The organism is Escherichia sp. MOD1-EC6475 (genome assembly GCF_003046645.1).
Taxonomy (GTDB): domain Bacteria; phylum Pseudomonadota; class Gammaproteobacteria; order Enterobacterales; family Enterobacteriaceae; genus Escherichia; species Escherichia ruysiae.
The window spans coordinates 1-57,671 of sequence record NZ_PZKQ01000009.1; the positions used below are offsets into that span (position 1 = coordinate 1).

56 protein-coding genes and 3 pseudogenes (1 of these 59 running past the window's edge) are annotated in these 57,671 nt (G+C 50.3%); 45 read left to right on the forward strand and 14 right to left on the reverse strand.

The features are described from left to right. Positions 1 to 172: 172 nt before the first annotated feature. Positions 173 to 1,348 carry a 3-demethoxyubiquinol 3-hydroxylase gene (ubiF, locus tag A7589_RS01720; protein ID WP_000184609.1) on the reverse strand — a complete coding sequence of 392 codons (1,176 nt, stop codon included), beginning with the start codon at positions 1,346 to 1,348 and terminating at the stop codon, positions 173 to 175. 145 nt (positions 1,349 to 1,493) lie between these two features. Here ubiF and miaB point away from each other — a divergent pair, with 145 nt between their 5' ends. The 11 genes from miaB (at position 1,494) to hscC (ending at position 13,703) form a co-directional block, all read left to right on the forward strand. Continuing rightward, complete coding sequence (gene miaB, locus A7589_RS01725; protein ID WP_000162740.1) at positions 1,494 to 2,918, forward strand: tRNA (N6-isopentenyl adenosine(37)-C2)-methylthiotransferase MiaB; 1,425 nt, start codon at positions 1,494 to 1,496, stop codon at positions 2,916 to 2,918. Between the two features lie 327 nt (positions 2,919 to 3,245). Next, positions 3,246 to 4,286, forward strand: coding sequence for a PhoH family protein (locus tag A7589_RS01730; protein ID WP_001018040.1), 1,041 nt, complete (start codon positions 3,246 to 3,248; stop codon positions 4,284 to 4,286). Beyond that, positions 4,283 to 4,750 (forward strand): rRNA maturation RNase YbeY, encoded by a 468-nt coding sequence (gene ybeY, locus A7589_RS01735; protein WP_000084457.1) that lies wholly within the window; start codon positions 4,283 to 4,285, stop codon positions 4,748 to 4,750. The genes A7589_RS01730 and ybeY overlap by 4 nt, the downstream gene beginning before the upstream one ends. A gap of 89 nt (positions 4,751 to 4,839) precedes the next feature. Continuing rightward, on the forward strand, positions 4,840 to 5,718 hold the full coding sequence (gene corC, locus A7589_RS01740) for a CNNM family magnesium/cobalt transport protein CorC (protein ID WP_001278605.1): 879 nt from the start codon (positions 4,840 to 4,842) through the stop codon (positions 5,716 to 5,718). Positions 5,719 to 5,742: 24 nt separating this feature from the next. Next, complete coding sequence (gene lnt / locus A7589_RS01745; RefSeq protein ID WP_000853078.1) at positions 5,743 to 7,281, forward strand: apolipoprotein N-acyltransferase; 1,539 nt, start codon at positions 5,743 to 5,745, stop codon at positions 7,279 to 7,281. A 396-nt stretch (positions 7,282 to 7,677) separates the two neighbouring features. Next, positions 7,678 to 8,586 carry a glutamate/aspartate ABC transporter substrate-binding protein GltI gene (gltI, locus tag A7589_RS01750; protein ID WP_010357533.1) on the forward strand — a complete coding sequence of 303 codons (909 nt, stop codon included), beginning with the start codon at positions 7,678 to 7,680 and terminating at the stop codon, positions 8,584 to 8,586. A 170-nt stretch (positions 8,587 to 8,756) separates the two neighbouring features. After that, a complete protein-coding gene (gltJ, locus tag A7589_RS01755; RefSeq protein WP_000020950.1) occupies positions 8,757 to 9,497 on the forward strand; it encodes a glutamate/aspartate ABC transporter permease GltJ in 741 nt (246 codons plus the stop codon). Continuing rightward, positions 9,497 to 10,171 carry a glutamate/aspartate ABC transporter permease GltK gene (gene gltK / locus A7589_RS01760; protein ID WP_000272811.1) on the forward strand — a complete coding sequence of 225 codons (675 nt, stop codon included), beginning with the start codon at positions 9,497 to 9,499 and terminating at the stop codon, positions 10,169 to 10,171. Before gltJ ends, gltK begins: the two co-directional genes overlap by 1 nt. Then, complete coding sequence (gene gltL / locus A7589_RS01765; RefSeq protein ID WP_000631384.1) at positions 10,171 to 10,896, forward strand: glutamate/aspartate ABC transporter ATP-binding protein GltL; 726 nt, start codon at positions 10,171 to 10,173, stop codon at positions 10,894 to 10,896. Before gltK ends, gltL begins: the two co-directional genes overlap by 1 nt. Positions 10,897 to 11,013: 117 nt before the next feature. Beyond that, positions 11,014 to 11,949, forward strand: a complete 936-nt coding sequence (rihA, locus tag A7589_RS01770; protein ID WP_001207504.1) for a pyrimidine-specific ribonucleoside hydrolase RihA — start codon at positions 11,014 to 11,016, stop codon at positions 11,947 to 11,949. Positions 11,950 to 12,032: 83 nt separating this feature from the next. Beyond that, positions 12,033 to 13,703 carry a molecular chaperone HscC gene (gene hscC, locus A7589_RS01775; protein ID WP_108188695.1) on the forward strand — a complete coding sequence of 557 codons (1,671 nt, stop codon included), beginning with the start codon at positions 12,033 to 12,035 and terminating at the stop codon, positions 13,701 to 13,703. A gap of 109 nt (positions 13,704 to 13,812) precedes the next feature. Here hscC and djlC read toward each other — a convergent pair whose 3' ends face one another. Continuing rightward, entirely contained in the window at positions 13,813 to 15,264 is a 1,452-nt protein-coding gene (gene djlC, locus A7589_RS01780; RefSeq protein ID WP_105282658.1) for a co-chaperone DjlC, read from the reverse strand. Beyond that, a complete protein-coding gene (locus A7589_RS01785; protein WP_000356617.1) occupies positions 15,261 to 15,968 on the reverse strand; it encodes a DUF1266 domain-containing protein in 708 nt (235 codons plus the stop codon). Before A7589_RS01785 ends, djlC begins: the two co-directional genes overlap by 4 nt. A 101-nt stretch (positions 15,969 to 16,069) precedes the next feature. On the opposite strand from A7589_RS01785, the gene A7589_RS01790 reads away from it, so the two are divergent. Then, a complete protein-coding gene (locus tag A7589_RS01790; RefSeq protein WP_001035172.1) occupies positions 16,070 to 16,624 on the forward strand; it encodes a tetratricopeptide repeat protein in 555 nt (184 codons plus the stop codon). Between the two features lie 9 nt (positions 16,625 to 16,633). Here A7589_RS01790 and A7589_RS01795 read toward each other — a convergent pair. Continuing rightward, a pseudogene (locus tag A7589_RS01795) lies at positions 16,634 to 16,903 on the reverse strand (J domain-containing protein); the annotation flags it as partial. Positions 16,904 to 16,907: 4 nt separating this feature from the next. On the opposite strand from A7589_RS01795, the pseudogene A7589_RS01800 reads away from it, so the two are divergent. Further along, positions 16,908 to 17,153, forward strand: a pseudogene (locus A7589_RS01800) (hypothetical protein); the annotation flags it as partial. 74 nt (positions 17,154 to 17,227) lie between these two features. Here A7589_RS01800 and A7589_RS01805 read toward each other — a convergent pair. Continuing rightward, positions 17,228 to 17,710 carry a zinc ribbon-containing protein gene (locus tag A7589_RS01805; protein ID WP_001044880.1) on the reverse strand — a complete coding sequence of 161 codons (483 nt, stop codon included), beginning with the start codon at positions 17,708 to 17,710 and terminating at the stop codon, positions 17,228 to 17,230. 234 nt (positions 17,711 to 17,944) lie between these two features. Between A7589_RS01805 and leuS the strand changes: the two genes are divergently transcribed. The 14 genes from leuS to lipA all read left to right on the forward strand — a co-directional run bounded on the left by leuS (position 17,945) and on the right by lipA (position 32,466). Further along, positions 17,945 to 20,527: a leucine--tRNA ligase gene (gene leuS, locus A7589_RS01810; RefSeq protein ID WP_010358648.1), complete on the forward strand. Its 2,583-nt coding sequence runs from the start codon at positions 17,945 to 17,947 to the stop codon at positions 20,525 to 20,527. 14 nt (positions 20,528 to 20,541) lie between these two features. Beyond that, positions 20,542 to 21,120, forward strand: a complete 579-nt coding sequence (gene lptE, locus A7589_RS01815; RefSeq protein WP_001269678.1) for an LPS assembly lipoprotein LptE — start codon at positions 20,542 to 20,544, stop codon at positions 21,118 to 21,120. After that, positions 21,120 to 22,151, forward strand: a complete 1,032-nt coding sequence (gene holA / locus A7589_RS01820; RefSeq protein ID WP_000620556.1) for a DNA polymerase III subunit delta — start codon at positions 21,120 to 21,122, stop codon at positions 22,149 to 22,151. The genes lptE and holA overlap by 1 nt, the downstream gene beginning before the upstream one ends. Before the next feature lies 1 nt (position 22,152). Next, the gene (gene nadD / locus A7589_RS01825) at positions 22,153 to 22,794 is read left to right on the forward strand and encodes a nicotinate-nucleotide adenylyltransferase (protein ID WP_024191079.1); all 642 of its coding nucleotides are present in this window, start codon (positions 22,153 to 22,155) and stop codon (positions 22,792 to 22,794) included. Between the two features lie 23 nt (positions 22,795 to 22,817). After that, the gene (locus tag A7589_RS01830) at positions 22,818 to 23,429 is read left to right on the forward strand and encodes an adenosylcobalamin/alpha-ribazole phosphatase (protein ID WP_010358651.1); all 612 of its coding nucleotides are present in this window, start codon (positions 22,818 to 22,820) and stop codon (positions 23,427 to 23,429) included. 259 nt (positions 23,430 to 23,688) lie between these two features. Next, positions 23,689 to 24,006, forward strand: coding sequence for a ribosome silencing factor (gene rsfS, locus A7589_RS01840; protein ID WP_001161665.1), 318 nt, complete (start codon positions 23,689 to 23,691; stop codon positions 24,004 to 24,006). A 3-nt stretch (positions 24,007 to 24,009) separates the two neighbouring features. Beyond that, entirely contained in the window at positions 24,010 to 24,477 is a 468-nt protein-coding gene (gene rlmH, locus A7589_RS01845) for a 23S rRNA (pseudouridine(1915)-N(3))-methyltransferase RlmH (RefSeq protein WP_000776104.1), read from the forward strand. 30 nt (positions 24,478 to 24,507) lie between these two features. Then, positions 24,508 to 26,409 (forward strand): peptidoglycan DD-transpeptidase MrdA, encoded by a 1,902-nt coding sequence (gene mrdA, locus A7589_RS01850; protein ID WP_000776182.1) that lies wholly within the window; start codon positions 24,508 to 24,510, stop codon positions 26,407 to 26,409. Between the two features lie 2 nt (positions 26,410 to 26,411). Then, positions 26,412 to 27,524, forward strand: coding sequence for a peptidoglycan glycosyltransferase MrdB (gene mrdB, locus A7589_RS01855; protein ID WP_000131717.1), 1,113 nt, complete (start codon positions 26,412 to 26,414; stop codon positions 27,522 to 27,524). A gap of 10 nt (positions 27,525 to 27,534) precedes the next feature. Further along, entirely contained in the window at positions 27,535 to 28,623 is a 1,089-nt protein-coding gene (gene rlpA, locus A7589_RS01860) for an endolytic peptidoglycan transglycosylase RlpA (protein WP_001231395.1), read from the forward strand. Positions 28,624 to 28,762: 139 nt separating this feature from the next. Continuing rightward, positions 28,763 to 29,974, forward strand: a complete 1,212-nt coding sequence (dacA, locus tag A7589_RS01865; RefSeq protein ID WP_001092445.1) for a D-alanyl-D-alanine carboxypeptidase DacA — start codon at positions 28,763 to 28,765, stop codon at positions 29,972 to 29,974. 108 nt (positions 29,975 to 30,082) lie between these two features. After that, positions 30,083 to 30,346: a DUF493 family protein YbeD gene (gene ybeD / locus A7589_RS01870; RefSeq protein ID WP_000850550.1), complete on the forward strand. Its 264-nt coding sequence runs from the start codon at positions 30,083 to 30,085 to the stop codon at positions 30,344 to 30,346. 101 nt (positions 30,347 to 30,447) lie between these two features. Then, the gene (lipB, locus tag A7589_RS01875) at positions 30,448 to 31,089 is read left to right on the forward strand and encodes a lipoyl(octanoyl) transferase LipB (protein WP_000284038.1); all 642 of its coding nucleotides are present in this window, start codon (positions 30,448 to 30,450) and stop codon (positions 31,087 to 31,089) included. A gap of 411 nt (positions 31,090 to 31,500) precedes the next feature. After that, positions 31,501 to 32,466 (forward strand): lipoyl synthase, encoded by a 966-nt coding sequence (gene lipA / locus A7589_RS01885; protein WP_000042625.1) that lies wholly within the window; start codon positions 31,501 to 31,503, stop codon positions 32,464 to 32,466. Between the two features lie 97 nt (positions 32,467 to 32,563). Here lipA and tatE read toward each other — a convergent pair whose 3' ends face one another. Continuing rightward, positions 32,564 to 32,767, reverse strand: coding sequence for a twin-arginine translocase subunit TatE (gene tatE, locus A7589_RS01890; protein WP_000503931.1), 204 nt, complete (start codon positions 32,765 to 32,767; stop codon positions 32,564 to 32,566). Positions 32,768 to 32,895: 128 nt separating this feature from the next. After that, on the reverse strand, positions 32,896 to 33,684 hold the full coding sequence (locus A7589_RS01895; RefSeq protein ID WP_010351627.1) for a deaminated glutathione amidase: 789 nt from the start codon (positions 33,682 to 33,684) through the stop codon (positions 32,896 to 32,898). A gap of 92 nt (positions 33,685 to 33,776) precedes the next feature. Here A7589_RS01895 and crcB point away from each other — a divergent pair, with 92 nt between their 5' ends. After that, positions 33,777 to 34,160 (forward strand): fluoride efflux transporter CrcB, encoded by a 384-nt coding sequence (gene crcB, locus A7589_RS01900; protein ID WP_000939738.1) that lies wholly within the window; start codon positions 33,777 to 33,779, stop codon positions 34,158 to 34,160. 53 nt (positions 34,161 to 34,213) lie between these two features. On the opposite strand, the gene cspE is transcribed toward crcB, so the two are convergent. Continuing rightward, positions 34,214 to 34,423, reverse strand: coding sequence for a transcription antiterminator/RNA stability regulator CspE (gene cspE, locus A7589_RS01905; protein ID WP_000034825.1), 210 nt, complete (start codon positions 34,421 to 34,423; stop codon positions 34,214 to 34,216). A 174-nt stretch (positions 34,424 to 34,597) separates the two neighbouring features. Next, positions 34,598 to 34,930 (reverse strand): annotated as a pseudogene (pagP, locus tag A7589_RS01910) (lipid IV(A) palmitoyltransferase PagP); the annotation flags it as partial. A gap of 676 nt (positions 34,931 to 35,606) precedes the next feature. On the opposite strand from pagP, the gene dcuC reads away from it, so the two are divergent. Beyond that, entirely contained in the window at positions 35,607 to 36,992 is a 1,386-nt protein-coding gene (gene dcuC, locus A7589_RS01915) for an anaerobic C4-dicarboxylate transporter DcuC (RefSeq protein ID WP_000955045.1), read from the forward strand. Positions 36,993 to 37,030: 38 nt separating this feature from the next. Here the strand turns inward: dcuC and dpiA are convergent, their stop codons facing one another. Both dpiA and dpiB read right to left on the reverse strand, forming a co-directional pair. Then, on the reverse strand, positions 37,031 to 37,711 hold the full coding sequence (gene dpiA / locus A7589_RS01920; RefSeq protein WP_000126492.1) for a two-component response regulator DpiA: 681 nt from the start codon (positions 37,709 to 37,711) through the stop codon (positions 37,031 to 37,033). Beyond that, positions 37,680 to 39,338, reverse strand: coding sequence for a sensor histidine kinase DpiB (gene dpiB, locus A7589_RS01925; protein WP_000938913.1), 1,659 nt, complete (start codon positions 39,336 to 39,338; stop codon positions 37,680 to 37,682). Before dpiB ends, dpiA begins: the two co-directional genes overlap by 32 nt. Before the next feature lie 378 nt (positions 39,339 to 39,716). On the opposite strand from dpiB, the gene citC reads away from it, so the two are divergent. The 11 genes from citC (at position 39,717) to uspG (ending at position 48,800) form a co-directional block, all read left to right on the forward strand. Further along, positions 39,717 to 40,775 carry a [citrate (pro-3S)-lyase] ligase gene (citC, locus tag A7589_RS01930; protein ID WP_000467678.1) on the forward strand — a complete coding sequence of 353 codons (1,059 nt, stop codon included), beginning with the start codon at positions 39,717 to 39,719 and terminating at the stop codon, positions 40,773 to 40,775. A 14-nt stretch (positions 40,776 to 40,789) separates the two neighbouring features. After that, entirely contained in the window at positions 40,790 to 41,086 is a 297-nt protein-coding gene (citD, locus tag A7589_RS01935) for a citrate lyase acyl carrier protein (RefSeq protein WP_000700703.1), read from the forward strand. Beyond that, on the forward strand, positions 41,083 to 41,991 hold the full coding sequence (citE, locus tag A7589_RS01940) for a citrate (pro-3S)-lyase subunit beta (RefSeq protein ID WP_000622357.1): 909 nt from the start codon (positions 41,083 to 41,085) through the stop codon (positions 41,989 to 41,991). Before citD ends, citE begins: the two co-directional genes overlap by 4 nt. Before the next feature lie 10 nt (positions 41,992 to 42,001). Further along, on the forward strand, positions 42,002 to 43,534 hold the full coding sequence (gene citF, locus A7589_RS01945) for a citrate lyase subunit alpha (protein ID WP_000192252.1): 1,533 nt from the start codon (positions 42,002 to 42,004) through the stop codon (positions 43,532 to 43,534). Between the two features lie 3 nt (positions 43,535 to 43,537). Beyond that, on the forward strand, positions 43,538 to 44,089 hold the full coding sequence (gene citX / locus A7589_RS01950; RefSeq protein WP_000550396.1) for a citrate lyase holo-[acyl-carrier protein] synthase: 552 nt from the start codon (positions 43,538 to 43,540) through the stop codon (positions 44,087 to 44,089). Continuing rightward, entirely contained in the window at positions 44,064 to 44,942 is an 879-nt protein-coding gene (gene citG, locus A7589_RS01955; RefSeq protein WP_000062486.1) for a triphosphoribosyl-dephospho-CoA synthase CitG, read from the forward strand. Before citX ends, citG begins: the two co-directional genes overlap by 26 nt. Positions 44,943 to 44,992: 50 nt before the next feature. After that, positions 44,993 to 46,456, forward strand: coding sequence for a citrate/succinate antiporter CitT (citT, locus tag A7589_RS01960; protein ID WP_000050310.1), 1,464 nt, complete (start codon positions 44,993 to 44,995; stop codon positions 46,454 to 46,456). A gap of 113 nt (positions 46,457 to 46,569) precedes the next feature. Next, a complete protein-coding gene (gene rna, locus A7589_RS01965; RefSeq protein WP_010355769.1) occupies positions 46,570 to 47,376 on the forward strand; it encodes a ribonuclease I in 807 nt (268 codons plus the stop codon). A gap of 229 nt (positions 47,377 to 47,605) precedes the next feature. Next, positions 47,606 to 48,016 carry a nucleoside diphosphate kinase regulator gene (gene rnk, locus A7589_RS01970; protein ID WP_016159108.1) on the forward strand — a complete coding sequence of 137 codons (411 nt, stop codon included), beginning with the start codon at positions 47,606 to 47,608 and terminating at the stop codon, positions 48,014 to 48,016. 142 nt (positions 48,017 to 48,158) lie between these two features. After that, complete coding sequence (gene yldA, locus A7589_RS23555) at positions 48,159 to 48,248, forward strand: small membrane protein YldA (protein ID WP_016159109.1); 90 nt, start codon at positions 48,159 to 48,161, stop codon at positions 48,246 to 48,248. Positions 48,249 to 48,371: 123 nt separating this feature from the next. Beyond that, positions 48,372 to 48,800, forward strand: a complete 429-nt coding sequence (uspG, locus tag A7589_RS01975; RefSeq protein ID WP_010352343.1) for a universal stress protein UspG — start codon at positions 48,372 to 48,374, stop codon at positions 48,798 to 48,800. Between the two features lie 119 nt (positions 48,801 to 48,919). Here uspG and ahpF read toward each other — a convergent pair whose 3' ends face one another. Beyond that, complete coding sequence (gene ahpF, locus A7589_RS01980) at positions 48,920 to 50,485, reverse strand: alkyl hydroperoxide reductase subunit F (protein WP_105282573.1); 1,566 nt, start codon at positions 50,483 to 50,485, stop codon at positions 48,920 to 48,922. A 128-nt stretch (positions 50,486 to 50,613) separates the two neighbouring features. Beyond that, positions 50,614 to 51,177, reverse strand: a complete 564-nt coding sequence (gene ahpC, locus A7589_RS01990) for an alkyl hydroperoxide reductase subunit C (protein ID WP_000052804.1) — start codon at positions 51,175 to 51,177, stop codon at positions 50,614 to 50,616. 373 nt (positions 51,178 to 51,550) lie between these two features. On the opposite strand from ahpC, the gene dsbG reads away from it, so the two are divergent. The 4 genes from dsbG (at position 51,551) to A7589_RS02010 (ending at position 55,374) form a co-directional block, all read left to right on the forward strand. Then, positions 51,551 to 52,297, forward strand: coding sequence for a thiol:disulfide interchange protein DsbG (gene dsbG, locus A7589_RS01995; RefSeq protein ID WP_000913741.1), 747 nt, complete (start codon positions 51,551 to 51,553; stop codon positions 52,295 to 52,297). Positions 52,298 to 52,505: 208 nt separating this feature from the next. Beyond that, positions 52,506 to 53,411 (forward strand): DNA-binding transcriptional repressor CitR, encoded by a 906-nt coding sequence (gene citR / locus A7589_RS02000; RefSeq protein WP_000002458.1) that lies wholly within the window; start codon positions 52,506 to 52,508, stop codon positions 53,409 to 53,411. Positions 53,412 to 53,551: 140 nt separating this feature from the next. Next, positions 53,552 to 54,772 carry a phosphoadenosine phosphosulfate reductase gene (locus A7589_RS02005; RefSeq protein WP_000029785.1) on the forward strand — a complete coding sequence of 407 codons (1,221 nt, stop codon included), beginning with the start codon at positions 53,552 to 53,554 and terminating at the stop codon, positions 54,770 to 54,772. Beyond that, on the forward strand, positions 54,745 to 55,374 hold the full coding sequence (locus A7589_RS02010) for an IbrB-like domain-containing protein (RefSeq protein ID WP_000528560.1): 630 nt from the start codon (positions 54,745 to 54,747) through the stop codon (positions 55,372 to 55,374). Before A7589_RS02005 ends, A7589_RS02010 begins: the two co-directional genes overlap by 28 nt. Here A7589_RS02010 and ybdL read toward each other — a convergent pair whose 3' ends face one another. Then, positions 55,375 to 56,535, reverse strand: coding sequence for a methionine-oxo-acid transaminase (ybdL, locus tag A7589_RS02015; protein WP_000183904.1), 1,161 nt, complete (start codon positions 56,533 to 56,535; stop codon positions 55,375 to 55,377). It abuts the gene before it with no gap. 108 nt (positions 56,536 to 56,643) lie between these two features. Here ybdL and hcxA point away from each other — a divergent pair, with 108 nt between their 5' ends. Beyond that, on the forward strand, positions 56,644 to 57,671 hold the 5' portion of the coding sequence (hcxA, locus tag A7589_RS02020) for a hydroxycarboxylate dehydrogenase HcxA (protein ID WP_001120481.1). The gene runs 61 nt beyond the window's last position; 1,028 of the gene's 1,089 nt are visible here — the first part of the coding sequence; its start codon is at positions 56,644 to 56,646; its stop codon lies beyond the right edge, outside the window.

A 57,671-nucleotide genomic window follows, 5' to 3' on the forward strand; every position in this document is an offset into this window, starting at 1 on the left:
AATCCTCGTACCCCAGCCACATTAAAAAAGCTCGCTTCGGCGAGCTTTTTGCTTTTCTGCGTATATTCAATGTCGAATGCGATGTTGACACGTCTTATCCTTCAATGTCGGATGCGACGCTGCCGCGTCTTATCCGACCTACGGTTGGCATGCATCCGGCAATGTTGTAAGGCTATAATCCTAACGCATATTTCAGCGCCTGACGTTTCAAAACGCCAGCACGCTCCGCCGCCATTAATCCGAGATTACGCATAAAACGCAGCGGCGGCAGATTATTGCTGAATCCGGCATAAAACAGATCCATACCGCTCTGCATAATAAAGTTATCCGCCATGCGCCGCATCTGGTAACGTTTGAGGATCGGATAACTGGCCCACGCTTCGCCGTAGCTGCGGGCGTTCACCAGAACGTCAATCAGGGCATCGACATCACGATAACCAAGATTCACCCCCTGCCCCGCCAGCGGATGGATGGTATGCGCGGCATCGCCCACCAGCGCAAGCCCTGGCTGAACATACTGCAATGCATGACGGCGCGTCAGCGGAAAAGCGCCTGCGGCAAGCGGCGTCACATAACCCAGACGCGACGGGAAATGTTTCGCGATTTCCGTCTGGAGCTGCGCCATATTCATATTCTGCAACTGGCGAATACGCGCCGGAGAGTCATACCACACCAGCGATGCCCAGTTATCAAACAACGGCAGAAACGCACGCGGTCCGTCCGGGGTAAATTGCTGCCAGGTGCTGTCGCCGGGATCGTTCTCACACTGTACGCTAATCAACATACACGACTGCGCATACTGCCAGGCATGAACGCCAATTCCCGCCATCTGCCGCACCTGCGAATTTGCGCCGTCGGCACCAATCACCAGTTTCGCGCGGATCGTTTCACCGCCCTTCAGTTCCAGCTCCTGAAGATCATTATGGCGATGCAGCGCAATCAGCGAGGTTGGCACACGTAGCGTTACTTTCGGATGCGCTTCCAGCGCCTGCCACAGCGCCTGTTGCAGGACCGTGTTTTCCACCATATAGCCAAGCAACGGTAGCTTAAGTTCAGCGGCGTCAAACACCACATGCGCCGTTTCCCACTCCCACGTTTCCAGTCTGCGGTAAGGATGGCAACGCATGGCCTGTACCGCATCCCAGACGCCTAAACCTTTAAGCAATGATACCGAAGCCGCGCTGATCGCTGAGATCCGAACGTCCGGTTGGCTGTCAGCGACAAACGGTGCAGGTTCTGCGTGCTCGATCACCGTTACCGTAAATCCGTGCTGTGCCAGTCCCAGCGCCAGTGCGCCACCGACCATTCCTCCGCCGACAATGGCAATTTCCGTTGGTTGATTTGTCATGGTCAATCATCCTGTTAGCAATATGCTTTAAGTTTACAGGATTTTTACCCCCAAGGGCTGATAACGCTCATACTGGTCACAACGGCAGCAAAGCATTACACTATGCGCCCTGCATTCCTGGCTACTATTTCGCAAGAGCAAGTCGATGACCAAAAAACTCCATATTAAAACCTGGGGCTGTCAGATGAACGAGTACGATTCATCGAAGATGGCCGATCTGCTGGATGCCACCCACGGCTATCAACTGACCGACGTGGCGGAAGAAGCGGATGTGCTGCTGCTGAACACCTGCTCAATCCGCGAGAAGGCTCAGGAAAAAGTCTTCCATCAGTTGGGTCGCTGGAAACTGTTAAAAGAGAAGAATCCAGACCTGATTATCGGCGTCGGTGGCTGCGTGGCATCGCAAGAAGGCGAGCACATTCGCCAGCGCGCCCACTATGTCGATATTATTTTTGGGCCGCAAACGCTGCACCGCCTGCCGGAGATGATCAACTCTGTGCGCGGCGACCGCAGCCCGGTTGTAGATATCAGCTTCCCGGAAATCGAGAAGTTTGACCGTCTGCCGGAACCGCGCGCCGAAGGGCCGACCGCATTTGTCTCCATCATGGAAGGCTGCAATAAATATTGCACCTACTGCGTGGTGCCTTACACCCGTGGTGAAGAGGTAAGCCGTCCATCCGACGATATTCTGTTTGAGATTGCCCAGCTTGCGGCTCAGGGCGTGCGTGAAGTCAACCTGCTCGGTCAGAACGTGAACGCCTGGCGTGGTGAAAACTACGACGGCACCACTGGATCGTTTGCCGATCTGCTGCGTCTGGTTGCAGCGATCGACGGGATCGATCGTATTCGCTTTACCACCAGCCATCCGATCGAATTCACCGACGATATTATCGAAGTGTATCGCGACACGCCGGAGCTGGTGAGCTTCCTGCACCTGCCGGTACAAAGCGGTTCCGATCGCATTCTGAACCTGATGGGGCGTACCCACACGGCGCTGGAGTACAAAGCGATCATCCGTAAACTGCGTGCGGCGCGTCCGGATATTCAGATCAGTTCTGACTTCATCGTTGGCTTCCCTGGCGAAACCACCGAAGACTTCGAGAAAACGATGAAGCTGATTGCCGACGTCAATTTCGACATGAGCTACAGCTTTATCTTCTCAGCACGTCCAGGAACGCCTGCCGCCGATATGGTTGATGATGTTCCGGAAGAAGAGAAGAAGCAGCGTCTGTATATTCTGCAAGAGCGCATTAATCAGCAAGCGATGGCATGGAGCCGCCGGATGCTCGGCACCACCCAGCGTATTCTGGTAGAAGGGACTTCACGTAAGAGCATCATGGAGCTTTCCGGGCGTACCGAAAATAACCGCGTGGTCAACTTCGAGGGCACACCGGATATGATCGGTAAATTCGTCGATGTAGAAATTACCGACGTCTACCCGAACTCTCTGCGCGGTAAAGTGGTGCGAACTGAAGATGAAATGGGTCTGCGCGTGGCAGAAACACCAGAATCGGTGATTGCCCGTACCCGCAAAGAAAATGACCTTGGCGTGGGTTATTATCAGCCGTAATTCTCAGGCTCGCCGTTCCGGCAAGTTATGAGATTGACGACAAATGCAAATTGCCTGATGCGCTACGCTTATCAGGCCTACATGATTCCTGCAATATATTGAATTCGCATGAATTTGTAGGCTGGATAAGGCGTTTACGCCGCATCCGGCATGAACAATACGCACTCCGTCAATTATCACTGGCCCGCCGTTCCGGTGGGCCTTGTTTTTTCTCTCTTTATCCCCATCTTTATCGCAATGCTTGCGCCTTTTTCCTGTGGCGTGAATAATTTCCTTATAGGCCGGTGAATGTTCAGCTTCCGGCGGCATACAGATAAGAGGAACGGTTTGAACATAGACACTCGCGAAATCACCCTGGAGCCAGCAGACAATGCGCGTCTGTTGAGCCTGTGCGGCCCGTTTGATGACAACATCAAGCAGCTCGAACGCCGTCTCGGCATCGAGATCAATCGCCGCGATAACCACTTTAAACTGACCGGCCGTCCGATTTGCGTCACCGCTGCGGCAGACATTCTGCGTAGCCTGTATGTCGATACTGCCCCGATGCGCGGTCAGATTCAGGATATCGAGCCGGAACAGATCCACCTTGCGATTAAAGAAGCGCGAGTGCTGGAGCAAAGCGCGGAGAGCGTGCCGGAGTACGGCAAAGCGGTCAATATCAAAACCAAACGCGGCGTAATTAAGCCGCGCACGCCAAACCAGGCGCAGTACATCGCCAATATTCTCGACCATGACATCACTTTCGGCGTTGGCCCGGCGGGTACGGGTAAAACCTACCTGGCGGTAGCTGCGGCGGTTGATGCCCTGGAACGTCAGGAAATCCGCCGTATTCTGCTGACTCGTCCAGCAGTAGAGGCCGGTGAGAAGCTGGGTTTTCTGCCTGGCGATTTAAGCCAGAAAGTAGACCCGTATCTGCGCCCGCTGTACGACGCGCTGTTTGAAATGCTTGGCTTTGAGAAAGTCGAGAAACTGATTGAGCGCAACGTTATTGAAGTCGCGCCGCTGGCCTATATGCGTGGTCGTACGCTGAATGACGCCTTTATCATTCTCGATGAGAGCCAGAACACCACCATCGAACAGATGAAGATGTTCCTGACCCGTATCGGTTTTAACTCAAAAGCAGTTATCACCGGCGACGTCACACAGATCGACCTGCCGCGTAATACTAAATCAGGCTTACGTCATGCCATCGAAGTGCTGGCCGATGTCGAAGAGATCAGCTTTAACTTCTTCCACAGCGAAGACGTGGTTCGTCACCCGGTGGTGGCGCGTATCGTTAACGCCTATGAAGCCTGGGAAGAAGCCGAACAAAAACGAAAAGCGGCGCTGGCGGCAGAACGCAAGCGCGAAGAACAGGAACAAAAATGAGTCAGGTGATCCTCGATTTACAACTGGCATGTGAAGATAATTCCGGGTTGCCGGAAGAGAGCCAGTTTCAGACATGGCTGAATGCGGTGATCCCGCAGTTTCAGGAAGAATCGGAAGTGACTATTCGCCTAGTCGATACCGCCGAAAGCCACAGTCTGAATCTGACCTATCGCGGTAAGGATAAGCCGACCAACGTGCTCTCCTTCCCGTTTGAAGTGCCGCCTGGCATGGAGATGTCGCTGCTGGGCGATCTGGTTATCTGCCGTCAGGTGGTTGAGAAGGAAGCACAGGAGCAAGGCAAACCACTGGAGGCGCACTGGGCGCATATGGTGGTGCACGGCAGTCTGCATTTGTTAGGTTACGATCACATCGAAGATGACGAAGCAGAAGAGATGGAAGCCCTCGAAACAGAGATTATGCTTGCTCTGGGCTATGAGGATCCGTACATTGCCGAGAAAGAGTGATTTGCCAGGCATTTGACTGGCAAACGTCCCCGCCGTTGGCGATTAACGACGGCGTTTTGATTAACTAACATGAGAACCCATACGACGCCATGAGCGACGACAATTCACACAGTAGTGACACGATAAGCAACAAGAAGGGATTTTTCTCCCTGTTACTCAGCCAACTTTTCCACGGTGAACCGAAAAACCGTGACGAACTGCTGGCGCTGATCCGTGATTCCGGGCAGAACGACCTTATCGACGAAGATACGCGCGATATGCTCGAAGGGGTAATGGACATCGCAGACCAACGCGTTCGCGACATCATGATCCCCCGCTCCCAGATGATTACCCTGAAACGCAACCAGACGCTGGACGAATGCCTTGATGTCATCATCGAGTCCGCCCACTCACGTTTCCCGGTGATTAGCGAAGACAAAGATCACATTGAAGGGATTCTGATGGCGAAAGACTTGCTGCCGTTTATGCGTAGCGATGCTGAAGCCTTCAGCATGGACAAAGTGTTACGTCAGGCGGTTGTCGTTCCTGAAAGTAAGCGCGTAGACCGGATGCTGAAAGAGTTTCGCTCTCAGCGTTACCACATGGCGATCGTCATTGACGAATTCGGTGGTGTTTCCGGTCTGGTGACCATTGAAGACATCCTGGAACTGATTGTTGGTGAGATTGAAGACGAGTATGACGAAGAAGATGATATCGACTTCCGTCAGCTGAGTCGTCATACCTGGACCGTGCGCGCACTGGCTTCCATTGAAGACTTCAACGAAGCGTTCGGCACCCACTTTAGCGATGAAGAGGTCGACACTATCGGTGGTCTGGTGATGCAGGCATTTGGGCATCTTCCGGCGCGTGGCGAAACCATCGACATCGACGGTTACCAGTTCAAGGTGGCGATGGCTGACAGTCGGCGTATTATTCAGGTTCATGTCAAAATCCCGGATGACTCACCCCAGCCGAAGCTGGATGAATAAAACCGAAACTGGATAGATAACTACATGGCTTTTGCCTCATTAATTGAACGCCAGCGCATTCGCCTGCTGCTGGCGTTATTATTCGGTGCCTGCGGAACGCTGGCCTTCTCTCCTTATGATGTCTGGCCTGCGGCGATTGTTTCGCTGATGGGGTTGCAGGCACTAACCTTTAACCGTTGCCCACTCCAGTCTGCCGCTATCGGCTTCTGCTGGGGATTTGGTCTCTTTGGCAGCGGTATTAACTGGGTCTATGTCAGCATTGCGACCTTTGGCGGGATGCCTGGCCCGGTAAACATCTTCCTGGTGGTACTGCTGGCGGCGTATCTGTCGTTGTATACCGGGCTGTTTGCCGGTGTGCTGTCGCGGCTGTGGCCGAAAACGACCTGGTTGCGCGTAGCCATTGCGGCTCCTGCCCTCTGGCAAGTGACCGAGTTTCTGCGCGGTTGGGTGCTGACTGGCTTCCCGTGGTTACAGTTCGGCTATAGTCAGATTGACGGCCCGTTAAAAGGGCTGGCACCGATAATGGGCGTGGAAGCCATTAACTTCCTGCTGATGATGGTAAGCGGCCTGTTGGCGCTGGCGCTGGTCAAACGCAACTGGCGTCCGCTGGTGGTAGCCGTCGTGCTGTTTGCCCTTCCCTTCCCGCTGCGTTACATCCAGTGGTTTACCCAGCAACCGGAGAAAACCATTCAGGTTTCGATGGTTCAGGGCGATATTCCGCAATCGCTGAAGTGGGATGAAAGCCAGCTTCTTAATACGCTGAAAATTTATTACAACGCGACGGCGCCGCTGATGGGCAAATCTTCACTGATTATCTGGCCGGAGTCGGCGATAACCGATCTGGAAATTAATCAGCAACCGTTCCTCAAAGCACTGGACAGTGAGTTGCGCGATAAAGGTAGTTCACTGGTAACCGGGATTGTCGACGCGCGCCTCAATAAGCAGAACCGCTACGATACCTACAACACCATCATTACGCTGGGTAAAGGTGCGCCGTACAGCTACGAATCAGCCGATCGCTATAACAAAAACCATCTGGTGCCGTTTGGCGAGTTTGTCCCGCTGGAATCGATTCTGCGTCCGTTAGCGCCGTTCTTTGATCTGCCGATGTCCTCATTCAGCCGTGGACCATATATCCAGCCACCGCTGTCGGTGAATGGTATTGAGCTGACTGCGGCCATTTGCTACGAGATCATTCTCGGCGAGCAGGTGCGCGATAACTTCCGTCCGGATACCGACTATCTGCTGACCATCTCAAACGATGCGTGGTTTGGTAAGTCTATTGGTCCGTGGCAGCACTTCCAGATGGCGCGAATGCGTGCGCTGGAGCTGGCGCGCCCGCTGCTGCGTAGCACCAACAACGGCATTACGGCGGTAATTGGTCCGCAAGGTGAGATTCAGGCGATGATCCCGCAATTCACCCGCGAGGTGTTGACCACTCACGTGACGCCAACCACCGGACTCACACCGTACGCACGTACCGGCAACTGGCCGCTGTGGGTACTGACAGCACTGTTTGGTTTTGCCGCTGTGCTGATGAGTCTGCGTCAGCGACGTAAATAATCCCTTCTTATCGTGCCGGAATACATCCCGTATTTCGGCACATTCACCGGATGCAGCGTCAATGCATTATCCGGATGACAAAATACGTCCCTCCAACTTTGGCACATCTATTGCTTTGTTATACAAGGCAAACCTTGAACCGGCGTCAGTACAACCCGGTTGCACCACAGCAATCCACGGGCAGCACCAAAAGAGTGCATTTTAAGAATTTTGCTTCGGAATGGTGCGGTACATCTCGCAAAAACAAACAATAAAACAGCAATATCTTTACATTTAGCCAAACTAAATGTTACCTAACAAGCACAACACTGCACAATAAAGTTGCAGATGATAACAACACAAACACTCACAACGGGTATCCATGCGTTCTTAACGCAGGAGATAAAGGAGTTGGATATGCAACTACGTAAACCTGCCGCAGCAATCCTGGCCCTGGCGCTTTCTGCAGGTCTGGCACAGGCAGAAGACGCTGCCCCGGCAGCTGGCAGTACGCTGGACAAAATCGCCAAAAACGGCGTGATTGTCGTCGGTCACCGTGAATCTTCAGTACCTTTCTCTTATTACGACAATCAGCAAAAAGTGGTGGGTTACTCACAGGATTACTCCAACGCCATCGTTGAAGCAGTGAAAAAGAAACTCAACAAACCGGACTTACAGGTGAAACTGATTCCGATCACCTCACAAAATCGTATTCCGCTGCTACAAAACGGCACTTTCGATTTTGAATGCGGTTCAACCACCAACAACCTCGAACGCCAGAAACAGGCCGCTTTCTCTGACACCATTTTCGTGGTCGGTACGCGCCTGCTGACCAAAAAAGGCGGCGATGTTAAAGATTTTGCCGATCTGAAAGATAAAGCCGTAGTCGTAACTTCCGGCACCACTTCTGAAGTTTTGCTCAACAAACTGAATGAAGAGCAAAAAATGAATATGCGCATCATCAGCGCCAAAGATCACGGTGACTCTTTCCGCACCCTGGAAAGCGGTCGTGCCGTTGCCTTTATGATGGACGATGCCCTGCTGGCCGGTGAACGTGCGAAAGCGAAGAAACCAGACAACTGGGAAATCGTCGGCAAACCGCAGTCTCAGGAAGCTTACGGCTGCATGTTGCGTAAAGACGATCCGCAGTTCAAAAAGCTGATGGATGACACTATCGCTCAGGTGCAGACCTCCGGTGAAGCGGAAAAATGGTTTGATAAGTGGTTCAAAAATCCAATTCCGCCGAAAAACCTGAACATGAATTTCGAACTGTCAGACGAAATGAAAGCTCTGTTCAAAGAACCGAATGACAAGGCACTGAACTAATTACAAGAACCAGGGGCGGAAATTCCAGCCCTCTCGATTGTTACGTAGCACGGACAGACTATACGCCTGATGGTCGTTCCCCATCGGGCCTGAAAACCGCAATACGCTGGGTAACAATCTTCGAGGGTAGCAGTTAACGCTGCTACCCTCTTTTTTTCTGGAGTAGATTTATGTCTATAGACTGGAACTGGGGTATTTTTTTACAACAAGCCCCGTTCGGCAACACCACCTATCTCGGCTGGATCTGGAGCGGCTTTCAGGTGACGATCGCTCTGTCGATCTGCGCCTGGATTATCGCTTTCCTCGTCGGCTCGTTATTCGGCATTTTGCGTACCGTTCCTAACCGTTTTCTCTCCGGTCTGGGTACGTTGTATGTCGAACTGTTCCGCAACGTGCCACTGATTGTGCAGTTCTTTACCTGGTATCTGGTGATCCCGGAGCTACTGCCAGAGAAAATTGGCATGTGGTTTAAGGCGGAGCTGGATCCTAATATTCAGTTTTTCCTCTCCTCCATGCTTTGCCTGGGGCTGTTTACCGCCGCCCGTGTTTGCGAACAGGTACGCGCCGCGATCCAGTCGTTACCCCGTGGGCAAAAAAATGCCGCGCTGGCAATGGGTTTGACGCTACCGCAGGCTTACCGCTACGTACTGCTGCCTAACGCTTATCGTGTTATCGTCCCGCCGATGACGTCCGAGATGATGAACCTGGTGAAAAACTCCGCCATCGCCTCGACCATCGGGCTGGTCGATATGGCGGCGCAGGCCGGTAAATTGCTCGATTACTCCGCTCACGCCTGGGAATCGTTCACTGCTATTACGCTGGCGTATGTGTTGATTAACGCGGTTATCATGCTGGTGATGACGCTGGTTGAACGTAAAGTTCGCCTGCCCGGCAACATGGGAGGCAAATAATGTACGAGTTTGACTGGAGTTCTATTGTCCCTTCCCTGCCGTATCTGCTGGATGGGCTGGTGATCACCCTGAAAATCACTGTCACAGCAGTCGTGATTGGTATTTTGTGGGGCACCATGCTGGCAGTGATGCGCCTGTCCAGCTTTGCGCCGATTGCTTGGTTTGCCAAAGCCTACGTTAACGTATTCCGCTCGATTCCTTTAGTCATGGTTTTGCTATGGTTTTACCTGATTGTGCCGGGTTTTCTGCAAAACGTGCTGGGATTATCGCCGAAAACCGATATCCGCTTAATTTCTGCGATGGTGGCGTTTTCGATGTTTGAAGCGGCCTACTATTCAGAGATTATCCGTGCCGGTATTCAAAGTATTTCTCGTGGGCAGTCGAGCGCCGCGCTGGCGCTGGGGATGACTCACTGGCAGTCGATGAAACTCATCATTCTGCCACAGGCGTTTCGTGCAATGGTGCCGCTGCTGCTCACTCAGGGCATCGTTCTGTTCCAGGATACCTCGCTGGTGTATGTGTTATCTCTGGCTGATTTCTTCCGTACCGCCTCAACCATTGGTGAGCGTGATGGTACGCAGGTTGAGATGATCCTGTTTGCCGGATTTGTTTATTTCGTTATTAGCCTTAGCGCATCGTTGTTGGTCAGCTACTTGAAAAGAAGGACAGCATAATGATTACCCTGAAAAATGTTTCAAAATGGTATGGTCACTTTCAGGTGCTGACCGACTGCTCAACCGAAGTGAAAAAAGGTGAAGTAGTGGTGGTTTGCGGCCCGTCTGGTTCCGGTAAATCAACGCTGATTAAAACCGTCAACGGCCTCGAACCGGTGCAGCAAGGCGAAATTACCGTCGATGGCATCGTGGTTAACGATAAGAAAACCGATCTGGCAAAGCTGCGCTCCCGTGTGGGAATGGTGTTCCAGCATTTTGAGCTGTTTCCCCATCTGTCGATTATCGAAAACCTGACGCTGGCGCAGGTGAAAGTACTTAAACGCGATAAAGCGCCGGCTCGTGAAAAAGCACTGAAACTGCTGGAGCGAGTCGGGCTTTCTGCTCACGCCAATAAGTTTCCGGCGCAGCTTTCCGGTGGTCAGCAGCAGCGTGTGGCAATCGCTCGCGCGTTATGTATGGACCCCATCGCCATGCTGTTCGACGAACCGACATCGGCGCTGGATCCGGAGATGATCAACGAAGTACTGGACGTGATGGTCGAACTGGCGAACGAGGGGATGACCATGATGGTGGTGACCCACGAAATGGGCTTTGCCCGTAAAGTGGCGAATCGGGTGATCTTTATGGACGAGGGAAAGATTGTCGAGGACTCGCCGAAAGACGCTTTCTTCGATGATCCGAAATCGGACCGCGCAAAAGACTTCCTCGCGAAAATCCTGCATTAATCACTCTGGCGCGCATAGCCAAGTGCGCGCCATCTCACGCTTTATCGTTTCGCTCCTCGTATCTGTTACATCCTGGCGTTACCCTTGTCGCAAAGAAGCACACAACAAGGAGCAACAATGGCACTGCCAATTCTGTTAGATTGCGACCCAGGTCATGATGACGCTATCGCAATAGTTCTCGCCCTCGCCTCACCAGAGCTTGATGTCAAAGCAATTACGTCTTCTGCCGGAAACCAGACACCAGAAAAAACATTACGTAATGTTCTGCGTATGCTGACCCTGCTTAATCGCACCGATATTCCGGTGGCAGGCGGCGCGGTGAAACCGTTAATGCGTGAGTTGATTATCGCAGACAACGTGCACGGCGAAAGCGGTCTCGACGGCCCGGCATTACCGGAACCCGCATTCGCACCGCAAAACTGCACGGCGGTGGAGCTGATGGCGAAAACGCTGCGTGAAAGTGTGGAACCCGTCACCATTGTCTCTACCGGACCGCAAACTAACGTCGCCTTGCTGCTCAATAGCCATCCGGAACTGCATAGCAAAATTGCCCGTATCGTGATTATGGGCGGTGCAATGGGGCTTGGTAACTGGACGCCAGCGGCTGAATTTAATATTTACGTTGACCCGGAAGCAGCAGAAATTGTCTTCCAGTCTGGAATTCCTGTGGTAATGGCAGGTCTGGATGTCACTCACAAAGCGCAAATTCACGTTGAGGACACCGAGCGTTTCCGCGCGATTGGCAACCCGATTTCAACCATCGTCGCCGAACTGCTGGATTTCTTCCTCGAATATCATAAAGATGAAAAATGGGGATTTGTTGGCGCACCGCTGCATGACCCATGCACCATCGCCTGGCTGCTGAAACCTGAACTGTTCACCACCGTTGAACGCTGGGTTGGCGTCGAAACGCAAGGGAAATATACCCAGGGCATGACAGTTGTTGATTATTACTATCTGACCGGCAATAAACCGAATGCCACTGTAATGGTCGATGTTGATCGTCAGGGCTTTGTTGATTTACTGGCAGATCGTCTGAAATTTTACGCTTAATACACGTCATTGATTAAGATCACCATGTAAAAATGTGGTGGTCTTACTCTGGCGCTCTCTTTTTCCTTCAAGATATAAATGCAATGGATAATGCAGAACTCGCCATTGGTATCGATCTCGGTACTACCAATAGTTTAATTGCCGTCTGGAAAGACGGTGCCGCGAAATTAATTCCAAATAAATTCGGTGAATATTTAACACCATCTATAATTAGCATGGATGAAAATAATCATATTCTGGTCGGAAAACCGGCTGTATCACGGCGTACTTCACATCCTGATAAAACCGCTGCGTTATTTAAACGTGCCATAGGCAGTAATACCAACTGGCACTTAGGCAATGGCACATTTAACGCGCCGGAATTGTCTTCTTTGGTATTACGTTCATTAAAAGAAGATGCCGAAGAATTTCTGCAACGCCCAATTAAAGATGTGGTGATCTCCGTTCCGGCTTATTTCAGTGATGAACAACGCAAACATACCCGTTTAGCAGCAGAGTTGGCAGGGTTAAATGCGGTACGCTTAATTAATGAACCCACGGCAGCCGCGATGGCTTATGGCCTGCATACGCAGCAAAACACCCGCTCGCTGGTGTTTGATCTCGGTGGCGGCACGTTTGACGTCACGGTGCTTGAGTACGCCACGCCGGTGATTGAAGTTCACGCCTCCGCTGGCGACAACTTTCTTGGTGGCGAAGATTTTACCCATATGCTGGTCGATGACGTTTTAAAGCGCGCGGATGTCGCCAGGACCACGCTTAACGAGAGTGAACTGGCAGCCTTGTACGCCTGTGTGGAAGCGGCAAAATGTAGCAATCATTCGCCAATGCACATTCGCTGGCAGTACCAGGATGAAACGCGGGAATGCGAATTTTACGAGAACGAACTGGAAGATTTGTGGTTGCCGCTGCTCAATCGCTTGCGAGTGCCAATTGAACAGGCGTTGCGCGATGCACGTCTGAAGCCGAGTCAAATCGACAGTCTGGTGCTGGTTGGCGGCGCGTCGCAAATGCCGCTGGTACAGCGAATCGCCGTGCGTCTGTTTGGCAAATTACCGTATCAAAGTTACGACCCGAGCACCATTGTCGCTCTGGGCGCAGCAATCCAGGCCGCCTGCCGCTTACGTAGCGAAGATATCGAAGAAGTGATCCTTACTGATATCTGTCCCTACTCTTTAGGCGTTGAAGTTAACCGCCAGGGCGTTTCCGGCATTTTCTCGCCGATTATTGAGCGAAACACCACGGTGCCTGTGTCACGAGTCGAAACTTACTCGACCATGCACCCGGAGCAGGATTCAATTACGGTGAATGTTTACCAGGGGGAAAACCACAAAGTTAAGAATAATATCCTGGTAGAGTCCTTCGATGTGCCGTTGAAGAAAACCGGGGCTTATCAATCAATTGATATTCGCTTTAGTTATGATATCAACGGTTTGCTTGAAGTTGACGTGCTTCTGGAAGACGGCAGCGTTAAGTCCAGAGTGATTAACCACAGCCCGGTAACATTGAGCACGCAGCAGATTGAAGAGAGTCGGACGCGGTTATCCGCATTGAAAATTTATCCGCGCGATATGCTCATCAATCGCACCTTTAAAGCCAAACTGGAAGAGTTGTGGGCGCGGGCGCTGGGTGACGAGCGAGAAGATATTGGTCGGGTGATCACCGATTTTGATGCGGCGTTGCAGTCAAACGATATGGCGCGCGTCGATGAAGTTCGTCAGCGGGCGAGCGATTATCTGGCAATTGAGATCCCCTGAACACGACTGCCGGATGCGGCGTAAACGCCTTATCCGCCTACCCGTAGGTCGGATAAGATGCGTCAGCATCGCATCCGACATTGAAGGATAAGATGCGTCAGCATCGTATCTAACTAAACAACATCGCAATTTTGCCGAGTGCATAACCTATCACCAGCACCGTTAAGCTGATTTTGATAATGCTGGAAATGCTCTGTGGTTTTTCAACCTCATCATTCTTCTCTTCATGTGCTTCAGGTGTTGGCTCATCGACATCTTCATCCACCGGCTCAAGCTTCACTTTCGTCAACAGCATCCGGGTGATAATGGCCTCTAATGGATGAGCATCTCCGCCTTCCAGCCTTGTATTAAGACGGGCCAGCATATCTTGTTTCGGAAACGCTTCAAGTACTACCTGTTCCGCTACCCGATACAAATCCAGTAACGGTGAATCTTCTTCTGTCTCGCTACCGACTCTCGATTTCCACCACGCCCATGCTTTGCGTTTGAAGAATAGCGACTCAATAAACGATTGACCTAACGGCGATAATTTTCCGCTATGTAAAATTTCCGCCCATAACAGCCGCGTCCGGGCGCTCTCACCAGGAACATATTTCAGCGGTTGACCTTGCGCATCTATCATGCTCCGCGCTTCGATAACCATCACTAATAACGCGAAATAATCCGGGCAATGACGCTTGCTCCACTGCAACAACAAATTATCAGCTTGTGTAGATGGGTAACTTTCCCAGTACGCGCCGAGATCGGCAAGCAGGCTTTCCCCCTCGCCGCAGTACAAACGTTGTGCACACTGGTAATACCGGGCATCTTCGCTTTCTGATTCTTCCGTTTGCCACTGTTGGGCAACAGGAATGAGTTCCGCTATACCTGTTTGCACCGAGCTGTACCAGCGCAACAGTTTGCGATGCAACTTCGCATCATCAGGAATGAACCACGGACCTTCCATCGCCAAAAACGCAGTGACATAGTCAGGATGGTAACGGCAGCAACGTTCCAGCGCGAAGTAATACTCAACCGTCTGGTTCTGCAACGCAACGGGATATTCCAGAAGGCTAAGGAAATCGAAACAATCACCAGCCTGAATGGCCTCAAGAAAAGCCTCCCTTTCTTCCTCATCTATTCCTTCGCTGTCATTAAACGAATGCCAGTTCAAACGCTCTGCCAGCAAAGAAGCACAATTTAATGAAAGATATCGCGCTTCTATAGCGATTGCACACAGCGGCCAGCGTAATTGATCGACATCATCCATGTTCCAGGTATTTAATTGCTGAATAAATTTCTGCCAGGCGGAGGGCTGAAAACGATCACTTTCTGAATCCAGTAATGTCCTGAATGCACGTAGTATTTCATGTTCAGCGGTGGCATCTTTTTCTTCATCATCTGCTTCCTCGACAGGATTTACCACCAATCGCAGCGCCTCTTCATAGGCCTGGCGTAATGCTTTAAACCCTTGTGGATCGGTTTCGGGATGACATAACGGTAAGCGAGCAAGATAAGCCTGGCGGATAATGTCTATTTGCGTCGTGCTTTCAATTTCGAGGATTTGCCAACATGTTTTCATAGGTCGTTCACATCCTTAAGCGTTACCGGGCATTCAGGCTGGACAGTTAATGGTTGCCAGGGAAGCGTGGCATAGAAACGATCGCTTCCCGCTGCCAGCTCTTCGAACATCCGACTCCCGGCGTTATCGTATTTGTACAGGGTTAGCGCCTCGCGTAGCGAAGTGTTGTCTTCGCACTGAGAAGATTGCCAGTAGAGACGTCCTAACGAATAGGCAGAAAAATAGTGCATCCAGCTGTGATAGTAATGGTGAGCTCGTACATAGACGCGCGATTGCAGCCATAAACTCTCTTCTTCCGTCAGCCACTTGTTGAGCACACCGACCCGTGACAGAAACCCCATTCGAACATAATCCCAGGCTTTGATTCCTGCCTCCCCACAACACAGGGCAGTTTCGGCAACAAATTGGGTATAAATCAACCCGCGTTCGGAGCCGCCAGCAATTAATGTGTTCCACTCATCAGGGGAAGATCGATGCCATGCCAGATATAAACCAGCTAAATTATTTGCGTGACCATCATCAGTCATCTGGTAAATAGTCTGAATTAAATCATCACGATTATTTATTCCCCAGGATGATGAGAGATCAAATTCTTTTATTCCGGTATACATTTTTGGCGAGTCATGTGCGGGCTTGCATCCCTGATTAAGAATTTCCATTGGCGTAGAAAGCGCAAATAGAAGGTGTTGTTCTTCCTTATCCATTTATTAACAATCCTTTAAGTACATTAACTGACTACTTTTTTATTAATGATGAGTATAAACTTGACGCTTTCAAAATAAAAAGAAAATCGAAGCATTGATAAATGAACAAAAAAATATATTTTATATTCGCAATATTTATAGTTGCGGCAATCACTTGTATTAGCCAACCTAAGAAAACGACCTTGCGCGATAAAGCTATGGCGAATTATGTCTTTGATTATTTAAGCGCACCGGGCAATCTTCCGTTTACCACGGCAGCAACGGAGCTTTCCGCCATTCATGGTCACTCGACGTCACAATATAGCCTTGGCGGATTTTATCTTCATGGCAGCAATGGTAAGCCTCTGGATTACACGATGGCGAGATACTGGTATGAGCAATCGGCAGAACAGGAAAATCCGCGCGCGCAGAGCAAACTAGGTTGGATCTACCTGAAAGGATTGGGTGTAAAGCCCGATAGTCGAATGGCAATCCAGTGGTATAAACAAGCTGCGGAAAAAGGATATGCCCATGCTCAATACACTTTGGGTTTGATTTACAGAAACGGCACTGGAATTAACATCAACAATTATGAAGCACGCAAATGGCTAAAACTGGCAGCGGATCAACATTATAAAAATGCGGAAAGATTACTGGCTGAACTTCCCGCACATTAAGGTTGAGTTTCAACCCAGTAGATGGAGTATTTTCCCTATCAAACCGGCAAAGATAAAAATGTAGAAGATAATTTTAATAACCCCGAGGCAACCAGGACCACCATCATCAGCGGGCATTGGCTGGGGTTGTGGCGCTGGTTCGACGATTTTCTGCCCGGCAAAATTCGCCGACTGAATTAATAATCGCCGAATAATTAATGCTTCCAGCGGACAACGATCTTCCACATCAAGACGACTCACAATCGGCATTAATGATTCTTCCGTAGTTGGTTCGCCAGCACCAGGCGAAGGGGTAGAGCAGAACTATAAGCAAGCGATGTACTGGTATCTGAAAGCTGCCTTTGAATGGTTTACGAAAGCCGCTGAATTCAATGATGCCACCGCCTGGTATAGGCTGGCCATTATGTACCACTATGACGAAGGAAGATCCGCCGATCTCCGACAGGCTCTCAACTTATACCGTAAGGTTCAGGCATCCAGTACAAGAGATGTCAATCAAGAAATCCGTGAGGTTGAAGATTTACTGTAGAGATAAAAACAAATAAGGGCCGGACGATTTTCATTCGACCCCAATTATCTTTATTGCTGTGCGAAATCAGACTATTACGGCTCGAACGGGCGTCTCTGGAACTGGTCATGACCACATTTCGGGCATAGCGTTAGGACTTCCGGCGTGTAGATCGGGAGATGGAAGTGACATTTCTCGCAGACCAGATTCCCCAGCCCTACCACTTCTCCGCTGTGATAAACCCCGTGATGGTTGAGATCCTGGAAAACTTCGCGCCATTCAAGCTGCGTTTTATCGGTGATGTCCGCCAGTTCCTGCCAGAGGCTTTCTTTAATCACCCGCATAAAAACACTGTCAGACTCTTCTTTCAGGCTCTCTTCATAGCTCATGGCGAACTCTTCCAGGTCACGCCTGACAGCTCGCGTCAACTCATCGACCTCGGTTCGCGTTAACTCCCCTGTTTTTATTACGCGCTCGCGCGCCTGTTCCACCAGTGCGTCGATATCACGTTCGCCATTGCGCAGGCGTTCGCTCAGTGACGCGACCAGTTCACGGTAATATTGAGCAACCTTGTTCATCGTTTCATCTCCCGGGTCGTTAACTGACTATAATAATAGACGTTCTTTGTTCCTTGCTTTGCTAATACGCCCACAAACTCTGTAAATTAATGTATGAATAATCCGGGCATCATTTCAACGTCGAGTGCGCGAAAGGCTGTTTTGACGCGGACGTTTGGGCTATGCTATGCGGATCTGAAAAACCACCTCAACGCTACATTTGTAGCCGTATTGAAAACAGGACCACTGGCTGCCATGCAAGAGCAATACCGCCCGGAAGAGATAGAATCCAAAGTACAGCTTCACTGGGATGAGAAGCGCACATTTGAAGTAACCGAAGACGAGAGCAAAGAGAAGTATTACTGCCTGTCTATGCTTCCCTATCCTTCTGGTCGACTACACATGGGCCACGTACGTAACTACACCATCGGTGACGTGATCGCCCGCTACCAGCGTATGCTGGGCAAAAACGTCCTGCAGCCGATCGGCTGGGACGCGTTTGGTCTGCCTGCGGAAGGCGCAGCGGTGAAAAACAACACCGCACCGGCACCGTGGACATACGACAACATCGCGTATATGAAAAACCAGCTCAAAATGCTGGGCTTTGGTTATGACTGGAGCCGCGAGCTGGCGACCTGTACGCCGGAATACTACCGTTGGGAACAGAAATTCTTCACCGAGCTGTATAAAAAAGGCCTGGTATATAAGAAGACTTCTGCGGTCAACTGGTGTCCGAACGACCAGACCGTACTGGCTAACGAACAGGTTATTGACGGCTGCTGCTGGCGCTGCGATACCAAAGTTGAACGTAAAGAGATCCCGCAGTGGTTTATCAAAATCACCGCTTACGCTGACGAACTGCTCAACGATCTGGATAAACTGGATCACTGGCCAGACACCGTTAAAACCATGCAGCGTAACTGGATCGGTCGTTCCGAAGGCGTGGAAATCACCTTCAACGTTAACGGCTATGACAACACGCTGACCGTTTACACTACCCGCCCGGACACCTTTATGGGTTGTACTTATCTGGCGGTAGCGGCGGGTCACCCGCTGGCGCAGAAAGCGGCAGAAAATAATCCTGAACTGGCGGCTTTCGTTGACGAATGTCGTAACACCAAAGTTGCTGAAGCTGAAATGGCAACGATGGAGAAAAAAGGTGTCGATACTGGCTTTAAAGCGGTTCACCCATTAACGGGCGAAGAAATTCCGGTTTGGGCAGCAAACTTCGTATTGATGGAGTACGGCACTGGCGCAGTCATGGCAGTTCCGGGTCACGACCAGCGCGACTACGAGTTTGCCTCTAAATACGGCCTGAACATCAAGCCGGTTATCCTGGCGGCTGACGGTTCTGAACCGAATCTCTCCCAGCAGGCGCTGACGGAAAAAGGCGTGCTGTTCAACTCTGGCGAGTTCAACGGTCTTGACCATGAAGCGGCCTTTAACGCCATTGCCGACAAACTGACGGCAATGGGTGTTGGCGAGCGTAAAGTAAACTATCGCCTGCGCGACTGGGGTGTTTCCCGTCAACGTTACTGGGGTGCGCCGATTCCGATGGTGACGCTGGAAGACGGCACGGTGATGCCTACCCCGGACGACCAACTGCCGGTGATCCTGCCGGAAGATGTGGTAATGGACGGTATTACCAGCCCGATCAAAGCAGATCCTGAGTGGGCGAAAACCACCGTTAACGGTATGCCGGCGCTGCGTGAAACCGATACTTTCGACACCTTTATGGAGTCCTCCTGGTACTATGCGCGCTACACTTGCCCAGAGTACAAAGAGGGTATGCTGGATTCCAAAGCGGCTAACTACTGGCTGCCGGTGGATATCTATATTGGTGGTATCGAACACGCCATCATGCACCTGCTCTACTTCCGCTTCTTCCACAAACTGATGCGTGATGCAGGCATGGTAAACTCTGACGAACCAGCGAAACAGCTGCTGTGTCAGGGTATGGTGCTGGCAGACGCCTTCTACTATGTAGGCGAAAACGGCGAACGTAACTGGGTTTCCCCGGTTGATGCTATCGTTGAGCGCGACGAGAAAGGCCGTATCGTGAAAGCGAAAGACGCGGCAGGCCATGAACTGGTGTATACCGGCATGAGCAAAATGTCCAAGTCGAAGAACAACGGTATCGACCCACAGGTGATGGTTGAACGTTACGGCGCGGACACCGTTCGTCTGTTTATGATGTTCGCTTCTCCGGCGGATATGACTCTCGAATGGCAAGAGTCCGGCGTTGAAGGGGCTAACCGCTTCCTGAAACGTGTCTGGAAACTGGTTTACGAGCACACTGCGAAAGGTGATGTTGCGCCGCTGAACGTTGATGCACTGACTGAAGATCAGAAAGCTCTGCGTCGTGATGTTCATAAAACTATCGCTAAAGTGACTGATGATATCGGTCGTCGTCAGACCTTCAACACCGCAATTGCGGCGATTATGGAGCTGATGAATAAACTGGCGAAAGCGCCGACCGATGGCGAGCAGGATCGCGCGCTGATGCAGGAAGCCCTGCTGGCCGTTGTCCGTATGCTTAACCCGTTCACGCCGCACATCTGCTTCACGCTGTGGCAGGAACTGAAAGGCGAAGGCGATATCGACAACGCGCCGTGGCCGGTTGCAGACGAGAAAGCGATGGTGGAAGACTCCACGCTGGTGGTGGTGCAGGTTAACGGTAAAGTCCGTGCCAAAATCACCGTTCCGGTAGATGCAACGGAAGAACAGGTTCGCGAACGTGCTGGCCAGGAACATCTGGTAGCAAAATATCTTGATGGCGTTACCGTGCGTAAAGTGATTTACGTACCGGGTAAACTCCTCAATCTGGTCGTTGGCTAAGCGCGGGAGGAAGCGTGCGATATCTGGCAACATTGTTGTTATCTCTGGCGGTGTTAATCACCGCCGGGTGTGGCTGGCATCTGCGTGATACCACGCAGGTTCCTTCCACTATGAAGGTCATGATCCTGGACTCAGGCGACCCGAACGGGCCGTTAAGCCGTGCGGTGCGTAATCAGTTACGTCTGAACGGTGTCGAGTTGCTTGATAAAGAAACCACGCGTAAGGACGTTCCATCCCTGCGTTTGGGCACTGTATCAATCTCCCAGGATACCGCTTCAGTTTTCCGTAATGGTCAAACTGCTGAATATCAAATGGTGATGACCGTCAGCGCGTCGGTATTGATCCCTGGCCGTGACATCTACCCGATTAGCGCCAAAGTCTTCCGTTCGTTCTTCGATAACCCGCAAATGGCGTTAGCGAAAGATAATGAGCAAGGCATGATCATTCAAGAGATGTACGACCGTGCTGCCGAACAGCTGATTCGTAAGCTGCCAAGCATTCGCGCTGCGGATATCCGTTCCGACGAAGATACGTCGAAAACAACGGATACTGCAGCAACGCCTGCACGCGTCTCTACCACACTGGGTAACTGATGATTCGGTTGTACCCGGAACAACTCCGCGCGCAGCTCAATGAAGGGCTGCGCGCGGCGTATCTTTTGCTTGGTAACGATCCTCTGTTGTTGCAGGAAAGCCAGGACGCTGTTCGTCAGGTGGCTGCAACACAAGGATTTGCAGAACACCACACTTTTTCCATTGATCCCAACACCGACTGGAATGCGATATTTTCGCTATGCCAGGCCATGAGTCTGTTCGCCAGTCGACAAACGCTATTGCTGCTGTTACCAGAAAACGGACCAAATGCGGCGATCAATGAACAACTTCTGACACTGACCGGACTGCTGCATGACGATTTGCTGTTGATCGTGCGCGGCAATAAATTAAGCAAAGCGCAGGAAAATGCTGCCTGGTTTACTGCTCTTGCTAATCGAAGCGTGCAGGTAACCTGTCAGACACCGGAGCAGGCTCAGCTTCCTCGCTGGGTTGCTGCGCGTGCAAAACAGCTCAACTTAGAGCTGGATGACGCTGCAAATCAGATGCTCTGCTATTGTTATGAAGGTAACCTGCTGGCGCTGGCACAGGCACTGGAGCGTTTATCGCTTCTCTGGCCGGACGGCAAACTGACATTACCGCGCGTTGAGCAGGCAGTGAATGATGCCGCGCATTTCACCCCTTTTCATTGGGTTGATGCTTTGTTGATGGGCAAAAGCAAGCGCGCGTTGCACATTCTTCAGCAACTGCGTCTGGAAGGCAGCGAGCCGGTTATTTTGTTGCGCACATTACAACGTGAACTGTTGTTACTGGTTAATTTGAAACGTCAGTCTGCCCATATGCCGCTACGCGCGTTATTTGATAAGCATCGCATTTGGCAGAACCGGCGGGGCATGATGGGCGAGGCATTAAATCGCTTAAGCCAGCCGCAGTTACGTCAGGCCGTGCAACTTCTGACACGAACGGAACTCACCCTCAAACAAGATTACGGCCAGTCGGTGTGGGCAGATCTGGAGGGATTATCCCTTCTGTTGTGCCATAAACCACTGGCAGACGTATTTATCGATGGTTGATATGAAATCTTTACAGGCTCTGTTTGGCGGCACCTTCGATCCGGTGCACTATGGTCATCTTAAACCCGTGGAAACGCTGGCGAATCTGATTGGTCTGACGCGAGTGACTATTATCCCTAACAATGTTCCTCCGCATCGTCCACAGCCGGAAGCAAACAGCGCGCAGCGAAAACATATGCTTGAACTGGCTATTGCCGATAAACCACTGTTTACCCTTGATGAACGTGAGTTAAAACGCAATGCCCCCTCTTACACTGCGCAAACACTCAAAGAGTGGCGACAGGAACAAGGCGCCGATGTGCCACTGGCGTTTATTATTGGTCAGGACTCACTGCTGACTTTTCCCACCTGGTACGAATACGAAACGATCCTCGACAATGCGCATTTAATTGTCTGTCGGCGTCCTGGCTACCCGCTTGAAATGGCGCAACCACAATACCAGCAGTGGCTGGAAGATCATTTGACGCATAATCCGGAAGATCTGCACCTTCAGTCTGCCGGTAAAATTTACCTCGCTGAAACGCCGTGGTTTAACATCTCGGCGACCATCATCCGCGAACGCTTGCAAAACGGCGAATCATGTGAAGATTTGTTGCCGGAATCGGTATTGACCTACATTAACCAACAAGGCTTGTATCGCTGATACCTGTCATCACGGAGGGAATGATGCGACTGTGGTTAATTCGTCACGGCGAAACGCAGGCAAATGTCGATGGATTGTACAGTGGTCATGCGCCGACGCCACTGACTGCACGCGGTATCGAGCAAGCTCAAAGCCTGCATACCCTGTTGCGTGATGTTCCCTTCGATATGGTTTTATGTAGTGAACTGGAACGCGCGCAGCATACCGCGCGGCTGGTTCTCAGTGACCGCCAGCTCCCTGTACAAACCGTCCCTGAGCTTAATGAAATGTTTTTTGGTGACTGGGAGATGCGGCATCATCGCGATTTGATGCAAGAAGATGCCGAAAACTATAACGCATGGTGCAATGACTGGCAGCATACCGTCCCAACTAACGGTGAAGGTTTTCAGGCGTTTTCGCAGCGGGTAGAAAGGTTTATTGCCAGATTTGTTGAATATCAGCACGACAAAAATATATTAGTCGTCAGCCATCAGGGCGTGTTGAGTCTGTTAATTGCCCGCTTACTTGGTATGCCAGCCGGGGCGATGTGGCATTTTCGTGTAGACCAGGGCTGCTGGAGCGCCATTGAAGTCAATGACGCATTCGCAACTCTACGCGTCCTCAATAGCCGTGCTATATGGCACAGGGATGCATGACTTTTCTGTTTTTTTGCATGTAAGGTGCAGCGCCCATTGACAGCCCCGGACAGGCTGATATTCTCCGCAGCCAGACTTTTTCCGCTAAACACGACTTTGTAGAAATTGTTTTACAAAAATGGCGATGCAATCTGCGGCGCGGGGTGGGATGATAGCCCACTTTCGAAAGCCGATTCGGCGACAATTGTCCCGAAATCGCCTCTGGTTCAGGTATACTGACAAACCGTTTTTATCTTTTTAATTCACCCAGGGGGAAAACTTGCAGGGTAAAGCACTCCAGGATTTTGTTATCGACAAAATTGATGACCTCAAAGGTCAGGACATCATCGCCTTAGACGTTCAGGGCAAATCCAGCATCACCGACTGCATGATCATCTGTACGGGTACGTCCAGCCGTCATGTTATGTCCATTGCTGACCACGTTGTTCAGGAGTCTCGTGCTGCTGGTCTATTGCCGCTCGGCGTAGAAGGTGAAAACAGCGCCGACTGGATTGTCGTTGATTTGGGCGAAGTTATTGTCCATGTCATGCAGGAAGAGAGCCGTCGCCTGTATGAACTGGAAAAACTCTGGAGTTAATGTGTGAAGCTGCAACTTGTGGCCGTGGGAACGAAAATGCCGGACTGGGTACAAACCGGTTTTACTGAGTACCTGCGTCGTTTTCCGAAAGATATGCCTTTTGAGCTGATTGAAATTCCGGCTGGAAAACGCGGCAAGAACGCGGACATCAAGCGCATACTCGACAAAGAGGGTGAGCAGATGCTGGCAGCCGCAGGCAAAAACCGCATTGTCACCCTCGACATTCCAGGCAAGCCCTGGGACACACCGCAGTTAGCCGCTGAACTGGAACGATGGAAGCTTGATGGCCGCGACGTCAGCCTGCTTATTGGCGGGCCTGAAGGGTTATCACCTGCCTGTAAAGCAGCGGCAGAACAAAGCTGGTCGCTTTCCGCGCTGACCCTCCCCCATCCGCTGGTTCGCGTACTGGTCGCAGAGAGTCTGTACCGGGCGTGGAGCATTACCACCAACCATCCTTATCATCGTGAGTGATAAGAAAGCTTTGAGTAGAAAACGCAGCGGATGAAACTACAGAACTCTTTTCGCGACTATACGGCAGAGTCCGCACTGTTTGTGCGCCGGGCGCTGGTCGCCTTTTTGGGAATTTTGCTGCTGACCGGCGTGCTTATCGCCAACCTGTATAATCTGCAAATTGTTCGTTTTACCGATTATCAGACCCGTTCTAATGAAAACCGCATCAAACTGGTGCCTATCGCCCCCAGTCGCGGCATTATCTACGACCGTAACGGCATCCCTCTGGCACTCAACCGCACTATCTATCAGATAGAGATGATGCCGGAGAAAGTCGATAACGTGCAGCAAACGCTGGATGCCCTGCGCAGCGTCGTCGATCTGACCGATGATGATATCGCTGCATTCAGAAAAGAGCGCGCACGTTCACACCGTTTCACCTCGATTCCAGTGAAAACTAACCTGACTGAAGTACAGGTGGCGCGCTTTGCCGTCAATCAGTACCGTTTTCCCGGGGTGGAAGTTAAAGGCTATAAACGCCGTTACTATCCCTACGGTTCAGCGTTGACTCACGTCATCGGCTATGTGTCGAAAATCAACGATAAAGACGTCGAACGCCTGAATAATGACGGCAAACTAGCCAACTATGCGGCAACGCATGATATCGGTAAGCTGGGAATTGAGCGTTACTATGAAGATGTGCTGCACGGTCAAACCGGTTATGAAGAGGTTGAAGTTAACAACCGTGGTCGCGTCATCCGCCAGTTAAAAGAAGTACCGCCGCAAGCCGGACACGATATTTACCTGACGATAGATCTCAAACTCCAGCAGTATATTGAAACACTGCTGGCAGGCAGCCGCGCGGCTGTAGTAGTCACCGATCCGCGCACGGGCGGTGTGCTGGCGCTGGTTTCCACGCCAAGCTATGACCCAAACTTGTTTGTTGACGGTATCTCCAGCAAAGATTATTCCGCATTGCTGAACGACCCGAACACACCGCTGGTGAACCGAGCCACGCAAGGGGTTTATCCACCGGCGTCTACGGTTAAACCTTATGTGGCAGTTTCAGCATTAAGTGCGGGGGTGATCACTCGCAATACTACGCTGTTTGACCCAGGCTGGTGGCAGCTGCCTGGTTCGGAAAAACGTTACCGTGACTGGAAAAAATGGGGCCATGGTCGCCTGAATGTCACAAGATCGCTGGAAGAATCTGCAGACACCTTCTTCTACCAGGTGGCCTACGATATGGGGATCGATCGCCTTTCCGAATGGATGGGTAAATTCGGTTATGGTCATTACACCGGTATCGATCTTGCAGAAGAACGTTCCGGCAACATGCCTACCCGCGAATGGAAACAAAAACGCTTTAAAAAACCGTGGTATCAGGGTGACACCATTCCGGTCGGTATCGGTCAGGGTTACTGGACAGCGACCCCAATCCAGATGAGTAAGGCACTGATGATCCTGATTAATGACGGTGTCGTGAAGGTTCCGCATTTGCTGATGAGTACCGCCGAAGACGGCAAACAGGTGCCATGGGTACAACCGCATGAACCGCCAGTCGGCGATATTCACTCCGGTTACTGGGAGCTGGCGAAAGACGGTATGTACGGGGTTGCTAACCGCCCTAACGGTACGGCACATAAATATTTTGCCAGCGCACCGTACAAAATTGCGGCGAAATCGGGTACAGCTCAGGTCTTCGGTCTGAAAGCGAACGAAACCTATAATGCGCACAAAATTGCTGAGCGTCTGCGTGACCACAAATTGATGACCGCCTTTGCGCCGTATAACAATCCACAAGTGGCTGTCGCCATGATTCTGGAGAACGGCGGCGCAGGCCCGGCGGTCGGTACGCTGATGCGCCAGATCCTCGACCACATTATGCTGGGCGATAACAACACCGATCTGCCTGCGGAAAACCCAGCGGTTACCGCAGCGGAGGACCATTAATCATGACGGATAATCCGAATAAAAAAACATTCTGGGATAAAGTCCATCTTGATCCCACGATGCTGCTGATTTTACTGGCATTGCTGGTCTACAGTGCTCTGGTAATCTGGAGTGCCAGCGGCCAGGATATCGGCATGATGGAGCGTAAAATCGGTCAGATCGCAATGGGTCTGGTCATTATGGTCGTAATGGCGCAAATCCCTCCGCGCGTTTATGAGGGATGGGCGCCCTATCTCTATATTATCTGTATTATTTTGCTGGTGGCGGTAGATGCCTTTGGTGCCATCTCTAAAGGTGCTCAACGCTGGCTGGATCTCGGTATCGTCCGTTTTCAGCCATCGGAAATTGCCAAAATAGCCGTACCGCTGATGGTGGCGCGCTTTATCAACCGCGACGTTTGTCCGCCGTCGTTAAAAAATACCGCCATCGCGCTGGTGCTGATATTTATGCCCACGCTGCTGGTTGCAGCGCAGCCTGACCTGGGGACATCAATTCTCGTTGCGCTTTCCGGTCTGTTCGTACTGTTCCTCTCTGGCCTTAGCTGGCGCCTGATCGGCGTTGCAGTGGTGCTGGTAGCCGCGTTCATTCCGATTCTGTGGTTCTTCCTGATGCATGATTACCAACGCCAGCGCGTAATGATGCTCCTCGACCCAGAATCAGACCCTCTTGGCGCGGGTTATCACATTATTCAGTCTAAAATAGCTATTGGCTCCGGCGGATTACGCGGCAAAGGCTGGCTGCATGGTACTCAGTCACAGCTTGAATTTCTGCCCGAACGCCATACCGACTTTATCTTCGCGGTACTGGCAGAAGAGCTGGGATTAGTGGGTATTTTGATTCTGCTCGCTCTCTATATTCTGCTGATCATGCGCGGACTGTGGATAGCCGCCAGAGCGCAAACCACCTTTGGTCGCGTCATGGCTGGCGGCTTAATGCTGATATTATTCGTTTATGTCTTCGTAAATATTGGTATGGTAAGCGGTATTCTGCCGGTTGTAGGGGTTCCGCTCCCACTGGTCAGTTATGGAGGATCGGCGCTTATAGTGCTGATGGCTGGGTTCGGGATTGTGATGTCAATCCACACCCACAGGAAAATGTTGTCGAAAAGCGTGTAAGAGGTGCGCAATGCGTAAGCAGTGGCTCGGGATCTGCATCGCGGCAGGAATGCTCGCGGCATGTACAAGCGATGATGGTCAGCAACAGACGGTAAGTGTACCGCAGCCTGCGGTATGTAATGGCCCAATAGTTGAGATTGGCGGGGCAGAACCGCGTTTCGAACCACTGAACGCGACAGCGAATCAGGATTACCAGCGCGATGGCAAAAGCTACAAAATCGTGCAGGATCCATCACGCTTTAGTCAGGCTGGCCTGGCTGCTATTTATGATGCCGAACCGGGCAGCAATCTGACGGCCTCAGGTGAAGCGTTCGATCCGATGCAGCTAACAGCGGCACACCCGACGCTACCGATCCCCAGCTACGCGCGAATCACTAACCTGGCTAACGGTCGGATGATTGTGGTGCGCATTAACGATCGTGGTCCCTACGGCAACGACCGCGTAATTTCACTTTCGCGCGCGGCAGCCGACCGTCTTAACACCTCGAACAACACCAAAGTTCGCATCGACCCGATTATCGTCGCCCAGGATGGTTCACTTTCTGGCCCAGGTATGGCTTGTACTACTGTCGCCAAACAGACTTATGCCCTGCCCGCACCACCCGACTTAAGCGGCGGCGCGGGAACAAGCTCAGGGTCTGGCCCGCAGGGTGACATTCTTCCGGTCAGTAATGCGACGCTAAAAAGCGAAGATCCGACCGGCGCGCCGGTAACCAGCAGCGGTTTTCTCGGCGCACCAACCACCTTAGCACCTGGTGTACTGGAGGGCAGCGAACCGACGCCGGCACCGCAGCCAGTGGTCACAGCTCCGGCTTCAACGCCTGCAACAACACCAGCAATGGTGACACCGCAAGCAGCTTCGCAAAATGTCAGCGGTAACTTTATGGTGCAAGTCGGTGCTGTCAGCGATCAGGCGCGCGCTCAACAGTATCAACAGCAGTTAGGACAGAAGTTCGGCGTCCCCGGTCGTGTGACCCAAAACGGCGCAGTCTGGCGGATCCAGCTTGGCCCATTTGCCAGCAAAGCCGAAGCCAGTACCTTGCAGCAACGTTTACAAACCGAAGCCCAATTACAGTCATTTATTACCACCGCGCAGTAGCGTAAAGCAGGCAACTGAAGTGTCAATTTCTGTAAATGACGTTAACAAAGTCACGCGGAAAGTCAGATGCCTGCCGGTAGTGCATTTGCTATAGTAGGGCACTTTTTTTAATTCCATCACGGATGTCGTAGTTCAGACCATGAATACCATTTCTTCCGCTCGTATCATGAAGCGCCTGGCGCTCACCACGGCTCTTTGCACAGCCTTTATCTCTGCTGCACATGCCGATGACCTGAATATCAAAACTATGATCCCGGGTGTACCGCAGATCGACGCGGAGTCCTACATCCTGATCGACTATAACTCCGGCAAAGTTCTCGCCGAGCAAAATGCAGATGTCCGCCGCGATCCTGCCAGTCTGACCAAAATGATGACCAGCTACGTTATCGGCCAGGCAATGAAAGCGGGTAAATTTAAAGAAACTGATTTAGTGACCATCGGTAATGACGCCTGGGCTACCGGTAACCCGGTGTTTAAAGGTTCTTCGCTGATGTTCCTCAAACCTGGTATGCAAGTACCGGTTTCACAGCTTATCCGTGGTATTAACCTGCAATCCGGTAACGATGCTTGTGTTGCTATGGCAGACTTTGCCGCCGGTAGTCAGGATGCTTTTGTTGGCCTGATGAACAGCTACGTTAACGCGCTGGGTCTGAAAAATACCCACTTCCAGACCGTGCACGGTCTCGACGCTGACGGTCAGTACAGCTCTGCACGTGATATGGCGCTGATCGGCCAGGCACTGATTCGTGATGTGCCAAATGAATACTCTATCTATAAAGAGAAAGAGTTCACCTTTAACGGTATTCGTCAGCTCAACCGTAACGGCCTGCTGTGGGATAACAGCCTGAATGTCGACGGTATCAAAACCGGCCATACTGACAAAGCAGGTTACAACCTTGTTGCTTCCGCGACAGAGGGTCAGATGCGTCTGATCTCCGCAGTCATGGGCGGACGTACTTTCAAAGGCCGTGAAGCTGAAAGTAAAAAACTGCTGACCTGGGGCTTCCGTTTCTTCGAAACCGTTAACCCGCTGAAAGTAGGCAAAGAGTTCGCCTCTGAACCGGTTTGGTTTGGTGATTCTGACCGTGCTTCGTTAGGTGTTGATAAAGACGTTTACCTGACCATTCCACGTGGCCGCATGAAAGACCTGAAAGCCAGCTACGTGCTGAACAGCAGTGAGCTTCATGCGCCGCTGCAAAAGAATCAGGTCGTTGGTACTATTAACTTCCAGCTTGACGGTAAAACCATTGAGCAACGTCCGCTGGTGGTGTTGCAGGAAATCCCGGAAGGCAACTTCTTCGGCAAAACCATTGATTACATTAAATTAATGTTCCATCACTGGTTTGGTTGAAAATTGAACACTTGAAAGTGTAATTTCCGCCCCCATATACTAAGCATCAGTAAAAACTCCCGCCCTCTGGCGGGAGTTGCTATTTAATTACGTTACGCCGGAGCTGACATGAAAACCAAACTTAACGAACTGCTTGAATTCCCTACTCCTTTTACCTACAAAGTAATGGGGCAGGCGTTACCTGAGCTGGTTGATCAGGTGGTTGAAGTGGTACAGCGCCATGCGCCAGGTGACTACACCCCAACGGTAAAACCAAGCAGCAAAGGCAACTACCACTCGGTATCTATCACTATCAACGCCACTCATATCGAGCAGGTTGAAACACTGTATGAAGAACTGGGCAAAATCGATATTGTCCGCATGGTTCTGTAACTCGCTTTACCATTACCCGGCCTCCTGGTCGGGTAACTCCCCTCCCTCCTCTGTGATATACTTTTTCTCCACTTTTACTCATTCTCCACGGAGATGCCGTTTTGTATCAGGATAAAATTCTTGTCCGCCAGCTCGGTCTTCAGCCTTACGAGCCAATCTCCCAGGCTATGCATGAATTCACCGATACCCGCGATGAAAATACTCTTGATGAGATCTGGCTGGTCGAGCACTATCCGGTATTCACTCAGGGACAAGCAGGAAAAGCGGAACATATCTTAATGCCGGGCGATATTCCGGTGATCCAGAGCGACCGTGGCGGTCAGGTGACTTATCACGGCCCAGGTCAGCAGGTAATGTACGTTCTGTTTAATCTTAAACGCCGCAAACTAGGTGTGCGTGAGCTGGTGACCTTACTCGAACAAACGGTAGTGAATACCCTGGCTGAACTGGATATTGATGCACATCCTCGTGCCGATGCTCCGGGTGTCTATGTCGGGGAAAAGAAAATTTGCTCGCTCGGCTTACGTATTCGTCGCGGTTGTTCATTCCACGGCCTGGCATTAAACGTCAATATGGATCTTTCGCCATTTTTACGCATTAACCCTTGTGGTTATGCGGGAATGGAAATGGCTAAAATATCGCAATGGAGACCTGATGCGACAACCGATAATGTTGCACCACGGTTGCTGAGAAATATTTTAGCACTGCTAAATAATCCTGCCGTAGAATATATACCTGCTTAACGACGCTCATAAATGACCCAACTTGCACTGGGTCATTACTCATGCCCACATTTATGTCCTCTTTAACCGTTGCTGGCCTCTGGAGAGATAGCCCTTTTCAGCATTAAATGAGGAGCAAATGGATTGTGCTGCCTATTACAACAAATTCATCCGGCGTGCCCCAGACTTCATGAATGATTGATGTTACCGATAACGCCATTTGAAAAAATTATTGTTACAGCCAGATCACAGAGATAAACGACAAAATGGCACAAACCAACAACAATTTTACATTTTCGCGACCGCTTTGGCTGCTTTCTGGACCGTTTCAATGATATACTGCCAGTCGTTAATTCAAAAATAGTTGATAATTACAACAATCTATTGAGTTGAACGCTTTCCTTCGTAATTCGCAACTGGAACACGCACGCTATGAGTAAACCCATTGTGATGGAACGCGGTGTTAAATACCGCGATGCCGATAAGATGGCCCTTATCCCGGTTAAAAACGTGGCAACAGAGCGCGAAGCCCTGCTGCGCAAGCCGGAATGGATGAAAATCAAGCTTCCTGCAGACTCTACACGTATCCAGGGCATCAAAGCCGCAATGCGCAAAAATGGCCTGCATTCTGTCTGCGAGGAAGCCTCCTGCCCTAACCTGGCAGAATGCTTCAACCACGGTACAGCAACGTTTATGATCCTCGGCGCTATTTGTACCCGCCGTTGTCCGTTCTGTGACGTTGCCCACGGTCGCCCGGTAGCTCCGGATGCCAATGAGCCGGTGAAACTGGCGCAGACCATTGCCGATATGGCACTGCGTTATGTGGTTATCACCTCCGTTGACCGTGACGACCTGCGCGATGGCGGTGCCCAGCACTTTGCGGATTGCATTACAGCCATTCGGGAAAAAAGCCCGGAAATCAAAATTGAAACTCTGGTGCCGGATTTCCGTGGCCGTATGGATCGCGCGCTGGATATTTTGACCGCCACGCCGCCAGACGTGTTCAACCACAACCTGGAAAACGTGCCGCGTATTTACCGTCAGGTACGTCCGGGGGCGGATTACAACTGGTCGCTGAAACTATTAGAACGCTTTAAAGAAGCTCATCCGGAAATCCCGACCAAATCTGGTTTAATGGTGGGTCTGGGCGAAACCAATGAAGAAATTATTGAAGTGATGCGCGATCTGCGTCGTCATGGTGTGACCATGTTAACGCTGGGGCAATATTTGCAGCCAAGCCGCCATCACCTGCCGGTTCAACGTTACGTTAGCCCGGATGAGTTCGACGAAATGAAAGCCGAGGCACTGGCGATGGGCTTTACCCATGCTGCATGTGGCCCGTTTGTCCGTTCTTCCTACCACGCCGATTTGCAGGCGAAAGGGATGGAAGTTAAGTAATCCTGTAATAATTACTTACATCTGTCTGATAAAAACCCGCTATCTGAAGCGGGTTTTTTTTCGAACAAGATACTGAGGGAGCGTCCTGCTCGCCACGTCACTCTTTATGAGAGAGCTTTTCAGCCTGAAGATCAACGTCTGCGCCTTTCTTCGCCGCAGCATCGTCATCATTCATCGCTTTCTTGAATCCTTTGATAGCCGCTCCAAGGTCTCCGCCCAGCGTACGTAACTTCTTAGTCCCAAACAGCAGAACGACCAGTGCCGCAACGACCAGCAGTTTGGTAATACTAATCTCACCCATAGATACCTTCTTGACATAAAACCGGCAACAGAACGCGCCTTAAAAACCAGAGAATATTAACGGTCATTCGACGCGCGCACACAATAGCAATCTGTAACAAGGTGAATCAAGCGCCGAATAAAAAAACATCATAATAATTGCGGTGGCGCAAACCGTCGGTTGTTTAAGACGGGGAGTTGTGCACGTACCTGACGCACGCGTTCAGGTGTCACTTCCGCCATGATTAAGGCCGGCATTTCTGCCGCCGCCGCAATGGTGACGCCAAAGGGATCTATAATCCGGCTTTGCCCGATATTTTTGTTCCCGCACTCCCCTGCCGCCACCATATAACAGGTGGTATCCAGAGCACGAGCGGCAAGCAACGTTGACCAGTGATGTTCTTTGAGCGGTCCGCGAACCCAGGCTGCCGGAAGGACCAGGATTTCTGCTCCCTGTATGGCCTGTGCCAACGCCAGCTCCGGAAAGCGTAAGTCATAGCAGGTCATCAGCCCAACTTTCATGCCTTCGACCTCCAGTAACGGGGCTATTTCATTACCCGCATCAACATGACGCGACTCCTGAATGGAGAACGCATCATAAAGATGCAATTTGGCATAACGAGCGACAATTTTTCCCGCCTGAAGAGCCACCAGCATATTCCATGCGCGCCCCGGCGCAGAGGGAACATGAATCGTCAGAATTGTCGTCATCATGTTACGTTTACTTTCCCGCAATAAACGCCCGATAAATTGGCCTTCCAGCAGCTGCGCTGATTTAACAGATAGATCCGGATCATGATCGTCTCGTGCCAGCAAGGCTTCCGGCAGGACAAACAACGAGACGTCGTTTTCCGCCGCCTGCGCCATCAACGAGGCGCAAATTTCAGCGTTCTTTTCCCACACGGATGTAACAGCAAACTGTCCTGCGGCAACCAGCATTACCACCTCCTGTCAGAGTCGTAAAATTCGCCAACGACGATTATTCGGCGTTACACTTATCACTCATACAAATCAAATAGCAGGATTTTGCAGTGTTACAACTCCTTTTAGCAGTTTTTATTGGCGGTGGTACGGGAAGCGTGGCGAGATGGCTGTTAAGTATGCGATTTAACCCGCTGCATCAGGCGATTCCTTTGGGAACACTGGCAGCAAACCTGATCGGCGCATTCATCATAGGTATGGGATTTGCCTGGTTCAGTCGGATGACGAACATTGATCCAGTGTGGAAAGTGTTAATCACCACTGGGTTTTGTGGCGGGTTGACAACCTTCTCAACATTTTCAGCAGAAGTGGTGTTTTTATTGCAGGAAGGGCGTTTTGGCTGGGCATTACTGAACGTCTTCGTAAACCTGTTAGGTTCTTTTGCCATGACAGCACTGGCTTTCTGGTTGTTTTCAGCATCAACTGCACACTAAAGACCAAAAAAAACCCGCTGATTAAGCGGGTTTTGAATTCTTGCTGGCGTATCTTACAGAGCGATTACGTTTGCAGCAGAAGGGCCTTTGGCACCGTTAGTGATTTCGAACTCTACGCGCTGACCTTCAGCAAGAGTTTTAAAACCATTAGTCTGGATTGCAGAGAAGTGTACGAACACATCTTTGCTGCCGTCTTCCGGAGTAATGAAACCGAATCCTTTGGACTCATTAAACCACTTAACGTTACCTTTAATCTTAGACATCAAAATTACCTTTACATGAAAAATAGACACAAATGCTGTGTCGGTTACCAGTACACCAATTGTGGTACGCTTTGTCCAGTGCAACTTTGCTAAAAAGTGATAAAAGTCGCGTTATTTTTGGTGATACTTACCTTACACTATGATTTTTAAGGGTTTTGCAAAAACATAACTTGTCTAAAACTGAAACCGCATCCAGGCAAAGTAAACATTGCCATTGTCGCAGGTGCCAGGAATACAGGTCATCTGAAAAGTAGCCAGCCCATAGCCTACAGAAACCAATGGCAGTAACACCGGGACAGGTATGTCGTTCCCATTAGCACGCGCCGTTACGTACAATCCGTACCCGTTACCTTTCTCATCTCAACGCAACTGAGCCAAACCGCAGCCCCACGATTTTTCGCTATAGCGATCGTTTTTTTCTTTGTCATAAGCGAAAAGTGAATGCCAGGTGATGGCGGGAATATACAATTCATAATGTTCTGGCTGCTGCCAGGTTTTACCGAGACTCTATCTAAATGTGATAATCCATAGCTCCGTGCCAGCAGAAACTTAGTCAACACGGATTAGCGCAATAAAAACAAGAGGAATTACGGCAATAAATTTACTTGCGCCCATTAGTGACCATGAAATACTTATCAAAAATCCACTATCAGCATAGCTAAACTAAAATAAACAAACCTTAATTACTCCAACCTAAAGAACAAAATCAATATTTAATAGCGTTATACAAGAAAATATCATCAAATTATTCCGGAGACTTAATCGGTATTTTTCTTTCATATAGCCGCTTAATCAAAAAAATTTCGTCCCGACACGTTTCGAAACTGACAACAAAAAATCTTATTTTTTAATCACATGCAATAATAACCCAGCAAGCCAATATCCATTACACTACCAGCACGCATATAAAGAAAATCATTTTCTACGTAAAAAACAATCCTCCATCAAAACAATTAACAAAACCGCATCAATTACTTATCAATTAGTACACATAATCATATTAATAAATACCGGTCATAAAAATGCATTTTGTTATTCAGGTATAAAAAACAAAAACACCAATGTCTTAATGGTAGCTTTTCTTGATTTTAATCAGCATTCGCCCCCCATTTATTCGGCATATTTTCTCTTTAGTCTTAGGAATTTGTTATTATTTATCTTGAAGTCTGGAACAGGAAAAATTATGCTGACATTCATTGAGCTCCTTATTGGAGTTATGGTTATTGTGGGTGTAGCTCGCTACATCATTAAAGGGTATTCCGCCACCGGGGTATTATTTGCTGGTGGTCTGTTATTGCTGATTATCAGTGCCATTATGGGGCACAAAGTTTTACCTGCCAGCCAGACTTCAACGGGCTACAGTGCCACGGATATCGTTGAATACATTAAAATATTGCTGATGAGTCGCGGTGGCGATCTTGGCATGATGATTATGATGCTGTGTGGTTTTGCCGCTTATATGACCCATATCGGCGCAAATGATATGGTCGTCAAGCTGGCGTCAAAACCACTGCAGTACATAAATTCCCCTTACCTGCTGATGATTGCCGCCTATTTTGTCGCCTGCCTGATGTCACTGGCAGTTTCCTCCGCAACGGGCCTGGGCGTTTTACTGATGGCAACGTTGTTCCCGGTCATGGTGAACGTGGGTATTAGTCGCGGCGCGGCAGCTGCCATTTGCGCCTCACCGGCGGCGATTATTCTCGCACCAACTTCGGGGGATGTGGTGCTGGCGGCGCAGGCTTCCGAAATGCCGTTAATTGACTTCGCCTTCAAAACGACGCTGCCTATCTCAATTGCCGCAATTATCGGCATGGCGATTGCCCATTTTTTCTGGCAGCGTTATCTGGATAAAAAAGAGCACATCTCTCATGAAATGTTAGATGTCAGCGAAATCACTACCACCGCTCCCGCGTTTTACGCCATTCTGCCGTTCACACCGATCATTGGCGTGCTATTTTTTGACGGCAAATGGGGTCCGCAATTACATATCATCACCATTCTGGTGATATGTATGCTGATTGCCTCCGTTCTGGAATTTATTCGCAGCTTTAATACTCAAAAAGTCTTTTCTGGCCTCGAAGTGGCTTATCGCGGCATGGCTGATGCCTTCGCTAACGTGGTAATGCTATTAGTTGCGGCAGGGGTTTTTGCTCAGGGTCTTAGCACCATTGGCTTTATCCAAAGCCTGATCTCAATCGCTACCTCGTTTGGTTCAGCGAGCATTATCCTCATGCTGGTGCTGGTTATCCTGACGATGCTGGCGGCGGTGACTACGGGTTCCGGCAATGCGCCATTCTATGCATTCGTTGAGATGATCCCGAAACTGGCGCACTCTTCTGGTATTAACCCGGCATACCTGACTATTCCAATGCTACAGGCGTCAAACCTGGGTCGCACGATTTCGCCTGTCTCTGGCGTGGTGGTTGCGGTTGCCGGGATGGCAAAAATTTCGCCTTTTGAAGTGGTTAAACGCACCTCGGTACCGGTGCTTGTTGGGCTGGTGATTGTCATCGTGGCTACAGAGTTGATTGTACCCGGTACAGCCGCCGCAGTTACAGGTAAGTAATTCTCCTTGCCGGAGGCGTGCTTCCTCCGGCACTCTCTTCAGCCACTGTGGTAAATGCGCTGCGGCCTGCCAACTTTGCCGTGAACAATTTCAGCAATAATAAGATGGCGGCTGGCGCAATATTCAAGATAACGTCTGGCGGTAGTGCGACTGATGGTCAATGCCTGCGCTACCGTCTCCGCCGTATGTTGCACACCTGGCTCTTTGAAAAGTTTCCGCACTGCGTTAAGTGTCAACGCATCAATACCAGTCGGAAGATCGTCCTTCGGTTCGCCACGCGCATAAGCGTTAAACATCTCATCAATTTGCTTCTGACTGGCACTATCAATGCTTTCCAGCATATGTTTACGCTGGCGAAAACGGGTCAACGTCTGTCCCAGACGCTCATAAGCAATTGGTTTTATCAGATAATCAAACACACCACAGCGTACTGCTTCAGACACCGTTTCCATATCGCTGGCAGCAGTAGTAAACACCACGTCACCAGGATAATGCGCCTGCACCAGTTCATGCAGTAAATTAATCCCTCTACCGTCAGGGAGATAGTTATCCAGCAAGATAAGCCCCGGCTTAAAACGCTCGATCATCATTCGGGCCTGCGCCAGGTTTCCCGCCAGCAATATCTGACTGAATCCGGGAATGTGACGAATATATTCCGCATGCATCTCTGCCAGCGGCGTTTCGTCCTCAACGATCAATAGAGTTAATGGAGCTGTCATTAGGTTTCACTTTCGGAATATAGATTGAAAATAAAGTACCGCAGGGGTCATTCTCTTCAAGAGTGATAACTCCACCGCAGCGCGTTACATAGCTGGCAATAAGATACAACCCAATGCCATGCTCACCGGGTTCATCAGCACGCGTACTGACGCCCTGCTCAAATATTTTGTCGCGCAGAGCCTCTGGGACGCCGCAACCCTGATCGGCGACTTCAATCACCACATCATCGCCTTCATCACTCAAATATAATTCGACGATCTTATTCCCTTCATCGCTGCGCAAACTGGCTTCGAAGGCGTTATCGAGTAAGTTGCCCACAATCGCCGCAAACTCAGTGCTGTCCAGCCCTGGCGGCAGTTGAGAAAGCTGGCTACCGGGGACGATTGTCATTTTTAGCCCCAGTTCGCGGGCGCGCTGTACTTTACCAAACAACAGCCCCGCCACCTGGCGATCGGCAAAGGCTTCGCGCAGGCTGTCAATAAGCTGTTGCTGAGCCTGAGACTCCCCCTGAACCATCGCCAGCACGCGATCATACTCTTTCATCTGCAACAGACCATTGAGCGTAGACATCCAATTGAGATGTTCATGACGCAATGTGCGCAGGCTTTCAACGTATTGTTTAATTTGCGTCAGTTGTGCGTTAAGGGTGGAAATTTCGTCTTTACTACGAAAGCTGATAATTGCCCCCAGCAAATCATCACCAGAACGAATAGCCTCCCGATTAGCAATGACGCTCAGGCCGTTAAAATTTGTCACCACATCCTGGCGTTTTTCATCAATCTGCTCGGTGAAGAAATCGGCGGGTCTGACCACTTCTGCAATGGGTCTGCCCAGCCACTGCCGCCCCGGGGAACTCAGCCCCAGCATTTTTCTTGCGTTACGGTTGATGGCGGTTATGTCACCGTGCGGGTCTACTGCAATCAGCCCTTCATAAACCGAACTAAACAGCGCCTCCTGCTGACGAACAACGCGCGCAATTTGCTTCGGTTCCATCCCCATCATCTGGCGGCGGATATGTGCGGCTAAGAACCACGACAACAGCATCAGAATACCCAGCAGCACGACAAATACGCCGGCCATTGGTAATAAAAATTCGGCGCGCCAGCTATCGATTTTACTGACAAGGTAACCCACCGACACCACGCCGATGACTTTGCCATCATCATCAAAGATTGGTGTTTTGGCTCGCATCGCCATACCAATTGACCCTTTCCCGGTGATGAAGTAGCTCTCCCCTTTCTCCAGCGCGCCGGGTTTGGTGAACTGCATGGGATAACCAATTTTCTCGGGATTAGGATGGTAAAGACGGATCGAGTTGCGGTCACCTATCACCACGTAGTCGAAATCAGTATCTCTTTGCAATTTATTGGCGATGGTCGCCAGCCGTTTGTAATTACGCGTTTTAACTGCCGTGATGATGCTGTCATTGGAGGCAATAATTTTCGCCTGATTCATTGCCATATCGCGCACATGAAGCGTTAAATAGTCCTCGAAACTGGCCGTAAAATATTGCGCCAGTGCTGCGATGACAAATATTGAGAACACCAGAATCAGCAGGAAGATACGCAACGGAAATGCCAGTCGTTCGAAAAAAGCAAACTGTTTATTCTCATTAAACTGCAACATTGTTTTCCTTGCGGGGTAAACCCTGTTCTTTGGTGAATGTAATTAAAATGTTGAATCTCGATATATAAAAATCAAATATAATCGTGGCAAAATTCATTCATTAAATCAATTAAATAACTTAAAACCACGCACTAATCCGCAATTACATTAATTAAAAAACTTAAAACCATTAAATAAATAAAAAACCACTAACTCTATGTGAAATAAATCAAAATTTCACGCCGCAATACTCCTTAGGATGTATGGCAAAAGGAGAAACAGATATACCTCGCTCGCTGCCCTTTCTCCCAACTGAAAATAAAAGGTTATCAGTTTGCAACACTGAATAACATTCATTGCAAATTGATAACAACACATACCTTCAGGATATGACTTATTATGTTCGGCAATGATATTTTCACCCGGGTAAAACGTTCAGAAAATAAAAAAATGGCAGAAATTGCCCAATTCCTGCATGACAATGATTTGAGCGTTGACACAACAGTCGAAGTATTTATTACCGTAACTCGCAATGAAAAGCTTATCGCTTGCGGTGGAATCGCCGGAAATATTATTAAGTGCGTCGCTATCAGCGAATCTGTTCGCGGTGAAGGACTGGCGCTGACATTAGCCACCGAACTGATAAACCTCGCCTATGAACGACACAGCACGCATCTGTTTATTTATACCAAAACCGAATACGAGGCGCTGTTCCGCCAGTGCGGTTTTTACACGCTGACCAGCGTACCTGGCGTGATGGTGTTGATGGAAAACAGTGCCACACGTCTGAAACGCTATGCCGAGTCACTAAAAAAATTTCGTCATGAAGGGAACAAAATTGGCTGCATTGTGATGAACGCCAATCCCTTTACTAACGGTCACCGTTATCTGATTCAACAGGCAGCGGCACAGTGTGACTGGCTGCATCTGTTTTTAGTCAAAGAAGATTCTTCGCGCTTTCCCTATGAAGACCGGCTGGATCTGGTGTTGAAAGGCACCGCCGATATTCCGCGCCTGACCGTGCATCGCGGCTCCGAATACATCATCTCCCGCGCCACGTTCCCCTGCTACTTCATTAAAGAACAGAGCGTCATTAACCATTGTTACACCGAAATTGATCTGAAGATTTTCCGTCAGTACCTCGCTCCCGCACTGGGCGTTACCCATCGCTTTGTTGGTACTGAACCTTATTGCCGCGTGACCGCCCAGTACAACCAGGATATGCGCTACTGGCTGGAAACACCGACTATCTCCGCACCGCCCATTGAACTGGTTGAAATTGAGCGGTTGCGTTACCAGGAGATGCCGATATCCGCTTCCCGGGTACGCAAACTGCTGGTGAAAAACGATCTCACGGCTATCGCGCCGCTGGTTCCGGCAGCCACGCTGCATTACTTGCAGAATCTGCTTGAACACTCCCGCCAGGACGCGGCAGCTCGTCAAAAGACCCCCGCATGAGAAACAGGTGAAAAATGAAAATAAACCAGCCCGCCGTTGCAGGCACCCTTGAGTCTGGGGATGTGATGATACGCATCGCCCCGCTCGATACGCAGGATATCGACCTGCAAATCAACAGCAGCGTTGAGAAACAGTTTGGCGATGCGATTCGCACCACCATTCTGGACGTTCTCGCCCGCTATAACGTGCGCGGCGTACAGCTGAATGTCGATGACAAAGGCGCACTGGACTGCATTTTACGTGCACGACTGGAAGCCCTGCTGGCGCGCGCCAGCGGTATCCCGGCTCTGCCATGGGAGGATTGCCAATGATTTCCGCTTCGCTGCAACAACGTAAAACCCGCACCCGCCGCAGCATGTTGTTTGTGCCTGGCGCTAATGCCGCGATGGTCAGCAACTCTTTCATCTACCCGGCAGATGCCCTGATGTTTGACCTCGAAGACTCCGTGGCGCTGCGTGAAAAAGACACCGCTCGCCGCATGGTTTACCACGCACTGCAACATCCTCTGTATCGCGACATTGAAACCATTGTGCGTGTAAACGCACTGGATTCCGAATGGGGCGTTAACGACCTGGAAGCCGTCGTTCGTGGTGGCGCAGACGTTGTGCGTCTGCCGAAAACTGACACCGCTCAGGATGTGCTGGATATCGAAAAAGAGATCCTGCGTATTGAAAAAGCCTGTGGACGTGAACCTGGCAGCACCGGTTTGCTGGCAGCGATTGAATCTCCGCTGGGTATTACCCGTGCGGTAGAAATCGCTCACGCATCTGAACGTTTAATCGGTATCGCGCTGGGTGCGGAAGACTACGTGCGCAACCTGCGTACAGAACGCTCACCGGAAGGTACGGAACTGCTGTTCGCTCGCTGCTCCATTTTGCAGGCCGCGCGCTCTGCCGGTATCCAGGCGTTCGATACGGTCTATTCCGACGCTAACAATGAAGCCGGATTCCTGCAAGAAGCTGCACATATCAAACAGCTGGGCTTTGATGGCAAATCGCTGATCAACCCGCGTCAGATTGATCTGCTGCACAACCTCTACGCACCAACCCAGAAAGAAGTGGATCACGCACGCCGCGTCGTAGAAGCCGCTGAAGCTGCCGCTCGCGAAGGCCTCGGCGTGGTTTCCCTGAACGGCAAGATGGTTGACGGTCCGGTTATCGATCGTGCCCGTCTGGTGCTCTCCCGCGCAGAACTTTCCGGCATCCGCGAAGAATAAGGCAATCAAAATGACGCAGAAAATTGAACAATCTCAACGACAAGAACGGGTAGCGACCTGGAATCGTCGCGCTGAATGCGATCTTGCCGCTTTCCAGAACTCGCCAAAGCAAACCTACCAGGCTGAAAAAGCGCGCGATCGCAAACTGTGCGCCAACCTGGAAGACGCTATTCGTCGTTCTGGTTTAAAGGACGGCATGACCGTCTCCTTCCACCACGCTTTCCGTGGCGGTGACCTGACCGTCAATATGGTGATGGACGTCATCGCGAAGATGGGCTTTAAAAACCTGACACTGGCGTCCAGCTCTTTGAGCGACTGCCATGCGCCGCTGGTAGAACATATTCGTCAGGGCGTAGTAACCCGCATTTATACCTCTGGTCTGCGCGGCCCACTGGCGGAAGAAATTTCCCGTGGTCTGCTGGCTGAACCGGTACAAATCCACTCTCACGGCGGTCGTGTACATCTGGTACAGAGCGGTGAACTGAATATCGACGTGGCTTTCCTCGGCGTCCCGTCCTGCGACGAATTTGGTAATGCCAACGGCTACACCGGTAAAGCCTGCTGCGGTTCTCTCGGCTATGCGATGGTCGATGCCGACAACGCAAAACAAGTCGTGATGCTCACCGAAGAACTGCTGCCTTATCCGCATAACCCGGCCAGTATTGAACAGGATCAGGTCGATCTGATCGTCAAAGTCGATCGCGTTGGTGATGCCGCAAAAATCGGCGCAGGCGCGACCCGTATGACCACTAACCCGCGCGAACTGCTGATTGCCCGCAGCGCAGCGGATGTGATTGTCAACTCCGGCTACTTCAAAGAAGGTTTTTCCATGCAGACCGGCACCGGCGGCGCTTCGCTGGCAGTCACCCGTTTCCTGGAAGACAAAATGCGTAGCCGCGATATTCGCGCCGACTTCGCCCTCGGCGGTATTACCGCAACGATGGTTGATCTGCATGAAAAAGGGCTGATCCGCAAACTGCTGGATGTGCAGAGCTTTGACAGCCACGCTGCGCAATCGCTGGCTCGTAACCCGAATCACATCGAAATCAGCGCCAACCAGTACGCCAACTGGGGTTCGAAAGGCGCATCGGTTGATCGTCTCGACGTGGTGGTACTGAGCGCGCTGGAAATTGATACCCAGTTCAACGTCAACGTGCTGACCGGCTCTGACGGCGTACTGCGTGGCGCTTCCGGCGGTCACTGCGATACTGCGATTGCATCCGCCCTTTCCATCATCGTCGCACCGCTGGTGCGCGGTCGTATTCCGACCCTGGTGGATAACGTGCTGACCTGCATCACCCCTGGCTCCAGCGTCGATATCCTGGTTACCGACCACGGTATCGCCGTTAACCCGGCACGCCCGGAACTGGCAGAGCGTCTGCAGGAAGCGGGCATTAAAGTGGTCTCCATTGAGTGGCTGCGCGAACGCGCGCGTCTGCTGACCGGTGAACCACAGCCGATTGAATTCACCGACCGCGTCGTTGCCGTCGTGCGTTACCGCGATGGCTCGGTGATTGATGTTGTACATCAGGTGAAGGAATAAGCCATGCACCTGCTCCCTGAACTCGCCAGCCACCATGCGGTTTCGATTCCCGAGTTGCTCATAAGCCGGGATGAAAGGCAAGCACGGCAACACGCCTGGCTCAAGCGACATCCTGTTCCACTGGTCTCCTTTACCGTGGTTGCGCCTGGGCCGGTTAAAGACAGCGAGGTCACACGCCGGATTTTTAATCATGGCGTGACTGCCCTGCGTGCTTTAGCCGCAAAACAGGGCTGGCAAATTCAGGAGCAGGCTGTACTGGTTTCCGCCAGCGGGCCGGAGGGCATGTTGAGCATTGCCGCACCGGCTCGCGACCTCAAGCTCGCAACCATTGAGCTTGAGCATAGTCATGCTCTCGGGCGTTTGTGGGATATCGATGTCCTGACGCCCGAAGGCGAAATTCTCTCCCGCCGCGATTATTCGCTGCCGCCTCGCCGCTGCCTGTTGTGCGAGCAAAGTGCAGCCGTTTGTGCGCGTGGAAAAACGCATCAACTGACCGATTTACTCAACCGTATGGAGGCGCTGCTAAACGATGTCGATGCCTGCAACGTCAACTAAAACCACAAAGCTTGCGACGTCATTAATCAATGACTATGCCCTTCTGGGCTGGCGCGCCATGCTGACTGAAGTCAATCTGTCACCGAAACCCGGTCTCGTGGATCGCATTAACTGCGGTGCGCACAAAGATATGTCGCTGGAAGATTTCCACCGTAGCGCGCTGGCGATTCAGGGCTGGTTACCACGTTTCATTGAATTTGGTGCCTGTAGTGCAGAAATGGCACCAGAATCGGTACTCAGCGGATTACGCCCAATTGGTATGGCCTGCGAAGGCGATATGTTCCGCGCTACCGCAGGTGTAAACACCCATAAAGGCAGTATTTTTTCTTTAGGGCTGATGTGTGCGGCAATTGGTCGTTTGCTTCAGCTCAACCAGCCGGTAACGCCCAAAACCGTTTGTGCGACGGCGGCCAGCTTCTGCCGTGGTCTGACCGATCGCGAACTGCGCACCAATAATCCACAACTAACGGCAGGCCAACGGTTATATCAGCAACTTGGTCTTACCGGTGCGCGCGGTGAAGCCGAAGCGGGCTACCCGCTGGTTATCAACCGCGCCCTCCCGCATTACCTCACTCTGCTGGATCAGGGGCTGGATCCTGAACTGGCATTGCTCGATACCTTGCTCCTACTGATGGCGATTAACGGCGATACCAACGTCGCATCGCGCGGTGGCGAAGGGGGCCTGCGCTGGCTACAGCGCGAGGCGCAAACATTATTGCAAAAAGGGGGCATCCGAACCCCCGCCGATCTCGATTATCTCCGGCAGTTCGACAGGGAGTGTATCGAACGAAATCTCAGTCCAGGCGGCAGCGCCGACCTGCTGATTCTTACCTGGTTTTTAGCACAGATTTAAAAATTTAAGCACTTGATAAATTTGGAAATATTAATTTTCGGAGAACCCGTATGTCTTTAGCAAAAGATAAGATATGGAAATTATTGGCCCCACTGGTGGTGATGGGCGTCATGTTTCTTATCCCTGTACCCGACGGTATGCCGCCGCAGGCATGGCATTACTTCGCCGTGTTTGTGGCAATGATTGTCGGCATGATCCTCGAGCCAATTCCGGCAACAGCGATCAGTTTTATTGCAGTGACTATTTGCGTTATTGGCAGTAATTACCTGCTCTTTGACGCCAAAGAATTAGCTGACCCCGCTTTTAATGCCCAAAAACAGGCGCTGAAATGGGGACTGGCTGGTTTTTCCAGTACCACTGTCTGGCTGGTATTTGGCGCATTTATCTTTGCATTAGGGTATGAAGTTTCCGGATTAGGCCGTCGTATTGCCCTTTTCCTGGTAAAATTCATGGGTAAACGCACGCTGACGTTGGGTTATGCAATTGTCATTATCGACATTCTGCTGGCTCCGTTTACACCGTCTAACACCGCACGTACCGGGGGTACGGTTTTCCCGGTCATTAAAAACCTGCCGCCGCTGTTTAAATCATTCCCGAACGATCCGTCTGCACGTCGCATTGGCGGTTATTTAATGTGGATGATGGTCATCAGTACCAGTCTGAGTTCCTCCATGTTTGTCACCGGTGCAGCACCAAACGTGCTGGGTCTGGAGTTCGTCAGCAAAATTGCCGGTATCCAGATTAGCTGGTTGCAGTGGTTCCTCTGCTTCCTGCCAGTTGGGGTTATCTTACTTATCATTGCGCCGTGGCTTTCCTACGTGCTGTACAAACCGGAAATCACACACAGTGAAGAAGTGGCAACCTGGGCGGGTGATGAACTAAAAACCATGGGTGCGCTGACACGCAGAGAGTGGACGCTGATTGGTCTTGTTCTGCTCAGCTTAGGTTTGTGGGTATTTGGTAGTGAAGTCATTAACGCCACTGCAGTTGGCCTGCTGGCGGTTTCGCTGATGCTGGCGCTGCACGTTGTGCCGTGGAAAGACATTACCCGCTATAACAGCGCATGGAACACGCTGGTCAACCTGGCAACACTGGTTGTTATGGCTAATGGCCTGACCCGTTCTGGCTTTATCGACTGGTTCGCCAGCACCATGAGTACTCACCTGGAAGGCTTCTCACCAAACGCCACAGTGATTGTACTGGTTCTGGTCTTCTACTTTGCACACTACCTGTTTGCCAGCCTCTCTGCGCATACCGCAACCATGCTGCCGGTCATTCTGGCCGTCGGTAAAGGTATTCCGGGCGTACCGATGGAACAACTGTGTATCCTGCTGGTTCTGTCTATCGGTATCATGGGCTGCCTGACGCCATATGCAACCGGTCCAGGGGTTATTATTTACGGCTGCGGCTATGTGAAATCAAAAGATTACTGGCGTCTTGGCGCTATCTTCGGGGTGATTTATATTGCCATGCTGCTTCTGGTAGGCTGGCCGATTCTCGCCATGTGGAACTAATACGTTCGTCAAACGCTGAATAAATCATCACGCCCGCCAGGTAACCCCACCTGGCGGGCTTTTTTATGATTTAATAGATAGTATTCAGTGTATGTATGAGTCCCACACCCATTATGAAAGCATTCTGGCGTAACGCCGCTTTACTGGCGGCTTCTCTGCTCCCCTTATCTTCTGTCAACGCCGCTGCGTTGCAGGCAAAACAGTATGGCGATTTTGACCGCTATGTCCTGGCTCTCTCCTGGCAAACAGGATTTTGCCAGAGCCAGCACGATCGAAATCGTAACGAACGGGATGAATGTCGCCTGCAAACCGAAACGACCAACAAAGCCGATTTTCTGACCGTTCATGGTCTGTGGCCGGGGTTGCCAAAATCAGTTGCAGCGCGTGGCGTTGATGAACGCCGCTGGATGCGCTTCGGCTGCGCCACTCGTCCAATCCCGAACTTGCCGGAAGCTCGCGCCAGCCGGATGTGTTCCTCACCGGAAACCGGGTTATCGCTGGAAACCGCAGCTAAACTGAGTGAAGTTATGCCGGGGGCTGGCGGACGCTCTTGTCTGGAACGTTACGAATACGCGAAACATGGTGCCTGTTTTGGTTTTGACCCGGATGCTTATTTCGGCACGATGGTGCGTCTGAATCAAGAAATTAAAGAGAGCGCAGCCGGAAAATTCCTCGCGGATAACTACGGAAAAACCGTGAGCCGCAGTGACTTTGACGCCGCCTTTGCCAAAAGTTGGGGGAAAGAGAACGTCAAAGCAGTCAAGTTAACGTGCCAGGGTAACCCGGCGTATTTGACTGAAATCCAGATTTCGATAAAAGCTGACGCCATCAACGCACCGCTCTCAGCAAACTCATTCTTACCACAACCACACCCTGGCAACTGTGGCAAAGCCTTTGTGATTGATAAAGCGGGTTATTAATAATCAAATCTGTAAAACGTCGTAGCGCGTTTTACATAAAACATGATGATTAATATATATACATAATGCGCTGCATTGAGGAATTACCTGAATGTGACGTATATCACTTCAAAGAGTGAGCAACAGTCAGTATCATCATATGAGTTAAACCCTCGCCGCCTGACGGTGAGGGTTTTCTTTTGGGTATGTTTATCTGCGACACTCGCAGTACCGACGACATGGAGTAAAAATGTCCAGACCAACTATCATCATTAACGACCTGGATGCCGAACGCATCGATATTCTGCTGGAGCAACCCGCCTATGCCGGTTTGCCAATCGCCGACGCGTTAAACGCAGAGTTGGATCGCGCCCAAATGTGTTCGCCAGAAGAGATGCCACACGACGTGGTGACGATGAACAGCCGGGTTAAATTCCGCAATCTTAGCGATGGCGAAGTGCGTGTGCGCACGCTGGTGTATCCGGCCAAAATGACCGACAGCAATACTCAGCTTTCCGTGATGGCTCCGGTGGGTGCCGCACTGCTGGGACTTCGCGTTGGCGATACCATTCACTGGGAACTTCCGGGCGGCACCGCAACCCACCTTGAAGTGCTGGAACTCGAATACCAGCCTGAAGCCGCTGGCGACTACCTGCTTTAATCCCATCTGTACAAGCGTTTACTCGCTTTGCCCAGAGGATGCATCCGCATCCTCTTTCTGTTCAAATATCAACCAGACTTATCATTTTGCTCTTCCCCGCTACGTTCTAATCTGAACAGGTTATCAACCTGCGGACTCCATTATGAGTGAAGCTCTTGGTATTACAGTGTTTTATATTTTCATCGCGGCAATACTCGTTGTCGCGGTGCTATACCTTGAGCAACACTGGTAGTGTTTATGTGAATATATTTTACCAATCAATACTTAATAGATATAAAATCAACGTCGCAAATCACAGAACTGCAATCAATAATGTGATGTTATGTATTCATGCAACAGCAAGGAGAGAATGCTTATGTACAAAACAATCATTATGCCGGTAGACGTATTTGAAATGGAATTAAGCGACAAAGCCGTTCGTCATGCTGAATTTCTCGCCCAGGATGATGGTGTAATTCATTTACTCCATGTATTACCTGGCGCCGCAAGCCTTAGTCTGCACCGTTTTGCTGCCGATGTGCGTCGTTTCGAAGAGCATTTGCAACATGAGGCGGAAGAACGCCTACAGACAATGGTTGGTCATTTCAATATTGATCCCTCCCGTATCAAACCACATGTCCGCTTTGGTAGCGTGCGGGATGAGGTGAACGAGTTAGCCAAAGAACTGAATGCAGATGTAGTGGTTATCGGTTCGCGTAATCCATCAATTTCAACCCATCTGTTAGGTTCTAACGCTTCCAGCGTGATCCGCCATGCTAATCTGCCTGTATTAGTCGTTCGTTAACAGATTAACGTATTTATGATGCCCTGCCCGGAGCAATCCCGGCAGGTTTTTTTATAACGAAAAAAAGCCGCCAGGTTTGACCCCAGCGGCTAACAATTGCAGGTGAATCTTACTTCTTCTTATGCAGTTTTGGTGCGAATCAGGTAGTCAAAGGCACTCAGAGAGGCTTTAGCACCTTCGCCAGTGGCAATGATGATCTGCTTGTACGGAACAGTCGTACAGTCACCGGCAGCAAACACACCTTTAATGTTGGTTTCGCATTTCGCATCGATGATTACCTCACCCATGCGGTTACGTTCAACTGCGCCTTCCAGCCAGTTAGTGTTCGGCAGCAGACCGATCTGGACGAAAATACCGGCCAGTTCGATGTTGTGAATATCGCCGCTCACACGGTCACGGTATTCCAGACCAACAACTTTGCTGCCGTCACCTTTTACTTCAGTGGTTTGCGCGTTCAGAATAATATCGACGTTTTTCAGGCTGCGCAGTTTGTCCTGCAATACCTGGTCTGCCTTCATTTCTGGAGCAAACTCAAGCAGGGTTACGTGTTCAACAATACCTGCCAGATCGATTGCCGCTTCGACACCGGAGTTACCGCCGCCGATGACCGCTACGCGTTTGCCTTTAAACAGCGGGCCGTCGCAGTGCGGACAATAAGTCACGCCTTTGGTGCGATACTGATCTTCGCCCGGAACGTTCATGTTGCGCCATTTTGCACCGGTCGCCACGATAATGCTGCGTGCTTTCAGTACCGCGCCGGAAGCTGTTTCAATCTGATGCAGGCCGCCTTCAACTGCTGCCGGGATTAGTTTGCTCGCGCTCTGGCTGTCGATCACATCAACGTCGTATTCATCAACGTGAACTTTCAGTGCACCTGCCAGCTTCTGCCCTTCGGTCTTCGGTACAGAAATGTAGTTTTCGATATCAACGGTATCGAGGATCTGACCGCCAAAACGTTCGCCCATCAGACCGGTACGAATGCCTTTACGTGCGGAATAAATGGCCGCCGCTGCACCCGCCGGGCCGGAACCGACGATTAATACGTCATAAGCATCACGCTTGTTCAGCTCTTCTGCCGCACGTTTTTCCGCACCAGTATCGATTTTGGCGACGATTTCGGAAATAGTCATGCGGCCCTGACCAAACTCTTTACCATTCACGAACACAGCCGGAACGCCCATCACGTTGCGATCGGTGATTTCGTTCTGGAACGTACCGCCATCAATCGCCGTGTGCTTAATGCGCGGGTTCAGTACGCTCATCAGGTTCAGCGCCTGCACCACGTCCGGGCAGTTATGGCAGGAGAGCGAATAATAAGTTTCAAATTCAAAATCACCGTCGATATGGCGAATCTGCTCCAGCAGAGATTGTGCTTCTTTCGACGGATGACCACCGGTCCACAGCAGCGCCAGTACCAGCGAGGTAAACTCGTGACCCAGCGGGGAACCTGCAAAACGCGGCCCCTGGTTGGAACCTGGATTGGTGATCAGGAATGACGGTTTACGCACCGGCAAGCTGTTATCTTCTTTAAAGGTGACTTTGTCTGACAGTTCTGCGATCTCAGCCAACAGTTCCTTGATTTCTGCCGATTTTGCGCTGTCATCCAGCGTGGCAATTAACTCAACAGGCTTTGTCAATTTCTCAAGGTAAGCCTTGAGTTGAGTTTTCATATTTGTGTCGAGCATGTTTATCTCCTGGGCTTTAAACATCATCATGCAAGCGGCCTCATCGGCTACCTGGATGCAGCTTGCATCATGGTGCGGGGAAGAAAATCGGGTGCCGCAGCACCCGATTAATTACGCGATTGCGGAACTTAGATTTTACCAACCAGATCCAGAGACGGAGCCAGAGTTGCTTCACCTTCTTTCCATTTAGCTGGGCAAACTTCACCTGGGTGAGAAGCCACGTACTGTGCTGCTTTGATTTTACGCAGCAGGTCAGACGCGTCACGGCCAATGCCTTCAGCGGTAACTTCGATAGCCTGGATGATACCCTGCGGGTCAACAACGAAGGTAGCACGGTCAGCCAGACCTTCATCTTCACGCATGTTGTCGAAGTTACGGGTCAGGGCGCCAGTCGGGTCGCCGATCATCGCATATTTGATTTTAGCGATGGTTTCAGAGCTGCTGTGCCATGCTTTGTGGGTGAAGTGAGTATCGGTAGATACTGCGTATACGTCTACGCCCAGTTTCTGCAGTTCTTCGTAGTGGTCAGCAACGTCGCCCAGTTCGGTCGGGCATACGAAAGTAAAGTCAGCCGGGTAGAAGAAGAAGACGCTCCAGCGGCCTTCGGTATCTTTTTCGGTGATTTCAACGAATTCGCCGTTTTTGAATGCCTGGTTTTTAAAAGGTTTAATTTTGGTGTTAATCAAGGACATCTATACTTCCTCCGTGTTTTCGATGTGATGTAAGGTAACCAATTTTTGCCGATTCGGCTAATGCGTTTCCATTATCAAATCGATAAGTTTTACCTTACAACCTTCGTAAGACAACTTTGTGAACTTTGCACCGCCAGCGGCGATAAAAAGTAAAAAGGGTCCCCTTTCCAGGTGACCGCATAACCTGAACTACCCTTTGGTATCTTCAGCGCCTGTTCAACAGGCTGCGGTGTTGCAATGATGATCGCAACGACGAGAGGGATTACAACACCCTCATAAACAAAGGGCAATCATCTGACATAAGGTCTTAACTATGACAGTGATAGGTTAAGCCTTTTATTGTGTATTTGCACTGAACGAAAAGGACAAAGCAATGTTAAAAAAGATAATTTTGTTTACCCTACTCCCTGGATTTGCTTACGCCGAAGAGCTTCCTGCGCCCGTTAAAGCGATTGAAAAACAGGGGATTACGATTATCAAATCGTTCGATGCACCTGGCGGCATGAAAGGTTATCTGGGGAAATATCAGGACATGGGAGTCACTATCTACCTTACGCCCGACGGCAAACATGCCATATCTGGCTATATGTACAACGAAAAGGGAGAGAACCTCAGTAACGCCCTTATTGAAAAAGAGATTTACGCACCTGCCGGACGCGAAATGTGGCAACGCATGGAACAATCAAGCTGGTTACTTGACGGTAAAAAAGATGCACCAGTCGTGGTTTATGTTTTTGCCGATCCTTTCTGCCCGTATTGCAAACAATTCTGGCAACAAGCGCGCCCATGGGTTGATGCCGGTAAAGTACAAATCCGTACCCTACTGGTTGGCGTGATAAAACCCGAAAGCCCAGCCACTGCGGCGGCAATCCTTGCGTCTAAGGATCCGGCAAAAACGTGGCAAGAGTATGAAGCATCAGGCGGCAAGTTAAAGCTGAACCTCTCCGGGAGCGTGGGCCCGGAACAGATGAAGATTCTAAGTGCCAATGAGGCGTTGATGGACGAACTGGGTGCAAATGTCACACCTGCGATTTATTACATGAGTCCAGAGAACACATTGCAGCAGGCTGTCGGATTACCGGATCAAAAGACCTTAAATATTATTATGGGAAATAAATAACATTCATTGTATGGATAGCTGAAATAGTTCACTCCTTTTCAGTTATCCATAAAATCGCAAGTATTGTTCACCCCGCTCATATCAACTATGGTATTTTAGAAAAACTTAATCGTAAATTAAGTAAAACAACATAATATATATAAATACATAAAGCCATATCATTGACTTGATGAATATTATGAGAACAAGCATATGAATGGAGCGCATCATGGCTAATCTTTACGACTTAAAAAAATTCGATTTGAACTTGCTTGTCATTTTTGAATGCATATACCAACATCTTAGCATTAGCAAGGCCGCAGAATCGTTATATATAACCCCTTCTGCGGTGAGTCAGTCTTTACAACGTCTACGTGCACAATTTAATGACCCCTTATTTATTCGCTCCGGGAAAGGTATTGCACCAACAACGACAGGGTTAAATTTGCATCATCACCTTGAGAAAAATCTCAAGAACCTTGAGCAAACAATCAACATTGTCAATAAAGCAGAACTGAAGAAAAAATTTATTATTTATGGCCCGCAACTCATCTCTTCAACCAACAGTAGCCTCTTGATCGGATGTCTGCGACAAGATACAGCCGTAGAAATTGAACATCATGACATCATGATGTCAGCAGAAAGCGCCGAAGATTTATTGACTTATCGCAAAGCAGATCTGGTCATCACATTAATGCCGGTCATCAGTCGCTCGGTAAGCTGTATGCCTTTTCAGTCGATACGAAACACGCTTATCTGTAGCGCATCCCATCCGAGAATAACGGAACACAGTAGCCGCGAAGAAATTCTTGATGAAGAGTTCACTTCTCTGACATCGAAAGCACCTGGCCTTGAAGATTTTCAGATGGAAATAGAAGCGATTCTTACAAACCGAAAAATAGCATTCCGTAGCTCTTCACTGTTTACTATTGTCAATACTATTGCGGTTACCGATTTACTGGGCATTGTGCCCTTCGAATTATATCGTAGCTATCAAAAAAACCTTCAATTAAAACAAATAAAGATAGAACAGAATCTACCGTCTAATACACTTTATATTTCCTATAATAAATCATCATTAAACAACCTGAGTTTCTCTCGTTTTATTGATCGTTTGAATGACAACTTATGTTAAACATCTGCCGGCATGGATAATATTCGCCATAAAAATTCAGCATGTGAATATAAAATAAGATACCTCATTTTAATTTATTAATATTATAATCAGGAAACTATCGCACTTTTCTCACGGTCACGTTAAGAGAGCGTCTTCAGATGTCCATTTATAAAATCCCGCTACCTCTCAATATCCTGGAAGCAGCACAAGACCGTATCACCTGGACACTTAATACTCTGCCTCGCGTATGCGTCTCTTTTTCTGGTGGTAAAGATTCTGGCTTAATGCTCCATTTGACCGCAGATCTGGCCAGAAAAATGGGAAAAAAAATACACGTCCTGTTTATCGACTGGGAAGCTCAGTTTTCTTGTACGATTGACTATGTTCAATCGCTACGTGAGCAGTATGCCGATGTTATCGAAGAGTTTTATTGGGTAGCACTACCGCTAACAACGCAAAATTCATTATCCCAATATCAACCCGAATGGCAGTGCTGGCAGCCTGATATTGAATGGGTTCGTCAGCCGCCAGAAGATGCGATAACCGATCCAGCATTTTTCTCGTTTTATCAATCAGGCATGACCTTTGAACATTTTGTGCGTGAATTTGCCGAATGGTTTTCACAACATCGTCCAGCCGCAATGTTAGTCGGTATCCGTGCCGACGAGTCTTATAATCGTTTCGTCGCCATTGCCAGCTTAAATAAACAACGTTTTGCTGACGATAAACCGTGGACCACCGCCGCACCAGGTGGTCATTGTTGGTATATTTATCCCATTTACGACTGGAAGGTGGCCGATATCTGGACCTGGTATGCTAAACACCAGACTCTATCTAACCCTTTGTATAACCTGATGTACCAGGCTGGCGTCCCTCTGCGTCATATGCGAATCTGCGAACCTTTTGGTCCAGAGCAACGGCAAGGTTTGTGGCTATATCATGTTCTTGAACCTGACCGATGGGCCGCAATGTGCGCCAGGGTCAGTGGCGTAAAAAGCGGTGGAATTTACGCTGGTCATGACAATCAATTTTATGGTCATAGGAAGATCCTTAAGCCCGACCATTTAGACTGGCAAGAATATGCCTTATTACTGCTTAATAGTATGCCGGAAAAAACGGCTGAACATTATCGCAATAAGATTGCTGTTTATTTGCACTGGTATCAAAAAAAAGGCATCGAGATCCCTCAGACACAGCATGGAGATATTGGCTCAAAAGATGTTCCTTCCTGGCGACGTATCTGCAAAGTATTGCTCAACAATGATTATTGGTGTCGGGCATTATCATTCAGCCCCACAAAAGCCAAAAATTATCAACGTTATAACGAACGGATTAAAGGAAAACGTCAGGAATGGGGAATACTATGCAACAGCGATTAACGCAGGATTTAACTCAATTTCTCGCCAGTCTGGCGGAAGAAGATCGCATTAAAGCGATCAATGAGATCAGAACGGCGATCCATCAAGTAAGTCCATTTCGCGACGAACCGGTAGATTGTGTTTTGTGGGTTAAGAACACCCAACTCACTCCCAATGATTACAATCCGAATAACGTCGCGCCGCCAGAGAAACGATTACTGCAAAAATCAATTGAGGTCGATGGTTTTACCCAGCCAATTGTGGTGACCAACACACGAGCCAGCACACTTGAAATTGTTGATGGTTTTCACCGTCATGAAATTGGTAAAGGCTCTAACACGTTAAAATTGCGATTAAAAGGGTATTTACCGGTCACCTGCCTGGAAGGAACACGTAACGAACGTATCGCTGCAACTATTCGCCACAACCGGGCGCGCGGTCGCCACCAGGTCACGGCAATGTCAGAAATTGTTCGTGAACTCAGCCAGTTAGGTTGGGACGACAATAAAATCGGCAAAGAGTTGGGAATGGACAGCGACGAAGTGTTGCGTCTGAAGCAAATTAACGGCCTGCAAGAACTGTTTGCCGACCGTCAATATTCCCGCGCCTGGACTGTCAAATAACTAAAGCTGGCGCAGGCGTTCAGCCGCCGCCAGCAGCGTCGATTCCTTCTTGGCAAAACAGAGACGAATCAGTTTATGCGGGAAGGGATCGGCGCAAAACACCGACAGCGGAATCGCCGCCACGCCATGCTCCCGCGTCAGCCACTGGCAAAACTCAACATCATCCAGCGTAGACACGGCGCTGTAATCCACCAGCAAAAAGTATGTGCCTTCACACGGTAAAATCTCCAGCCGGCTCTCGCTTAACGCGTTCACCAGAATATCGCGCTTCTGGCGATAAAAGTCCGGTAATGCAAGATAATGTTCAGGATTTTCCCGCAGCATATCGGCAAGCGCCAGTTGTGCGGGGGTGTTGACCGAAAAGGTCAGATACTGATGCACCTTACGTATCTCGGCGCTGATGGGCGCTGGCGCAACGCAATACCCCACTTTCCAGCCGGTCATGTGATAGGTCTTGCCAAACGATGACACCGCCACCGCCCGCTCACGCAATTGCGGATGCGTCAGCACGCTGGCATGACCCGGCTGTGAAAAGTTGATGTGCTCGTAAACTTCATCACTAATGACAAAAATCTCACGATCGGCAATTGCCTGCCACAAAGCGGCAAAATCAGCCTGCTGCCAGACGGTGGCGCTGGGATTATGCGGCGTGTTGAGGATCACCAGCCGGGTGCGCTCGCCCAATAGCGCAGCAAATTCTTGCCAGTCAACGCGAAAATGCGGCGGCTGTAGCGCAATGCGTTTCACGATCCCACCTGATAGCGTAATGGCTGGCGCATAACTGTCATAACTGGGGTCGAAACAGATAACTTCATCGCCACTACGTACCAGCGCGGTAATCGCCGCGTATAACGCCTCCGTCGCCCCTGCTGTTACGGTGATATCGCTATCGGCATCTGGTTGATAGCCATACAGCCGTTCTGTTTTCTCAGCTATCGCCTCGCGCAGTGCCTGTACGCCGGTCATTGGCGCGTATTGATTTGCGCCCTGGGCAACGTGATACGCCAGTCGCTCCTGTAGATAGTGCGGACCATCAAAATCAGGAAAGCCTTGCGACAGGTTAATCGCCTGGTGTTGCTGCGCCAGCGCGCTCATCTGGGTGAAAATGGTAGTGCCAAGTTGTGGAAGTTTGCTTTGTGGAATCAGAGGGTTATTTGTCATTTTTATTGTGCCTGACGAAGTTGCGTGTTGAAGGCACTATAACACGATGCTAGTATTTGGCAATCAAGACGTTTAGATGTCTAAATAAAACAATAAGGACAACACAACATGCCTCACAATCCTATCCGCGTCGTCGTCGGCCCGGCTAACTACTTTTCACATCCCGGAAGTCTCAATCATCTGCATGATTTTTTCACGACTGAACAGCTTTCTCGCGCTGTGTGGATTTATGGTGAACGTGCCATTGCTGCGGCGCAAACCAAACTTCCACTAGCGTTTGAACTGCCAGGAGAAAAGCATATTTTGTTTCGCGGTCATTGCAGCGAAAGCGATGTGCAACAACTGGCGGCTGAGTCCGGTGACGATCGCAGCGTAGTAATTGGCGTCGGCGGCGGCGCACTGCTCGACACCGCGAAAGCCCTCGCCCGCCGTCTCGGTCTGCCGTTTGTTGCCGTTCCGACGATCGCCGCTACCTGCGCCGCCTGGACACCGCTCTCCGTCTGGTATAACGATGCCGGACAGGCGCTACATTATGAAATTTTCGACGACGCCAATTTTATGGTTTTGGTGGAACCGGAGATTATCCTCAATGCGCCGCAACAATATCTGCTGGCGGGGATCGGCGACACGCTGGCGAAATGGTATGAAGCGGTGGTACTAGCTCCGCAGCCAGAAACCTTGCCGCTAACCGTGCGTCTGGGAATCAATAACGCGCAGGCCATCCGCGATGTTTTATTAAACAGTAGCGAACAGGCGCTTGCCGATCAGCAAAATCAGCAGTTAACGCAATCATTTTGCGATGTGGTGGATGCGATTATCGCCGGAGGTGGAATGGTCGGTGGTCTGGGCGATCGTTTTACGCGTGTGGCGGCGGCTCATGCCGTGCATAACGGTCTGACTGTCCTGCCGCAAACCGAGAAGTTTCTCCACGGCACCAAAGTCGCCTACGGAATTCTGGTGCAAAGCGCCTTGCTGGGTCAGGATGATGTGCTGGCGCAATTAACAGGGGCGTATCAACGTTTTCATCTGCCGACTACGCTGGCGGAGCTGGAAGTGGATATCAATAATCAAGCGGAGATCGACAAAGTGATTGCCCATACTTTGCGCCCGGTGGAGTCTATTCATTATCTGCCAGT

What these genes read in the sequence shown, in the direction of transcription:
- leuS (WP_010358648.1), top strand. Translation starts at nt 17,945, where the DNA reads ATGCAAGAGCAATACCGCCCGGAAGAGATAGAATCCAAAGTACAGCTT.
- dpiA (WP_000126492.1), bottom strand. Translation starts at nt 37,711, where the DNA reads ATGACAGCTCCATTAACTCTATTGATCGTTGAGGACGAAACGCCGCTG.
- citX (WP_000550396.1), top strand. Translation starts at nt 43,538, where the DNA reads ATGCACCTGCTCCCTGAACTCGCCAGCCACCATGCGGTTTCGATTCCC.
- hscC (WP_108188695.1), top strand. Translation starts at nt 12,033, where the DNA reads ATGGATAATGCAGAACTCGCCATTGGTATCGATCTCGGTACTACCAAT.
- mrdB (WP_000131717.1), top strand. Translation starts at nt 26,412, where the DNA reads ATGACGGATAATCCGAATAAAAAAACATTCTGGGATAAAGTCCATCTT.
- dpiB (WP_000938913.1), bottom strand. Translation starts at nt 39,338, where the DNA reads ATGTTGCAGTTTAATGAGAATAAACAGTTTGCTTTTTTCGAACGACTG.
- lipA (WP_000042625.1), top strand. Translation starts at nt 31,501, where the DNA reads ATGAGTAAACCCATTGTGATGGAACGCGGTGTTAAATACCGCGATGCC.
- holA (WP_000620556.1), top strand. Translation starts at nt 21,120, where the DNA reads ATGATTCGGTTGTACCCGGAACAACTCCGCGCGCAGCTCAATGAAGGG.
- A7589_RS01805 (WP_001044880.1), bottom strand. Translation starts at nt 17,710, where the DNA reads ATGAACAAGGTTGCTCAATATTACCGTGAACTGGTCGCGTCACTGAGC.
- yldA (WP_016159109.1), top strand. Translation starts at nt 48,159, where the DNA reads ATGAGTGAAGCTCTTGGTATTACAGTGTTTTATATTTTCATCGCGGCA.
- ubiF (WP_000184609.1), bottom strand. Translation starts at nt 1,348, where the DNA reads ATGACAAATCAACCAACGGAAATTGCCATTGTCGGCGGAGGAATGGTC.
- citF (WP_000192252.1), top strand. Translation starts at nt 42,002, where the DNA reads ATGACGCAGAAAATTGAACAATCTCAACGACAAGAACGGGTAGCGACC.
- gltL (WP_000631384.1), top strand. Translation starts at nt 10,171, where the DNA reads ATGATTACCCTGAAAAATGTTTCAAAATGGTATGGTCACTTTCAGGTG.
- cspE (WP_000034825.1), bottom strand. Translation starts at nt 34,423, where the DNA reads ATGTCTAAGATTAAAGGTAACGTTAAGTGGTTTAATGAGTCCAAAGGA.
- mrdA (WP_000776182.1), top strand. Translation starts at nt 24,508, where the DNA reads ATGAAACTACAGAACTCTTTTCGCGACTATACGGCAGAGTCCGCACTG.
- citD (WP_000700703.1), top strand. Translation starts at nt 40,790, where the DNA reads ATGAAAATAAACCAGCCCGCCGTTGCAGGCACCCTTGAGTCTGGGGAT.
- A7589_RS01790 (WP_001035172.1), top strand. Translation starts at nt 16,070, where the DNA reads ATGAACAAAAAAATATATTTTATATTCGCAATATTTATAGTTGCGGCA.
- citG (WP_000062486.1), top strand. Translation starts at nt 44,064, where the DNA reads ATGTCGATGCCTGCAACGTCAACTAAAACCACAAAGCTTGCGACGTCA.
- rna (WP_010355769.1), top strand. Translation starts at nt 46,570, where the DNA reads ATGAAAGCATTCTGGCGTAACGCCGCTTTACTGGCGGCTTCTCTGCTC.
- A7589_RS02010 (WP_000528560.1), top strand. Translation starts at nt 54,745, where the DNA reads ATGGGGAATACTATGCAACAGCGATTAACGCAGGATTTAACTCAATTT.
- citT (WP_000050310.1), top strand. Translation starts at nt 44,993, where the DNA reads ATGTCTTTAGCAAAAGATAAGATATGGAAATTATTGGCCCCACTGGTG.
- ybeY (WP_000084457.1), top strand. Translation starts at nt 4,283, where the DNA reads ATGAGTCAGGTGATCCTCGATTTACAACTGGCATGTGAAGATAATTCC.
- A7589_RS02005 (WP_000029785.1), top strand. Translation starts at nt 53,552, where the DNA reads ATGTCCATTTATAAAATCCCGCTACCTCTCAATATCCTGGAAGCAGCA.
- dsbG (WP_000913741.1), top strand. Translation starts at nt 51,551, where the DNA reads ATGTTAAAAAAGATAATTTTGTTTACCCTACTCCCTGGATTTGCTTAC.
- rnk (WP_016159108.1), top strand. Translation starts at nt 47,606, where the DNA reads ATGTCCAGACCAACTATCATCATTAACGACCTGGATGCCGAACGCATC.
- ybdL (WP_000183904.1), bottom strand. Translation starts at nt 56,535, where the DNA reads ATGACAAATAACCCTCTGATTCCACAAAGCAAACTTCCACAACTTGGC.
- gltI (WP_010357533.1), top strand. Translation starts at nt 7,678, where the DNA reads ATGCAACTACGTAAACCTGCCGCAGCAATCCTGGCCCTGGCGCTTTCT.
- citC (WP_000467678.1), top strand. Translation starts at nt 39,717, where the DNA reads ATGTTCGGCAATGATATTTTCACCCGGGTAAAACGTTCAGAAAATAAA.
- lnt (WP_000853078.1), top strand. Translation starts at nt 5,743, where the DNA reads ATGGCTTTTGCCTCATTAATTGAACGCCAGCGCATTCGCCTGCTGCTG.
- citE (WP_000622357.1), top strand. Translation starts at nt 41,083, where the DNA reads ATGATTTCCGCTTCGCTGCAACAACGTAAAACCCGCACCCGCCGCAGC.
- rihA (WP_001207504.1), top strand. Translation starts at nt 11,014, where the DNA reads ATGGCACTGCCAATTCTGTTAGATTGCGACCCAGGTCATGATGACGCT.
- ahpC (WP_000052804.1), bottom strand. Translation starts at nt 51,177, where the DNA reads ATGTCCTTGATTAACACCAAAATTAAACCTTTTAAAAACCAGGCATTC.
- citR (WP_000002458.1), top strand. Translation starts at nt 52,506, where the DNA reads ATGGCTAATCTTTACGACTTAAAAAAATTCGATTTGAACTTGCTTGTC.
- nadD (WP_024191079.1), top strand. Translation starts at nt 22,153, where the DNA reads ATGAAATCTTTACAGGCTCTGTTTGGCGGCACCTTCGATCCGGTGCAC.
- djlC (WP_105282658.1), bottom strand. Translation starts at nt 15,264, where the DNA reads ATGAAAACATGTTGGCAAATCCTCGAAATTGAAAGCACGACGCAAATA.
- A7589_RS01830 (WP_010358651.1), top strand. Translation starts at nt 22,818, where the DNA reads ATGCGACTGTGGTTAATTCGTCACGGCGAAACGCAGGCAAATGTCGAT.
- corC (WP_001278605.1), top strand. Translation starts at nt 4,840, where the DNA reads ATGAGCGACGACAATTCACACAGTAGTGACACGATAAGCAACAAGAAG.
- ahpF (WP_105282573.1), bottom strand. Translation starts at nt 50,485, where the DNA reads ATGCTCGACACAAATATGAAAACTCAACTCAAGGCTTACCTTGAGAAA.
- dacA (WP_001092445.1), top strand. Translation starts at nt 28,763, where the DNA reads ATGAATACCATTTCTTCCGCTCGTATCATGAAGCGCCTGGCGCTCACC.
- A7589_RS01895 (WP_010351627.1), bottom strand. Translation starts at nt 33,684, where the DNA reads ATGCTGGTTGCCGCAGGACAGTTTGCTGTTACATCCGTGTGGGAAAAG.
- dcuC (WP_000955045.1), top strand. Translation starts at nt 35,607, where the DNA reads ATGCTGACATTCATTGAGCTCCTTATTGGAGTTATGGTTATTGTGGGT.
- rlpA (WP_001231395.1), top strand. Translation starts at nt 27,535, where the DNA reads ATGCGTAAGCAGTGGCTCGGGATCTGCATCGCGGCAGGAATGCTCGCG.
- A7589_RS01785 (WP_000356617.1), bottom strand. Translation starts at nt 15,968, where the DNA reads ATGGATAAGGAAGAACAACACCTTCTATTTGCGCTTTCTACGCCAATG.
- uspG (WP_010352343.1), top strand. Translation starts at nt 48,372, where the DNA reads ATGTACAAAACAATCATTATGCCGGTAGACGTATTTGAAATGGAATTA.
- miaB (WP_000162740.1), top strand. Translation starts at nt 1,494, where the DNA reads ATGACCAAAAAACTCCATATTAAAACCTGGGGCTGTCAGATGAACGAG.
- tatE (WP_000503931.1), bottom strand. Translation starts at nt 32,767, where the DNA reads ATGGGTGAGATTAGTATTACCAAACTGCTGGTCGTTGCGGCACTGGTC.
- ybeD (WP_000850550.1), top strand. Translation starts at nt 30,083, where the DNA reads ATGAAAACCAAACTTAACGAACTGCTTGAATTCCCTACTCCTTTTACC.
- gltJ (WP_000020950.1), top strand. Translation starts at nt 8,757, where the DNA reads ATGTCTATAGACTGGAACTGGGGTATTTTTTTACAACAAGCCCCGTTC.
- gltK (WP_000272811.1), top strand. Translation starts at nt 9,497, where the DNA reads ATGTACGAGTTTGACTGGAGTTCTATTGTCCCTTCCCTGCCGTATCTG.